General features: G+C 68.4%; 52 protein-coding genes and 1 riboswitch (1 of these 53 running past the window's edge). Of the genes, 23 read left to right on the forward strand and 29 right to left on the reverse strand.

The window, feature by feature from the left end; genetic code table 11:
- Positions 1-168: 168 nt before the first annotated feature.
- A riboswitch (cobalamin riboswitch) is annotated at positions 169-354 on the forward strand.
- 159 nt (positions 355-513) lie between these two features.
- The 5 genes from ACFOSH_RS13605 to ACFOSH_RS13625 are packed head-to-tail and all read left to right on the forward strand — an operon-like array spanning position 514 to position 5842.
- Positions 514-2013, forward strand: coding sequence for a CoA-acylating methylmalonate-semialdehyde dehydrogenase (locus ACFOSH_RS13605; RefSeq protein WP_378239190.1), 1500 nt, complete (start codon positions 514-516; stop codon positions 2011-2013).
- Positions 2014-2020: 7 nt separating this feature from the next.
- Positions 2021-3160, forward strand: a complete 1140-nt coding sequence (locus ACFOSH_RS13610; RefSeq protein ID WP_378239191.1) for an acyl-CoA dehydrogenase family protein — start codon at positions 2021-2023, stop codon at positions 3158-3160.
- On the forward strand, positions 3157-4185 hold the full coding sequence (locus ACFOSH_RS13615) for an enoyl-CoA hydratase/isomerase family protein (protein ID WP_378239192.1): 1029 nt from the start codon (positions 3157-3159) through the stop codon (positions 4183-4185). The genes ACFOSH_RS13610 and ACFOSH_RS13615 overlap by 4 nt, the downstream gene beginning before the upstream one ends.
- Positions 4182-5066 (forward strand): 3-hydroxyisobutyrate dehydrogenase, encoded by an 885-nt coding sequence (gene mmsB, locus ACFOSH_RS13620; protein WP_378239193.1) that lies wholly within the window; start codon positions 4182-4184, stop codon positions 5064-5066. The genes ACFOSH_RS13615 and mmsB overlap by 4 nt, the downstream gene beginning before the upstream one ends.
- Positions 5063-5842, forward strand: a complete 780-nt coding sequence (locus ACFOSH_RS13625; RefSeq protein WP_378239195.1) for an enoyl-CoA hydratase — start codon at positions 5063-5065, stop codon at positions 5840-5842. Before mmsB ends, ACFOSH_RS13625 begins: the two co-directional genes overlap by 4 nt.
- Here the strand turns inward: ACFOSH_RS13625 and ACFOSH_RS13630 are convergent.
- On the reverse strand, positions 5833-6534 hold the full coding sequence (locus tag ACFOSH_RS13630; RefSeq protein WP_378239196.1) for an SWIM zinc finger family protein: 702 nt from the start codon (positions 6532-6534) through the stop codon (positions 5833-5835). The genes ACFOSH_RS13625 and ACFOSH_RS13630 overlap by 10 nt on opposite strands.
- On the reverse strand, positions 6527-9523 hold the full coding sequence (locus ACFOSH_RS13635; protein ID WP_378239197.1) for a DEAD/DEAH box helicase: 2997 nt from the start codon (positions 9521-9523) through the stop codon (positions 6527-6529). The genes ACFOSH_RS13630 and ACFOSH_RS13635 overlap by 8 nt, the downstream gene beginning before the upstream one ends.
- 145 nt (positions 9524-9668) lie before the next feature.
- On the opposite strand from ACFOSH_RS13635, the gene ACFOSH_RS13640 reads away from it, so the two are divergent.
- The 4 genes from ACFOSH_RS13640 to ACFOSH_RS13655 are packed head-to-tail and all read left to right on the forward strand — an operon-like array spanning position 9669 to position 12502.
- Positions 9669-10784 carry a DICT sensory domain-containing protein gene (locus ACFOSH_RS13640; protein ID WP_378239198.1) on the forward strand — a complete coding sequence of 372 codons (1116 nt, stop codon included), beginning with the start codon at positions 9669-9671 and terminating at the stop codon, positions 10782-10784.
- 13 nt (positions 10785-10797) lie between these two features.
- A complete protein-coding gene (locus ACFOSH_RS13645; RefSeq protein ID WP_378239199.1) occupies positions 10798-11421 on the forward strand; it encodes a hypothetical protein in 624 nt (207 codons plus the stop codon).
- A 41-nt stretch (positions 11422-11462) separates the two neighbouring features.
- The gene (locus ACFOSH_RS13650; RefSeq protein ID WP_378239200.1) at positions 11463-12068 is read left to right on the forward strand and encodes a TetR/AcrR family transcriptional regulator; all 606 of its coding nucleotides are present in this window, start codon (positions 11463-11465) and stop codon (positions 12066-12068) included.
- The gene (locus ACFOSH_RS13655; protein WP_378239201.1) at positions 12065-12502 is read left to right on the forward strand and encodes a hypothetical protein; all 438 of its coding nucleotides are present in this window, start codon (positions 12065-12067) and stop codon (positions 12500-12502) included. The genes ACFOSH_RS13650 and ACFOSH_RS13655 overlap by 4 nt, the downstream gene beginning before the upstream one ends.
- 3 nt (positions 12503-12505) lie before the next feature.
- On the opposite strand, the gene ACFOSH_RS13660 is transcribed toward ACFOSH_RS13655, so the two are convergent.
- Entirely contained in the window at positions 12506-12934 is a 429-nt protein-coding gene (locus tag ACFOSH_RS13660; RefSeq protein ID WP_378239202.1) for a MarR family winged helix-turn-helix transcriptional regulator, read from the reverse strand.
- A 106-nt stretch (positions 12935-13040) separates the two neighbouring features.
- Between ACFOSH_RS13660 and ACFOSH_RS13665 the strand changes: the two genes are divergently transcribed.
- Entirely contained in the window at positions 13041-13613 is a 573-nt protein-coding gene (locus tag ACFOSH_RS13665; RefSeq protein WP_378239204.1) for a TIGR03086 family metal-binding protein, read from the forward strand.
- Here the strand turns inward: ACFOSH_RS13665 and ACFOSH_RS13670 are convergent.
- Positions 13597-14469: an alpha/beta fold hydrolase gene (locus tag ACFOSH_RS13670; protein ID WP_378239205.1), complete on the reverse strand. Its 873-nt coding sequence runs from the start codon at positions 14467-14469 to the stop codon at positions 13597-13599. The two genes, ACFOSH_RS13665 and ACFOSH_RS13670, sit on opposite strands and share 17 nt — an antisense overlap.
- 91 nt (positions 14470-14560) lie before the next feature.
- Here ACFOSH_RS13670 and ACFOSH_RS13675 point away from each other — a divergent pair, with 91 nt between their 5' ends.
- Positions 14561-15163 (forward strand): TetR/AcrR family transcriptional regulator, encoded by a 603-nt coding sequence (locus ACFOSH_RS13675; RefSeq protein WP_378239206.1) that lies wholly within the window; start codon positions 14561-14563, stop codon positions 15161-15163.
- Here the strand turns inward: ACFOSH_RS13675 and ACFOSH_RS13680 are convergent.
- Entirely contained in the window at positions 15150-15869 is a 720-nt protein-coding gene (locus ACFOSH_RS13680; protein WP_378239207.1) for a TetR/AcrR family transcriptional regulator, read from the reverse strand. The genes ACFOSH_RS13675 and ACFOSH_RS13680 overlap by 14 nt on opposite strands.
- An 83-nt stretch (positions 15870-15952) precedes the next feature.
- Between ACFOSH_RS13680 and ACFOSH_RS13685 the strand changes: the two genes are divergently transcribed.
- Complete coding sequence (locus ACFOSH_RS13685; protein WP_378239208.1) at positions 15953-17431, forward strand: carotenoid oxygenase family protein; 1479 nt, start codon at positions 15953-15955, stop codon at positions 17429-17431.
- Positions 17432-17475: 44 nt separating this feature from the next.
- On the opposite strand, the gene ACFOSH_RS13690 is transcribed toward ACFOSH_RS13685, so the two are convergent.
- From ACFOSH_RS13690 to ACFOSH_RS13715, 6 genes are all read right to left on the reverse strand, one after another.
- Positions 17476-20238: a hypothetical protein gene (locus ACFOSH_RS13690; protein WP_378239210.1), complete on the reverse strand. Its 2763-nt coding sequence runs from the start codon at positions 20236-20238 to the stop codon at positions 17476-17478.
- On the reverse strand, positions 20235-21347 hold the full coding sequence (locus ACFOSH_RS13695; RefSeq protein WP_378239211.1) for an ATP-binding protein: 1113 nt from the start codon (positions 21345-21347) through the stop codon (positions 20235-20237). The genes ACFOSH_RS13690 and ACFOSH_RS13695 overlap by 4 nt, the downstream gene beginning before the upstream one ends.
- Before the next feature lie 20 nt (positions 21348-21367).
- Positions 21368-22738: a VWA domain-containing protein gene (locus ACFOSH_RS13700; RefSeq protein WP_378239212.1), complete on the reverse strand. Its 1371-nt coding sequence runs from the start codon at positions 22736-22738 to the stop codon at positions 21368-21370.
- Positions 22735-24114 carry a hypothetical protein gene (locus tag ACFOSH_RS13705; protein WP_378239214.1) on the reverse strand — a complete coding sequence of 460 codons (1380 nt, stop codon included), beginning with the start codon at positions 24112-24114 and terminating at the stop codon, positions 22735-22737. The genes ACFOSH_RS13700 and ACFOSH_RS13705 overlap by 4 nt, the downstream gene beginning before the upstream one ends.
- On the reverse strand, positions 24114-24611 hold the full coding sequence (locus tag ACFOSH_RS13710) for a hypothetical protein (RefSeq protein ID WP_229907541.1): 498 nt from the start codon (positions 24609-24611) through the stop codon (positions 24114-24116). Before ACFOSH_RS13710 ends, ACFOSH_RS13705 begins: the two co-directional genes overlap by 1 nt.
- Positions 24612-24684: 73 nt before the next feature.
- On the reverse strand, positions 24685-25323 hold the full coding sequence (locus ACFOSH_RS13715) for a haloacid dehalogenase type II (RefSeq protein WP_378239215.1): 639 nt from the start codon (positions 25321-25323) through the stop codon (positions 24685-24687).
- Positions 25324-25387: 64 nt separating this feature from the next.
- Here ACFOSH_RS13715 and ACFOSH_RS13720 point away from each other — a divergent pair, with 64 nt between their 5' ends.
- Positions 25388-25936, forward strand: coding sequence for a CGNR zinc finger domain-containing protein (locus tag ACFOSH_RS13720; protein ID WP_378239216.1), 549 nt, complete (start codon positions 25388-25390; stop codon positions 25934-25936).
- Positions 25937-26091: 155 nt separating this feature from the next.
- Here the strand turns inward: ACFOSH_RS13720 and ACFOSH_RS13725 are convergent, their stop codons facing one another.
- From ACFOSH_RS13725 to ACFOSH_RS13745, 5 genes are all read right to left on the reverse strand, one after another.
- On the reverse strand, positions 26092-27006 hold the full coding sequence (locus ACFOSH_RS13725) for a dihydrodipicolinate synthase family protein (RefSeq protein ID WP_378239217.1): 915 nt from the start codon (positions 27004-27006) through the stop codon (positions 26092-26094).
- Positions 27007-27026: 20 nt separating this feature from the next.
- Positions 27027-27764, reverse strand: coding sequence for a 2OG-Fe dioxygenase family protein (locus ACFOSH_RS13730; protein WP_378239218.1), 738 nt, complete (start codon positions 27762-27764; stop codon positions 27027-27029).
- 26 nt (positions 27765-27790) lie between these two features.
- A complete protein-coding gene (locus ACFOSH_RS13735; protein WP_378239219.1) occupies positions 27791-28636 on the reverse strand; it encodes a hypothetical protein in 846 nt (281 codons plus the stop codon).
- A 32-nt stretch (positions 28637-28668) separates the two neighbouring features.
- Positions 28669-30570, reverse strand: a complete 1902-nt coding sequence (locus tag ACFOSH_RS13740) for a carbamoyltransferase family protein (RefSeq protein WP_378239220.1) — start codon at positions 30568-30570, stop codon at positions 28669-28671.
- A 600-nt stretch (positions 30571-31170) separates the two neighbouring features.
- Positions 31171-31890 (reverse strand): S1 family peptidase, encoded by a 720-nt coding sequence (locus tag ACFOSH_RS13745; RefSeq protein ID WP_378239221.1) that lies wholly within the window; start codon positions 31888-31890, stop codon positions 31171-31173.
- A 411-nt stretch (positions 31891-32301) separates the two neighbouring features.
- On the opposite strand from ACFOSH_RS13745, the gene ACFOSH_RS13750 reads away from it, so the two are divergent.
- Positions 32302-32997 carry a nitroreductase family protein gene (locus ACFOSH_RS13750; protein WP_378239222.1) on the forward strand — a complete coding sequence of 232 codons (696 nt, stop codon included), beginning with the start codon at positions 32302-32304 and terminating at the stop codon, positions 32995-32997.
- Between the two features lie 174 nt (positions 32998-33171).
- Positions 33172-34572, forward strand: coding sequence for a Gfo/Idh/MocA family protein (locus tag ACFOSH_RS13755; RefSeq protein WP_378239223.1), 1401 nt, complete (start codon positions 33172-33174; stop codon positions 34570-34572).
- 47 nt (positions 34573-34619) lie between these two features.
- On the opposite strand, the gene ACFOSH_RS13760 is transcribed toward ACFOSH_RS13755, so the two are convergent.
- The gene (locus ACFOSH_RS13760) at positions 34620-35423 is read right to left on the reverse strand and encodes an adenylate/guanylate cyclase domain-containing protein (RefSeq protein WP_378239224.1); all 804 of its coding nucleotides are present in this window, start codon (positions 35421-35423) and stop codon (positions 34620-34622) included.
- A 227-nt stretch (positions 35424-35650) separates the two neighbouring features.
- On the opposite strand from ACFOSH_RS13760, the gene ACFOSH_RS13765 reads away from it, so the two are divergent.
- Both ACFOSH_RS13765 and ACFOSH_RS13770 read left to right on the forward strand, forming a co-directional pair.
- On the forward strand, positions 35651-36247 hold the full coding sequence (locus tag ACFOSH_RS13765; protein WP_378239225.1) for a DUF6801 domain-containing protein: 597 nt from the start codon (positions 35651-35653) through the stop codon (positions 36245-36247).
- A gap of 83 nt (positions 36248-36330) precedes the next feature.
- Positions 36331-37146, forward strand: a complete 816-nt coding sequence (locus ACFOSH_RS13770) for a hydrolase (protein WP_378239226.1) — start codon at positions 36331-36333, stop codon at positions 37144-37146.
- On the opposite strand, the gene ACFOSH_RS13775 is transcribed toward ACFOSH_RS13770, so the two are convergent.
- The 8 genes from ACFOSH_RS13775 to ACFOSH_RS13810 are packed head-to-tail and all read right to left on the reverse strand — an operon-like array spanning position 37139 to position 46082.
- Entirely contained in the window at positions 37139-38452 is a 1314-nt protein-coding gene (locus ACFOSH_RS13775) for an MFS transporter (protein WP_378239227.1), read from the reverse strand. The genes ACFOSH_RS13770 and ACFOSH_RS13775 overlap by 8 nt on opposite strands.
- Positions 38453-38472: 20 nt before the next feature.
- Positions 38473-39333, reverse strand: coding sequence for a DUF3592 domain-containing protein (locus ACFOSH_RS13780; RefSeq protein WP_378239229.1), 861 nt, complete (start codon positions 39331-39333; stop codon positions 38473-38475).
- Between the two features lie 9 nt (positions 39334-39342).
- A complete protein-coding gene (locus tag ACFOSH_RS13785; RefSeq protein ID WP_378239230.1) occupies positions 39343-39870 on the reverse strand; it encodes a hypothetical protein in 528 nt (175 codons plus the stop codon).
- A gap of 59 nt (positions 39871-39929) precedes the next feature.
- Positions 39930-42962 (reverse strand): hypothetical protein, encoded by a 3033-nt coding sequence (locus ACFOSH_RS13790; protein ID WP_378239232.1) that lies wholly within the window; start codon positions 42960-42962, stop codon positions 39930-39932.
- A 1-nt stretch (position 42963) separates the two neighbouring features.
- The gene (locus tag ACFOSH_RS13795; RefSeq protein WP_378239233.1) at positions 42964-44019 is read right to left on the reverse strand and encodes a hypothetical protein; all 1056 of its coding nucleotides are present in this window, start codon (positions 44017-44019) and stop codon (positions 42964-42966) included.
- On the reverse strand, positions 44016-45329 hold the full coding sequence (locus ACFOSH_RS13800; protein WP_378239234.1) for a hypothetical protein: 1314 nt from the start codon (positions 45327-45329) through the stop codon (positions 44016-44018). The genes ACFOSH_RS13795 and ACFOSH_RS13800 overlap by 4 nt, the downstream gene beginning before the upstream one ends.
- 28 nt (positions 45330-45357) lie before the next feature.
- Positions 45358-45861, reverse strand: a complete 504-nt coding sequence (locus ACFOSH_RS13805; RefSeq protein WP_378239235.1) for a hypothetical protein — start codon at positions 45859-45861, stop codon at positions 45358-45360.
- 50 nt (positions 45862-45911) lie between these two features.
- Entirely contained in the window at positions 45912-46082 is a 171-nt protein-coding gene (locus tag ACFOSH_RS13810; RefSeq protein WP_378239236.1) for a hypothetical protein, read from the reverse strand.
- A 144-nt stretch (positions 46083-46226) separates the two neighbouring features.
- Between ACFOSH_RS13810 and ACFOSH_RS13815 the strand changes: the two genes are divergently transcribed.
- Positions 46227-49211 (forward strand): family 16 glycoside hydrolase, encoded by a 2985-nt coding sequence (locus ACFOSH_RS13815; RefSeq protein ID WP_378239237.1) that lies wholly within the window; start codon positions 46227-46229, stop codon positions 49209-49211.
- A gap of 70 nt (positions 49212-49281) precedes the next feature.
- Here ACFOSH_RS13815 and ACFOSH_RS13820 read toward each other — a convergent pair whose 3' ends face one another.
- Positions 49282-50049, reverse strand: a complete 768-nt coding sequence (locus tag ACFOSH_RS13820; protein ID WP_378239238.1) for an EI24 domain-containing protein — start codon at positions 50047-50049, stop codon at positions 49282-49284.
- 91 nt (positions 50050-50140) lie between these two features.
- Here ACFOSH_RS13820 and ACFOSH_RS13825 point away from each other — a divergent pair, with 91 nt between their 5' ends.
- A complete protein-coding gene (locus tag ACFOSH_RS13825; RefSeq protein WP_378239239.1) occupies positions 50141-51322 on the forward strand; it encodes an MFS transporter in 1182 nt (393 codons plus the stop codon).
- Complete coding sequence (locus ACFOSH_RS13830; protein ID WP_378239240.1) at positions 51319-51735, forward strand: Dabb family protein; 417 nt, start codon at positions 51319-51321, stop codon at positions 51733-51735. The genes ACFOSH_RS13825 and ACFOSH_RS13830 overlap by 4 nt, the downstream gene beginning before the upstream one ends.
- A 30-nt stretch (positions 51736-51765) precedes the next feature.
- Here the strand turns inward: ACFOSH_RS13830 and ACFOSH_RS13835 are convergent, their stop codons facing one another.
- The 3 genes from ACFOSH_RS13835 to ACFOSH_RS13845 form a co-directional block, all read right to left on the reverse strand.
- Complete coding sequence (locus ACFOSH_RS13835) at positions 51766-52626, reverse strand: endonuclease/exonuclease/phosphatase family protein (protein ID WP_378239241.1); 861 nt, start codon at positions 52624-52626, stop codon at positions 51766-51768.
- Between the two features lie 80 nt (positions 52627-52706).
- Positions 52707-53717 (reverse strand): hypothetical protein, encoded by a 1011-nt coding sequence (locus ACFOSH_RS13840; RefSeq protein ID WP_378239242.1) that lies wholly within the window; start codon positions 53715-53717, stop codon positions 52707-52709.
- Between the two features lie 29 nt (positions 53718-53746).
- Entirely contained in the window at positions 53747-54595 is an 849-nt protein-coding gene (locus ACFOSH_RS13845) for a hypothetical protein (RefSeq protein ID WP_378239243.1), read from the reverse strand.
- A gap of 118 nt (positions 54596-54713) precedes the next feature.
- On the opposite strand from ACFOSH_RS13845, the gene ACFOSH_RS13850 reads away from it, so the two are divergent.
- From ACFOSH_RS13850 to ACFOSH_RS13860, 3 genes are all read left to right on the forward strand, one after another.
- Positions 54714-55286, forward strand: a complete 573-nt coding sequence (locus ACFOSH_RS13850; RefSeq protein WP_378239244.1) for a TetR/AcrR family transcriptional regulator — start codon at positions 54714-54716, stop codon at positions 55284-55286.
- A gap of 8 nt (positions 55287-55294) precedes the next feature.
- Positions 55295-56473: a GDSL-type esterase/lipase family protein gene (locus ACFOSH_RS13855; RefSeq protein ID WP_378239245.1), complete on the forward strand. Its 1179-nt coding sequence runs from the start codon at positions 55295-55297 to the stop codon at positions 56471-56473.
- Positions 56474-56710: 237 nt separating this feature from the next.
- A protein-coding gene (locus ACFOSH_RS13860) for a S1 family peptidase (protein ID WP_378239246.1) crosses the window boundary here: on the forward strand, positions 56711-57671 show its 5' portion. It continues 134 nt past the right edge of the window; only the first 961 of its 1095 coding nucleotides appear in the window; it begins with the start codon at positions 56711-56713; its stop codon lies off the right edge, out of view.

Below are 57671 nucleotides of genomic sequence, written 5' to 3' on the forward strand. Positions count from 1 at the left end.
GATCACTGGTCACTCTGGCGACGACGCCACCAAACCCGCGCCCGCCACAGCCACTACCAGCGACAACGCAACAAACATCCCTCACTGCCGCTGTAGTATTAGAACCGTCCTTAACCACTCACGAGACCCGCCACCCCGGCTGAGGCGTACGCCACAACCTCGACATAGTCGGACTTCCTACTTTATGGTGTCCACAGGTCTGCGGTGCAGGGAAGCCGGTGAGAATCCGGTGCGGTCCCGCCACTGTGACCGGGGAGCGGCGCTCCCGTAGAGAAGGCCACTGGCGCGAGCCGGGAAGGCCGGAGCCGCCGCGGATCCGGGAGCCAGGATACCGGCCGCAGATGTCCACGTTCGTCCACGAGGATGGAGCTGAACGCATGCGGATTCTTCCTGCCTGCGCGAAAGTCGCCGACCCGCCACCACCCCGGCGGTAAGTCGTCCGTACTCCCCTGCCCGGCCACCGATCGTGGTCCTCGGGCGGCTTCGTCCTGCGCACTTTCGGAAAGGGCATCCATGAGCACCGAAATCGGTCACTTCGTCGGCGGCAAGCCGGTACCGGGGACTTCCGGCCGCTTCGCCGACGTCTTCGATCCCAGCACCGGCGCCGTCCAGGCCCGTGTCCCGCTCGCGTCGGCCGCCGAGGTCGCCTCCGTGGTCGCCGACGCCGCTCAGGCCCAGCTCGAATGGGCGCGCTGGAACCCGCAGCGGCGCGCCCGGGTCCTCATGAAGTTCGTCGACCTCGTCCGCGCCGAGGAAGACTCCCTCGCAAGGCTGCTCTCCTCCGAACACGGCAAGACCGTGCCCGACGCGCGCGGCGACATCCAGCGCGGTCTCGAAGTGGTCGAGTTCGCCATCGGCATCCCGCACCTGCTCAAGGGCGAGTACAGCGACAGCGCGGGCACCGGCATCGACGTCTACTCGATGCGGCAGCCGCTCGGCGTGGTCGCCGGGATCACGCCGTTCAACTTCCCCGCGATGATCCCGCTGTGGAAGGCCGCCCCGGCGATCGCCTGCGGGAACGCGTTCGTGCTCAAGCCCTCCGAACGCGACCCGTCGGTCCCGCTGCGGCTGGCCGAACTCTTCCTCGAAGCCGGTCTGCCGCCGGGCGTGTTCAACGTGGTCAACGGCGACAAGGAAGCCGTCGACGCGCTGCTCACCGATCCCCGTGTCGAGGCTGTCGGCTTCGTCGGCTCCTCGTCGATCGCCGAGTACATCTACACCACCGCGGCCGCGCACGGGAAGCGCGCGCAGTGCTTCGGCGGCGCCAAGAACCACATGATCGTGATGCCGGACGCCGATCTCGACCAGGTCGTCGACGCGCTGATCGGCGCCGGCTACGGCTCCGCGGGCGAGCGCTGCATGGCGATCTCGGTCGCCGTCCCGGTCGGTGAGGCCACCGCCGACGCGCTGGCCGCCCGGCTGACCGAGCGGGTCAAGGCGCTGAAGATCGGCGCCTCGCTCGACGAGACCGCCGACTTCGGACCCCTGGTGACCGCCGAGGCCGTCCAGCGGGTGCGCGACTACATCGACATCGGCATCGCCGAAGGGGCGAAACTGCTCGTCGATGGTCGCGAGACCACTGTGGACGGTCACGAGAACGGCTTCTTCCTGGGCGGGTGCCTGTTCGATCACGTCACCAGCGACATGCGGATCTACCGCGAGGAGATCTTCGGCCCGGTGCTGGCGATCGTGCGCGCGGCCGACTACGAAGAGGCCTTGCGCCTGCCCAGTGAGCACGAGTACGGCAACGGCGTCGCGATCTTCACCCGCGACGGCGACACCGCCCGCGACTTCACCTCGCGGGTGAACACCGGCATGGTCGGGGTCAACGTGCCCATCCCGGTCCCGATCGCCTATCACACCTTCGGCGGCTGGAAACGCTCCGGATTCGGCGACCTCAACCAGCACGGCCCGGACTCGATCCGCTTCTACACCAAGACCAAGACGGTCACCTCGCGCTGGCCTTCCGGCACCAAGGAAGGCGCCAGCTTCGTCATCCCGACGATGAACTGAGGCCGCGATGAGACTGACCGACGAACAGCGGGCCCTGCGCGGGACCGCGGCGGAGTTCGCCGCGGAACACCTCGCGCCGCACGCGATCGAATGGGACCAGGCCAAGCATTTCCCGGTCGACGTCCTGCGCAAGGCCGCCCAGCTGGGCATGGGCGGGATCTACCTGCCCGAAGAGCTCGGCGGCTCCGCGCTCGGGCGGCTCGACGGCGTCCTCGTCTTCGAGGCACTCGCCACCGGCTGCCCGTCGCTGGCCGCGTACATCTCCATCCACAACATGGTCGCGACCATGATCGACAAGTTCGGCGACGACGTCCAGCGTCACCGATACCTGCCTCGAATGTCCACCATGGACACTTTCGGCAGCTACTGCCTCACCGAACCGGACGCGGGTTCCGACGCGGCGGCGCTCTCCACCCGCGCCCGCCGCGAGGGCGGCGAGTACGTGCTCGACGGGGTCAAGCAGTTCATCTCCGGCGCGGGCACCTCGGACGTCCACGTCGTACTCGCCCGCACCGGCGGACCCGGCGCGCGCGGGATCTCGGCGTTCATCGTCGAACGGGACACTCCCGGTGTCTCCTTCGGCCCCAACGAGCTCAAGATGGGCTGGAACGCCCAGCCCACCCGGCAGGTCATCTTCGAAGACGCCCGCGTTCCCGCGTCGGCGTTGCTCGGCGGCGAAGGCAACGGGTTCCGCGTCGCGATGTCCGCGCTGGACGGTGGCAGGCTCAACATCTCGGCCTGCTCCCTCGGCGGCGCCGAAGCCGCGCTCGGCATGGCCGTCCGGCATCTGTCGGAGCGTTCGGCGTTCGGCGAGAAACTGTCCGAGAAGCAGGCGTTACAGTTCCGGTTGGCCGACATGCGCACCGATCTCGAAGCCGCCCGCACCCTGCTCCGGCGGGCCGCGGACGCGCTCGACCACGGTGAGGACACCGCGACCCAGCTTTCGGCGATGGCCAAACGCTTCTGCACCGACACCGGGTTCGAGGTCGCCAACCAGGCTCTGCAACTGCACGGCGGTTACGGCTACCTCGCCGAGTACGGGCTGGAGAAGATCGTCCGCGATCTGCGGGTGCACCAGATCCTCGAAGGGACCAATGAAATCATGCGCGTGATCATCTCGCGCCGGATGCTGCAGGAGGCCTCGTGAACGACGTCGGATTCCTCGTCCACAGTGGAATCGGCCGGATCACGCTGAACCGGCCGCGTGCGCTGAACTCGCTCAACCACGACATGGTCCTCGCCATGCTCGACCACCTCGAAGCCTGGCGTGCCGACCAGGGCGTCCGCGCCGTGCTGATCGACGGCGCCGGCGATCGCGGGCTCTGCGCGGGCGGCGACATCCGCGCCATCTACGACGACGCCCGCAGCGGCGGCACTGCCTCTCTGCGGTTCTGGGCCGACGAATACCGGCTGAACGCGCTGATCTCTCGCTACCCCAAACCGTATCTCGCGCTCATGGACGGGCTCGTCATGGGCGGCGGGGTCGGCGTCTCCGCGCACGGCAGCCACCGGATCGTCACCGAACGCTCCCGCGTCGGCATGCCCGAGACCGGCATCGGTTTCGTCCCCGACGTCGGCGGCACGTACCTGCTGTCGCGTGCGCCCGGTGAACTCGGGACGCACATCGCGCTCACCGCCGGGTCGATCTCGGGTGCCGACGCGATCCACTGTGGACTCGCCGATCACTTCGTTTCCAGTGAGAAGATCCCGGACCTGCTCGACGCGCTCGCGTCACGGACCCCGGACACCGCGCTGGAACTGATCGCCGAAGCCGCGCCGCCGAGCGCGCTGGCCAAGGAGGCCGACTGGATCGACCAGTGCTACGCGGCCGACACCGTCGAGGAGATCCTGACCAGGCTCCACGCCGGCGGCGACGTGGCCGCCACCGCCGCCAAGGAGATCGAAGCGAAGTCGCCCACCTCGCTGAAGGTGACTCTGCGGGCGATCCGGTCCGCGGCCGCGATGCCCGATCTGGAAACCGTGCTGGCGCAGGAGTTCCGGATCTCGACACGCGCGCTCTCCTCCGCCGAGTTCGTCGAGGGCATCCGGGCGCAGATCATCGACAAGGACCGCTCCCCGAAGTGGTCACCCGCCACTCTGTCCGAAGTGGACGACAAGATCGTCGACGCCTACTTCGCCGACCTCGGCGACGCAGAGTGGGTGGCCCGATGACGATCGCTTTCCTCGGCCTGGGCAACATGGGCGGTCCGATGGCCGCCAACCTCGTCAAGTCCGGCGAGACCGTCCACGGCTACGACCCGGCGCCCGGCACGCGATCCGATAGCGTGGCCAGGTTCGACAGCGCGGGCGCGGCGGTCGCCGCGGCGGATGTCGTCATCACGATGCTGCCGAGCGGCAAGCACGTCCTCGACTGCTACCGGGAGATCCTGCCGTCCGCGCGGCCCGGGACCCTGTTCGTCGACTGCTCCACCATCGACGTCGCCGACGCGCGGCAAGCCGCCGGACTGGTCCTGGAAGCGGGTCATCGCGCCGTCGATGCCCCGGTGTCCGGCGGTGTGGTCGGCGCCGAGGCCGGGACGCTGACGTTCATGGTCGGCGGCGACTCGCAGGCGTTCGTCACCGCGGAGCCGTTCCTGGCCATCATGGGGGCCAGGGCGATCCACTGTGGATCCTCCGGCGCCGGTCAGGCGGCGAAGATCTGCAACAACATGATCCTCGGCGTCTCGATGATCGCCGTCTCGGAGGCCTTCGCCCTCGGCGAGGAACTCGGCCTCACCCCGCAGGCGCTGTTCGACGTCGCCTCGACCGCGTCCGGGCAGTGCTGGGCGCTGACCACCAACTGCCCGGTGCCCGGCCCCGTCCCGGCCAGCCCCGCCAACCGGGACTACCGCGGCGGGTTCGCCAGCGGCCTGATGCTGAAGGACCTGCGCCTGGCCGAATCCGCGGCCAGGGACAACGACGTCGCCACCCTGCTCGGCACGAGGGCCGCGGACCTCTACGCGGCGTTCGTCGAACGGGACGGCCCCGGCCGGGACTTCTCCGCCATCATCACCGCCGTCCGCGACGGCCTCCTCACCAAGGAAACCGCATGAGCGAGTACGAGACCATCACCGTCGAGCGGGCGGGCGATCGCGTCGCGCTGATCACCCTGAACCGGCCCAAGGCGCTCAACGCGCTGAACCTGCAGGCCATGCGGGACATCACCGGTGCGGCGGAAGAACTCGGCCAGGATCCCGACGTCGGCGCGATCGTGCTCACCGGCTCGGCCAAGGCCTTCGCGGCGGGCGCGGACATCAAGGAGATGCAGCCGCAGTCGTTCAGCGACGTCTACGCGGCCGACTGGTTCGCGGGCTGGGACGCGCTTTCGCGGGTCCGTGTCCCGCTGATCGCCGCTGTCTCCGGGTACGCCCTCGGCGGCGGCTGCGAGCTGGCCATGATGTGCGACGTCCTGATCGCGGCCGAGAACGCCAAGTTCGGCCAGCCGGAGATCACCCTCGGCGTCATCCCCGGCATGGGTGGTTCCCAGCGGCTCACCCGCGCGATCGGCAAGGCCAAGGCGATGGACCTGTGTCTCACCGGCCGCATGATCGACGCCGCCGAAGCCGAGCGGTCGGGGCTCGTTTCCCGGGTCGTCCCGACGGAGAGCCTGCTCGACGACGCGCTCGCCGTCGCGGCGAAGATCGCGAGCATGTCGCGTCCCGCCGCGATGATGGTCAAGGAAGCCGTGAACCAGGCCTTCGAGTCCGGTCTTGCCGACGGGCTCCGGTTCGAACGGCGCCTGTTCCACGGCACCTTCGCCACCCAGGACCAGAAGGAGGGCATGGCCGCGTTCACCGAGAAGCGCGAGCCGAAGTTCCTTCACTCCTGACCGGTGAGTGACCGGTAGAGCGGTCGCAGCAGGGCGGTGACCGATTTTCCGTCCACTGTGGACTTCAGTGGCGGGACCTCGTCGAGCAGTCCCAGCGGGTCCCCGGCCGGCAGTCGTCGTGTGTTCGTGACGTCCCCGGCCGGCCCCCAGCCGAAGAAGTCGTCCATCACCTCGTCGAGGCCGGGCGCCTCGTCTTCCGCCGCCGGAGCCGTCACGCGGGCGCCCGCCTGCCGTCCGATCTCTTCGAGCAGCGTCGCACGATCGCGCCCGCGGAGGGCGAAGATGGCGAACGGGTCCGCTTCCTCTTCGAGCGCGATCAGCCCCGCGACGAGGTGGTCGCACGGGACGCGGGTGCCCGGGCAGGTGCAGTCCAGCGACAGTTCCCACGCCGCCTCGGGGAACAGCGGCACCTGCTCGGCGGCGAAGAAGCGTTCGATGTCGTCCGGGATCCGCCCGTCGAGCAGGGCCGTCGTCGTGGCTTCGTCGGCGACGACGGCGGCGATGACCGCCGTCCACACCTGCTTGCCGAACGTCGGCAGACCGACGCGGACCTCGTAGAACCGGTGCCGCGTCACCCGCACCTGGGCGACGGCGGCACCGGGACCGATCGTCAGGGTGTCGACCCGGCAGGGCGGGACCAGTCCTTTGTGGACGCCGAGGTCGTCGAGTGCCCGGCGGAATCCCTCAGTCATCGGCCGCCTCCCGGCCCAGTGCGAAGACCTCGCGCAACGAGCCGGTGGACAACTCCGTCAGCCAGTCTTCCCCGTCGGTGACGACTAGGTCGGCGAGCGCTTCCTTCTTGGTGATGACGGCGTCGATCCGTTCCTCGATGGTGCCGGGACAGACGAACTTCCGCACCTGGACACTGTTCCGCTGGCCGATGCGGAAGGCACGGTCGGTGGCCTGTTCCTCGACCGCCGGATTCCACCACCGGTCGAGATGCAGGACGTGGGTGGCGGCGGTGAGCGTCAGCCCCGCTCCCCCGGTCTTCAGCGACGCGAGCAGGATCGACGGGCCTTCGCCCGACTGGAAGTGCTCGACGATCGAGTCGCGGCGCCGCTGCGACAACCCGCCGTGCAGGAAGGCGATCTTCACGTTCAGCCTGCTCGAAAGATGCGGCACGAGCAGGTGCCCGAACTCGGCGAACTGAGTGAAGCACAGCGCGCGGTCGCCCGAGTCCAGGATCTCGGCGAGGAGTTCTTCGAGCCGGTTGACCTTGCCGGACCGGGTTCCGATCGGCGAACCGTCGTGCAGCAGATGCGCGGGATGGTTGCAGATCTGCTTGAGCTTCGTGATCGCCGCGAGGATGTTGCCGCGCCGTTTGACCCCGGCGCTGTCGGCGATCTTGGTCATCATCTCGTCGACGGTCGCACGGTACAGCGTCACCTGCTCCCGGGTGAGACGGTATTCCTGGAGGATCTCGATCTTCTCGGGCAGGTCCGCGAGCACGGTGGGGTCGGTTTTGAGGCGCCGCAACAGGAACGGCCGGGTGAGCCGCCGCAGCTCGGTGGCCGCGGTGAGGTCGCCCCGGCGTTCGATGGGCACCTCGAACCGCTCGCGGAACTCTTGCCTGCCACCGAGGACACCGGGGTTGAGCAGATCCGAAAGCGACCACAGGTCGGCGAGCCGGTTCTCCACCGGGGTCCCGGTAAGCGCGACCCGGTGGCCGGCGGGGATCCGGCGCAGGGCCTGCGCCGGACCGGTGTTCTGGTTCTTGACCGCCTGCGCCTCGTCGAGCACGAGCCGGTGCCACCGGACGGCCGCGAGTTCGTCGACGTCGCGGGCGGCGGTCGAGTAGGTGGTGACGACGAGGTCCGCGCCCTCGACGCGCGCGTGACCACGATCGGCGCCGTGATGGATGTGCACGCGCAGCTCCGGTGCGAACTTGGCCGCTTCGCGCTGCCAGGTGCCGAGCAGTGACATCGGACAGACGAGCAGCGTCGGCTCCCTGTCCTCCTGTGCCCGCTCGATCGCTTCGAGCGCGAGCAGCTGGACGGTCTTGCCGAGCCCCATGTCGTCGGCGAGGCAGGCACCGAGCCCGATCGACGTCATGAACGAAAGCCAGGCGACGCCGCGGCTCTGATACGGCCGCAAGGTCGCCAGGAACGTCGGCGGCGGCTCGACCGGCTCGATGGTGCGCTGGACACGCCCGGCGAGGAAGTCGTCGATCCAGCCGTCGGTCGTGACCTCGGTGACCGGCAGAGGCGCTTCGAAGCCTCCGCGGAGCAGGGCCAGCAGGTCCGCCGGGGTGGGCAGCGGCGGTTTCTCACGGTCCGGGTCGCGGCGGAGGTACTCGAGACCGGCGCGCAGCAGTTCGGGATCCACGCTCACCCACCGGCCGCGCAGCCGCACCAGTGACGACTTCGCGGCGGCGAGCCCGGCGAGTTCCACGTCGGTCAGGGCGTCCTCCCCGACCGCGAGCGCCCAGCGGTAGGAGGCGAGCTGGTGACGGCCCAGCCGGTGCACTGCGGCCTGGTCGACGGGCGCGCCGCGGACCGACAGCTTGAGCGCGAGCTTCCGCCTGCCGCCCCAGCTCGCCGGGAGCTGGACGTCGAATCCGGCCGCGACCAGCTGTTCGGCGCCACCGTCGAGGAACTCCACGGTTTCGGCGACGGTGAGGTCGTAGGTGCCCGGCTTCTCGGCCTCGACCGCCGGGCCGAGCATCGGCAGCACTCCAGCGGCTCGCTCCAGCTCGGCGGTGAAGAGGCCTTCGGGGTCGGTGAACTTCGCCCCCGCGCTGCCGGACCAGACGTCCTCGGCCGGGAGCAGGAGGCTGGGATCGGCCGCGGAACGCAGGAGGAAACGCAGCTGCCATTTGGTTCCGTCGCCGGTCTGGTCGTCCGGGTCGTCGACAGGGCCGTACAGCGTGGGGACCTCGTCGAGCCGGAGGCAGACCGTGCCCTCGGTGAGGTCGGTGTCGCCGACCTCGTCCCACGCCGCGATGCCTTCGGCGACGATCCCCATCCGCCCCGGCGCTTGACTGATCCGGTCGTCGGCGCTCTTCAGCGCGTGGAGCCACGCGCCGAACGGCCCTTCACGTCCATCGCTTTCGGTCGCGTGGCCGGTGGCGGCCAGGCGATCGCGGACGGCGGCGTCGACCAGCGTGTGGAGCGCGTCGGTGACCAGCGCCGACGGATCCGGCCCGGGGTGTTCGGCCCGGCCGACCGGCGGGGTGGCCGCGATCAGCGCCCGGAGCGCGACCGCGTCGCCGCCCCTGGCCACCGGCCGCCAGCGCGCTCGCGCCACGATCTCGTTCCGCACGAGTGTGGGGAGCACCCGGCCGCGGCGCACCAGGTCGTCCGCCAGCCGGACGACCGCGCGGAGGTGGCGGACAGAAGTGCCGTAGCTGACCGTGTCGGCCAGGTCGCCCAGCTCGGAGGGGTCGATCAGGAGCGCCGGTACCGACCAGGGTTCCAGCGTCAGTTCCTGCTGCGGGCGGCCACGCGAGCCAAGCTCGGGCGAGGCGACCGGACCGCCGCGCCTCGACGGCAGCAGCAGGACGGCCGACGCCGGCTTGCCGGGGTGCAGCGCGGTCAGATCCGCGACCGACGCGGCGAACGGATGCGGCCGGGCGGCGCTCGACGGCCGCATCGACGTCGTCGCCGGGCGGTCGCCGTGTTCACCCCACAGCACGATCCCGCGGCCCCGGGACCACAGTCCGTGCACGACGAGTGGCGACATGATCCCCTTTCGCGGTCTGGTCCCTCCAGCATGCCCGGAGCCGATCAGCGTCCGGTCAGCGAGGGTCACACCATCGTGTAGCTAGGCGGCGATCGCCCGCTCTTCTAGGCTGATGAGCTAGTCCCCACACGGAAGCGACCATTCGATGACCGACGGAGAAGCACGCGCCGGCGTGCTGTCCAAACGCGCGCTGGTGATCGCTTCACACGCCGTGGAGAGAGCCGCGCTCGCCGAAGGCACCGACGAGAACATGGTCGTTCTCGCGCTTTTCCAGCGCCTGCCCTACTTCGAACGGGAACGCGAGGTCTACGCCAGGATCGCCCGGCGCGCGGCCGTGACCGTCGTCGGCATGGTCGATTCAGGACGCCCGGACCTGCCGCACGGCGTGACCCCGGTGCTGCTGCGCGCCGAGGAGAACCTCGCCCGCGAATGGTCGGTCGCGGTGCTCACCCCGACCTTCGGCGGCTCGGTCGTCGCCCAGGACCTCGACGACGTCGACCCGTCTGCGACGTCCGTCGAAGCGGCACGGCGTTTCCAGGGCCGCTGGGGCTTCCGCCGCGACGAGGCGTACGCCGAGGTCGTCCGGCTGCGCGACGCGCTCGGCGATCGTCTTCCGCCCACCGCGCGGATCAAGATCGACGAGGTCCTGAAGAGCGTGACGACCCCGGCAGCGGCGCCGGTGGAGAACCGCGCGGAAGCGGCTTTGCGCCATCTCGCCGGGCGGCTGGAGCGGCAGGCGCCGTCGAAGCCGGAGGACCCGGCTCTCTCGGCCGATCCCGACACCGGGCTGGCGACCATGGCCGGGATCTCGGGCTGGCTGGGCGCGTCGACAGACACCGTCCCGCTCGGCCTGATCCTGATCACCGTCGACGACCTCGACGAGGTCGGGCGGCGCCACGGCGACCGGGTCAAGATGCACACCGAACAGAACATCGCGGATCTGATCCGAGAGGATCTCCGCCCGCTCGACCGGGCGGTCCGGCTCGGCAACGCCGAGTTCCTGCTCGTCCAGCCCGCGCTGGAATCGGCCGACCTGACCGAACGCAGCCTGCGCCTCGAACGGCGGCTCGGTGCGCTCCACACCACCTATCCGTTCGTGGATCTGCATCCGCGGACGACGACCATGCTCACCCGGAAGCGGCCGCTGCCCGTGAATTCCCTGCGCTCTCAGCTGAGAAAGGTGCCGACCTCGGCGCTGTGGCCGCCCAGTCACGGCATGCTCCCGACGCCGAACGGCAACGGTTCGCCCTGGTTCCGCTGATACGGTCTCTCCGGTGAAAACCGTCCTGGACGCGATCGATCCGCGCACGGCGCTGACGATCCTCGGCCCTTCGAAAGCCAAGATCCGTGGCGGTGACGCGTCCGGGGAGGCTGGCGCGGTCTGGCCGGAGCGGATGCTTCGCGCACGGGCCAACGTCCTGGCCAAGTCCAAAGTAGACAGTGGCGGACTGCGGCCCGCCTGGCTTCGCTACAACGGGAACTTCTACCGAAACGTCGGCGGCGCCTTGAAAGAGGCCGCCGAAAGCGGACGCCTGCTGATCCTCAGCGGCGGCTACGGAATCCTGCGTGCCGACGAGCCGATCTCTTACTACGACCGGAAACTCAGGCTCGACGACTGGCCGTCCGGCGTGCTCGAAGACGCCGTCATCGAAGAAGCCCGGCGGATCGGCGCGACGAAGGTGATCACGTTCGTGTCCGCGAGCGCCGACTACGCGAAACTGGTCCGGCGGATCCCTTGGAGCTCCACGGAGATCGAGGGTGTGCTGGCTACGATCGACTTCCACGGCGGCGGGGCGCAGGTCGAGGTGCCGCGGCGGCTGGCTCAGGCTTTCGGCGCGTGGTGGCACCGGTCGCCGTCGGACTACCCACCGGGCCTGGTCACCGAGGTGCTGACCTAAGACCCTATTTACAATACAGGTCAGCACTGTATCTTAATGAGGTGACTTCAGAAGACCGCGCGCCCGGCAGGCCGCGCAGCAGGGAAGCGGACGCGGCGATTCTCGAGGCCGCGCTCGAGTTGCTGATCGAATCCGGCGCCACCGCGGCCAGCATCGAACAGGTGGCGCGCCGCGCCGGAGTCACCCGCGCGACCGTGTACCGCCGTTTCCCGGACAAGACCCGCCTCTTGATCGCCGCGCTCGAAGCCGCCTACGGCAATCCGCCGCCGATCCCGGAAATCGCCGACGTCGAGCAGCTGCTGAAAGACTGGGCCACCGTCGTCGCCGATCCGCGGCAACGCCGTCTCCTCCGCCGCGTCTACGGCGCGATCGAGGACCTGCCGGAACTCGCCAAGGCGTATCAGGACCTGTTCGGCAAGGATCGCGATCAGGCCCGCCGGGACGTGTTCGCCCGTGCCCGCGACAGCGGGCACCTCCCCGCCGGCGTCGACCTGGAAGTCCTGCTCGACCTGCTCACCGGCGCGATCTGGCAGCACCTCGCCACCCGCCCCGACACCTGCACGCCGGCGGAGACCGAGGACTTCCTCCGCGGCGTGCTCCGCCAAGTCGGCTATCGGCCGCGTCCAGAGGAAGGAACAGCGCCATGACCACAGCGAGCCCGGAAGCGCAGCGGCGAACCCGGGCGTTCGCCCGCGTGATCGGCCCCTACGTCGCCACGTTCACCACCATCTACGCGATCCGCCTGCCCGAACTCCAGGGCCTCACCGGCGATCTGTTCGGTCAGCCCGGCCTGATGCTGTTGCTGGGCGCGATGATGCTCGCCGCGGGGCTCGTCATCATCGGCGGGCACCGCAGCTGGCGCGGGCCGCTCGCGGTCACCGTGTCCCTGTTCGGCTGGTTCGTCGCCATCCGTGGTTTCCTGCTCATCGCGACACCCGCGACGATCCGGTCCGGGGTCGACGCCACCATGCTCTCCCCTGTCGCGATGACCGCCGCCCGCGTCTTCTTCGGAGCCCTGGCCGTGATGGGTCTGCTGCTGACTTACGCCGGCTGGTTCGCTCGCCGTCCCGCCACTGGGTGACGCTTACGGCCAGCGAGCTTCGGAAAGCGCCAGCGCGGCACGGAGGAACGTCTTGCGGTCGGCGGCGGGAAGCTGTCCGAGCAACCGTTCCTCCTGCTCCTGGATCCGCGACTGCGCCGACCTCCGCGCGGCGCGACCGGCGTCGGTGATCCCCAGCAGCCGGACCCGGCGGTCCTTCGGATCCGGCTCGCGGGTGATCAGGCCGTCCTCCTGGAGCGCGTCGAGGGTGCCGATGATCCGGGTCTTGTCCGCGCCGATCGCCTTGGCGAGCGCGGCCTGCGTGCGGACGGGCCCGTCGTCGAGGGCACTCAGCACCACATAGCCCCACATCGTCAACCCATGCTCGGCCAGTACCGGCGTCTCGGCGTTCATCAGCCTTCGCATCAGCCCGCCGAGCATCGCCGCGAGATCCGGCCTCCCTTGCTCCGCCATGCGCAGACCATACCGACCGGTGTCCCGAAACCGGTTGACGAACTCGTATGCATATGTAGATGATATGCGTATGCCTATTAATGAACTCCGCATTCTGGACGCCCTCGTGACCCGGACCAGCCTGGACCTCGTCACCAGGATCGCCCCTACCGATCTGACCAAGCCGACCCCGTGCAGCGCTTGGACCCTGCACGGCTTGCTGGCGCACATGACCACCCAGCACCACGGTTTCGCCGCCGCGGCCGAGGGCGAGAGCCACCTCGACCACTGGCGCCTGCTCCCGCTGGGCGACGACCCCATCGCCACCTACCGCGACTCGGTCAACCGGGTGCTGAACGCCTTCGTCCCCCACGACCTCGCCGACCGGAAGTTCGCGCTTCCCGAGTTCTCCACCGAAATCACCTTCACCGCGGAGCAGGCGCTCGGCTTCCATTTCCTGGACTACCTCGTGCACTCCTGGGACGTGGCCAATACCCTCGGCCTGCCGGTGAAGTTCGAGCAAGAGGTGCTCGACGCCGGACTGAAGTTCGCCGAGTCGATCCCGAACGGGCGGAACAGGAAGGCGCCGGGTGCCGCCTTCGGCCCGGCCGTGGACGCGACGGGACCGTCCGATTTGGACACCATCGTCGCACTGCTCGGCCGCTCACCGTCGTGGCCGGACGTCACACCCCAGGCTTGACCGGCACCGCTTCGAGCACCCGGGCGGTGACCAGTTCCGGCTTCTCCAGCGAGAGTCCGTGAGTGGTTTTGGGCACGACCTCGACGCGGATGTGCGGACTCAGGGATTCGAGCCGGGCCGCCACCGCTCGGGCGTCGTGGATGACACTGCGTTCGGCGACGACGATCCGGGCGGGGACGTCGATCGAGCGCAACTCGTCGTCGCTGAACAGGTGCATCTCAGGAAGGTGCTGTTTGTACTTGAGGGCACCGAAAAGCAGAGGCCGCACAGTGTGCCGCACCTCCGGATCCCCGGACGCCACCAGCCGGAGCAGCCATTTCGGCAGGAACCAGCGGAAGATCTCCCGGAAACTCCACCAGATGAAACTGCGGCCGATCCTGCCGAACCCCGCCGCTTCGATGGTGACAAGGCCGGCGATCCGATCGGTCGACCGGGACGCGAGGTTCAGGGCGAGCCAGCCACCTCGCGAAACACCGGCAAGATAAACCTTTTCGTGGCCGGTTCCCGCGAGCACCCCATCGATCACCTCGGCAAGCCACTCCGCGCAGTCCTCAGTGGACTCGACGGGAGCGGTCTGGATCGATCGCCCGGGTTCGCCGATGGTGTCGACGGCGTGGATCCGGTGCCGGGCGGCGAGTTCGGCGATGTGCGGATACCAGGACAGCGATGTCCCCATCCCGCCGGAAAGCAGCACGATCGGCGCCCCGTCTTCCGGACCGCACCGCCGGACACGGGTCGGGCCGAATCTCGTCTCGACGTCCAGTTCTTCGGCTGGGACCGGCCATTTCCCCAGGATCTCGTCATAGGTGGCGAAAAAGCGCTCTTCCGCCTTCTTGTCGGTGAACTCCCCCAGCATCGGTCCTCCTCGAATTTTTTATAGTGCACTTGCACCATAACAGCCCGGCAGCCGCTCCGGCCAGTCCCCGACGACATGACAGAGTGACGGCGTGCCGAAACGTGTCGATCATCAGGAGCGCAGGCGCGAGATCGCGGAAGCGCTTTTCCGGATCGCCGCCGCCCAGGGCCTGCAGGCGGTCACGCTGCGCGCGGTCGCCGCGGAGGCGGGCATCTCGATGAACCTGGTCCAGTACTACTTCCCGACCAAGGAAGAGATGTCGCGCTTCGCCTGGCGGCGGATCGTCGAACTGACCATGGAGAACGCCGGGAAGACCATCGGCGAGGCGATGAAGACCGAGGACGAGCGCACCATCGTGCGCGCCTACCTCACCGCGGTCCTGCCGGAGGGCGAGCGCGGCCGCATGCTGGCCGCCGTCCAGATCGCCTACTTCGCCGTGGACGTCACGCGCGGAAGCCAGGATCCCGACCAGGAACCACTCCTGCCCCACCTGGTCCACGCCGTCACCGAACTGCTCCGGAGTGCCCAGAAGAAGGGCGACATCCCGGCCCAACTCGATCCCCAGCTGGAGGCGGACTCGCTCGCGACTATGTCGGCCGGCCTCGTCACCGCGATCCTGGTCGGCGCCTACACGGCGGAACGGGCGGCGGAGATCGTCGACTACCGGCTCGGCGGGGTGTTCACCCGCGATTGATGAGCATCTCGATGCCGTCCAGGATGCGGCCGAGCCCGAACTCGACGTCGGCGTCCTCGATACCTTCTTCGCCGTAGGCCTCGCCGGAGATCACGGCGGCGACGCGCGTGTAGCCGCGCCCTTGGAGGTGCGGTCGCAGAAACCCGCTCAGCGCGTGGACCTGCTCGGGAGGGCTCGCGTTCACGTCCCGCAGCAGGGAGGCGGTGCTGCGCACCCAGCCGTCGACCAGCACGGTGCACCCCATCACGTCTTGGGTGCTCAGCCCTGAGCTCGCCATCCCTTCCAGGAAGTTCTCCAGCCACCCCAGCAGATTCGGCGTGCTCGGCGCGCCGCGCACCGGCAGGTCGATCAGCCACGGATGGCGGCGGCTGCGTTCGAGGAGTGCGCGGGCCCAGGCGGTGACCGCGGCCCGCCAGTCGCCGGACGGCGGTTCCGGCGGTGGGCCCCAAGCCGCCTCGGCGACGAGGACGAGCAGTTCCTCTTTCGAGCTCAGGTAGCGGTAGAGCGCGTTCGCGGTGATGCCGAGGCGTTTCGCGATCGACGGCATGGACAGCGCCGCGTAGCCCTCCGCGTCGGCCTGCGCGATGGCCGCGTCGACGATCTGGTCGAGGCTGTATCCCGGTTTCGGCCCGCGCCGGGGCGCCGGGGCATGCCCCCACGCCAGCGCGGTGCCTGGCGGCAGCAACTCGATCTTGACGTCGTCCATCGGGGCATTGTTGCATCCAAAACAGGTAAAGGCATACACTGTTCATGGCATACACAGTTAAGTGATGAGTTGGGGGATCGACCATGACCGAACCGAACAGGCGGAACGTGCTCCGCGGGGCGGCCGCGCTGGCCATCGGCGGAGTCGCCGCGACCTACGGCAGCACCGGATCCGCCGTCGCCGCCCAGCCTCTTTCGCCCACGGCCGCGAAGGAGCACTTTCCTTTCATCGAAGGTGCTTTCGCGCCGACGAAAGAGGAGGTGACCGCGTTCGGCCTGCCCGTCACCGGCCGCATCCCGAAGGATCTCTGCGGGCGGTACCTGCGCACCGGGCCGAATGTCCTCGGGCTCGAGGATCCGCGCGCTCACCACTGGATGATGGGTGAGGGGATGGTGCACGGCGTCCGGCTGCGTGACGGTAAGGCCGAGTGGTACCGCAACCGCTGGGTGCGTTCGTCCGGTGTCGCGGCGAAGCTGGGCGAGCGGTACCCGTGGCCGGTGCCCGCCGAGGACTTCGCGCCGAACACGCACGTGATCGGCCACCACGGCCGCATCCTCACCCTGCAGGAGTCCGGAGCGCCGCCCTACGAACTCGACGGCGAGCTGAACACGGTGGGGCCGTTCGATTTCAGCGGCTCACTGGAGGGTTCCTACACCGCGCACACCAAGTTCGACGCCCACGCCGACGAACTGCACGCGGTGACCTACCACCCGACCTGGGACCACGTCCGGCATCTGATGGTCGATCGGACCGGCCGCGTGGTGCGGACCACCCGGATCCCGGTCACCGACAGCCCGATGATGCACGACTTCGGGCTCACCAAGAACTACGTGGTCGTCTTCGACGTACCTGTCACCTTCGATCCGCAGCCGGGCAAGGTGGTGCCCTACAAGTGGAACACGGAACACCCGGCCAGGGTGGGCGTGATGAAACGCGAAGGCGGTCCGGTCCGCTGGTTCGGCGTGGATCCGGTCTTCTACTCGCATACGCTCAACGCTTACGAGCAGGGCTCCACGGTGGTGGTCGACCTGACCACGATGCCGGCGCCTTTCGAGGTGGCGGGTAAGCAGGGCTTCGGCGGCCCGTCGGCGTCGGGTCCGCCGGTCCTGGAGCGCTGGACGATCGATCTCGCACAGGGACGGGTGCGACGCCGCGTCCTCGACGACCGGCCGCAGGAGTTCCCCCGGGTCAACGAAAGCCTGGTGTCACGACGACACCGGTACGGCTATTCGGCCTCGCCGGGCGAACTGTTCGACGTCTACCTGGACAAGCCCGCCAACTCCTTCGGCAACGCGTTGATCAAGCACGATCTGCAGAACGGGCGCTCGGAGGTGCACCGCTTCGGCCGGGATGCCGACGCGAGCGAAGCGGTCTTCGTACCATCGGCGCGCAGCAAGTCGGAGGACGACGGGTACGCCCTCGCCTACGTGAACAACCCTGACCGCGGCGCCTCGGATCTGGTGATCCTCTCGGCACCGGACTTCACCGCGAAACCGTTGGCACGTATCCACTTGCCGAGGCCGGTACCGCTGGGCTTCCACGGCAGCTGGGTCGCCGACTGAGCGCCCGGGCGGTCGCCGGGTGCCCCCGGCGACCGCCCCTCGGTTCACACCCCGGTGAGCACCTCCTCCAGTGCGACGGCGGTGTCCGGATGCCGTTCGAGGAGCGCCAAACCGGTAGGTGCGGTGCTCCCCCATGGTTCGTCGCACCCCAGCAGCTCCGCCAGCGCGTCACAAGTCGACGGATGTGCCGCCAGCAACGCGAGGCCGCTCCCGCCGGTCTTCCTGGTCACCGTGAGCGGTTCCGGCTGGGCCTTCCAGGGCGGGACCCATGCGTCGAGCGTCGCGAGCCTGCCGGGGAAAACCCGCCCGGCTTCACGCACGATCAACGGCACCAGCTCCGCGCCCCGGGACCTCAGCGTGGTGATCAAGGTCGGCAGCCATGGCAGCAGCAGCCTGTCCGGGAGCTCGGCGAAGGCGTTGGACATCGCCTCGACGACGAAGTCGGCCAGCCCCGGCGCGGGTTCCAGCGCGTGGACGAATCCGCTGAGATAGCGCGGATAGGCGGGCAGCACCATCGGGTTGGCCAGGAGTTCGGCGCATCGCTCGCGCAGTTCCGCACGCGAGAGGGTTCCGAGCTGGACCTGTGCCGCCCACAGCAGCGCCACCTTCGACGGCTCCTGCGGATGCGCTCCGGCGATCGACAGCTCCAGCTGGGTACGGTCGCAGCCCAGCGACAGGGCCAACGCCTCCATGCTGAACAGGAAGCCCAGCATCGCGGCGACCTGCTCGACACCGGCCTCTTCGTCGGCGAACGCCGCCGGCAACAGGGTGCAGTAGTGCGCGTACCCCGTCCTGACGAAGTCCTCGATCCACCGGGGCAGCACCGGCTCGCTGGTCCGGTAGTGCGCCAGCAGCCTCCGCACCCGCCGCAGCACTTCCGGAGCGCCGTCGACGGTCCGTTCGGTGGCCAGCACCTCCAGAGCGCGCGTGCCCAGCTCCCCCGCCAACCGGGCGCTGCGCAAGTAGAGCGTCGCGTCCTCGACGGCTTCGAGCACCTTCGCTGCGGTGGCCTGCGGGTGGTAGGCCGCGCGCCGGAGCCGCTGTTCCAACACCTGCTCGATGCTGACGCCCTCGTATCCCAGCTCGATCAGGGCTCGCTGGTGGGTGCCCAGCGCCAGATCCCACGACTCCTGGATCGGTCGTTCGCCGAGCCGTCGCTCCCCCATGATCGGCCGCGCCGCGCCGCGCGGCATCAGGTACCGCAGCATCCACAACAGATCCGAGCACGGCTCCAGCTCCGGCCGCGAAGCGATGTCGAGCAGCGCCCGCTGCACACCTCGTTGCTGCAACTTGAGATTCAGGGGCTCCAGCCTGTCGTGCACGTCGCGCGCCAGCGGCGGCAACGCGTCGTAGCCGACCTGGCCGATCCTGTCGCCGCCCATCATGATCTCGACGATGCGGCGGACGTCGCGCCTGCCGGGCACGATGTCCTTCTCGATGCAGGTGACCGCCGCGTCCTGGAAGTCGTACGGCGTCGGCTTGGCCCTGTCACGCAGGCCGGCCAGCAGGATCGAGGTCTCGAACACCGCGATGGCGTCGGCCGTCGAAGACAGGTAGCCATTGCGGCGGGCCGCCCGCACGACCTCGACCGACCAGCCCAGCAACTCGGCCTCGTCCAGCCTGTCGAGGACCGGCGGTCGTCGCAGGAAGCCGGAAAGCTGATCCGGTGGAGCCACTGGCACCGGATCCACCGTGGGCGCGGGCAGCTCCGCGGCCTTCTTCCGCTTCGGCCCGCCCACCTGCCCTTCCAGCTGGAACTGCTTCACCTTGGTGCGTTTGAGGTTCTTCGCCCACTCGGTCGCCGCGATCGACACCGATCCCCCGGCGAGCCCGAACTGCGCCTCGATCGAGGCGTGGCTCGACGGGATCAGCCCGTACTGCCACGTGCTCGCACTGCGCGGGCTGATCACGAACCCGTCCGTACCCTCGACGCCGAACTCCGCGACCCGGCTGGCCGCGTGGAACGCGCCGCAGATGTAGAGGCAGTCCGCCGGATCGGCACCCGAGGCGGCGAGGTGCTCCCGCATCCGGGTCCACATGTAGCGCTCGCGGTCTTCGTCCACCCGCACGCGGCGGGTGTCCCCGGGCGCGAGCCGCCGGAACAGGCTGCCGATCAGGAACATGACCTGGCGGTAGGTGTCGTGGTCGCTGTCGCCGAGCGGCAGTTCGACGTACTGGTGCCACCACTCCGACCAGTGCCGCACCCGTCCGTGCCGCAGCAGGTGTTCCTCGAGTTCGGCGAACCGGGGCCGCAGGTCACCGATCTCGACACCCACCGCGTCACCGTGCAGCGCGGCCTCCTCGGCGGGCGGCGCTTCCGGCTCAGGCGACGGCTCGCGTTCGTTCCACTGGAAGACGTGGTCCGCCGACCTGTCGACGAGCACGAGTTCGACGCCCGGGGTGTCGAGGGCGTAGGCGATCGCCTGGTACTCCGCCGAAGCCTCGGTGATCGGCGCGACCACGGACAGCGGCGCCCACTCGGCGGGGAACCCCTTCACGTCGGTCGCGAAAGCCTGCACCGCCACGGGAAGGCGGCAGTTGCGCAGCTCGGTCAGCAGCGGCGCCATGTCCTCGCACAGTTCGAGGAAGACCACCTTCGGTTGCTTCTCCCGCAGCCGCCGCGCCATCGCCACGGCCGAAGCCGGGGAATGGTGGCAGACCGGGAAGATCTCCAGAGGCTCCCGCACCGCGCGGTCGACGTCGTCGACGAGCCCGAGCAGGATGCCCTCCAGCGCGCCGGGCCCGTCGGCGAAGACGGCCGCGGCCTCCTGCAACTGGCCGCGCAACGCCTCGAAGGCGCCGCTCATGAGAGGGTGGCGATCGCGTCGCGGCCGCCGTCGAGGAACTCCGGCCACTCCCCGCCCTCGTCCTTGCTGCGCGGCTCGACGACGCCGTGCAGGTACTTGTTGAGGATCGCCAGGTCCTCCGGCTCACGACGGGCGAGCGAGCCGACGAGCGAGGACGCGAGCGCGCGGGCGGTCAGCGCGCGTTCCCCGAAGAAGTTGCTGTGCAGTACCGCGTCTTCGAGTACGCCGATCTGCTCGGCGGTGGACAGCGCGGACTCCAGCTTCTCGTCGTCGCTGCCCGCCGACGCCGCCGCGGCGCGCAGGTCGCCGAAACTGCGCAGCAGTACGTCGAGCAGCGTCGGCGGCACGTCCAGCTCGATCTGGTGGCGGCGCAGGAGCTCCTCGGTGCGGAAGCGGACGATCTCCGCCTCGCTCTTCTTGTTCGTCACCACCGGGATGCGGACGAAGTTGAAGCGGCGCTTGAGCGCGGAGGACAGATCGTTGACGCCACGATCGCGGCTGTTGGCGGTGGCGATCACGGAGAAGCCGGGCTTGGCGAAGACGATGCCGTCACTGTCCAGTTCCGGCACCGAGATGTACTTCTCCGACAGGATCGAGATCAACGCGTCCTGGACGTCGCTGGTGGACCGGGTCAGCTCCTCGAAGCGGCCGATCGAGCCGGCCTCCATCGCGGTCATGATCGGTGACGGGATCATCGACTCGCGGGACTGGCCTTTGGCGATGACCATGGAGACGTTCCACGAGTACTTGATGTGGTCCTCGGTGGTGCCGGCGGTCCCCTGCACGACGAGCGTGGAGTTGCGGGAGATCGCCGCGGCCAGCAGTTCGGCGAGCCAGCTCTTGCCGGTGCCGGGGTCGCCGATCAGCAGCAGGCCGCGGTCGGAGGCGAGCGTGACGATGGCTCGTTCGACGATGCTCCGGTCACCGAACCACTTCTGCGAGATCTCACGGTCGAGGCCGTCTGCTCGCTCGGAACCGAGGACGAACAGGCGCAGCATCTTCGGGGACAGGCGCCAGGCGAACGGCTTGGGGCTGTCGTCGATCGATTCCAGCCAGTCCAGCTCTTCGGCGTACTTGACTTCGGCGGGGGCGCGCAGCAGGTCGGACATGTCTTGCCTTTCGGGAAAGTTCAGGAGGTGAGGAAAGTCTTGAGTTCGTGGACGAGCTTGGTGATGTGGCCGGAGATCACCGGTGTGCCGAGGTCTTTGAAACGCTCTCGGAACCACGGGTTGACGCTGCCCCGGCCGGCGCTGGTGACCGAGCCGACCGGGATGAACTTCGCCCCGGAGCGGTGGATCGCGGCCATGCTCTCGAAGAGCTGCTCGACACGGGTCTCGTAGAAGTCGGAGATCCACACCACCACGGTGTTGGCAGGTTCCGCGATCTTCGGCTGGGTCAGCCCCATCGCGACCATGCCGTCGTTGCCGCCGCCGAGATTGGTGCGCAGCAGGGTTTCGAACGGATCGTGCACCCACGGGGTGAGATCGAGAGCCTGCGTGTCATAGGCGATCAGATGAACGTCCACTTTGGGCAGTCCGGCGAAGATCGAGGCCAGCACGGCGCAGTTGACCATCGAGTCGACCATGGAACCGGACTGGTCGACCACCGCGATGAGCCGCTGCGGCGTGGTCTTCTTCGCGGTCTGCTTGTAGTAGAGGCGATCGACGTAGAGCCTTTCCTCTTCCGGGCTCCAGTTGGTGAGGTTCTTCCAGATGGTGCGATCGAGATCGAGGTTGCGGAAGACGCGCTTGGGCGGGACGGAGCGGTCCACCTTGCCCGTCGAGGCCTTCTCGACCTGGGTGCGCAGGACTTCCGCGATCTCGTCGACGTAGCGGCGGATCAGTGACTTGGCGTTGGCCAGCGCCACTCCGGACAGGTTGTCCTTGTCCCGCAACAACTGTTCGATGAGGGACATGCTCGGGCTCAGCTTCGCCGCGAGCGCGGGATCGGCGAGCACCTCGCGCAGATGCATCCGCTTGACGAGATCCGCCTCGATGTCGGCGAGGTTCGGCCCGATCGCCGGGAGCAGCGTGCTCAGGTCGGGAGTCCCGCCCCCGCCCGTGCCACCGAGCCCTGTCGGGGCCCCACCGGGACGACCTCCGCGCAGCTCACCCGGACGGCACCCCAGCGCACGCTCCAGCCAGGCCGCGTCGGCCTGCCAGCAGGACAGCTGACCGGCGGTCACCGTGTGCGGAGCCGGAGCGAAGACGTTGAGGAGCACCTTCGACACCAGGGCCGCGCGCCGCACTTCCGCGGCCTTGTCCCGGCTGTCCTCGGCTTCGGGGACCATCAGCCCGTCGAACTCGGCAGCCAGCTCCGGATGCCGCTGGACGACCGAATCCACGGCGACGTTCGGGTCCAGCAACGCGGACGGCAGACCGATGTCCTCGACCACGGCCACACTCGCCGATTCGAGCGTGGCCTGCTCGTCGTTGTCGAAGAGCCGGGCGAGCAGTCGCCAGTACAGGACCTGGCGGCGGTTGTCGTCGGAGTCGGTCATTTCCGCAACAACCTTCCGGCGCGCTCACGCAGCACGGCCGCGGCGTCCGTGGCCGCCTTCTCGGCTTTCACCCCGGCCTTGTCCGTGGTGCCTCCAGCCCACGCTCCGGCGTGCACGGCCGTGGTCTTCTTGCGCACGGTGGTCTCCACAGCGAGCGGCTGGAGCCGGAACTCGCCGTCCCACCGGATCAGACCGATGCACGCACTGGAACCCGCGACAGCCTTCGGAGTCAGCGGCCCGGCGGCCGGGATGCGGTCGGTCTCGACGGAAAGGTGGTTCCCGGCGAACGCGAACGAGAGCGCCTCTTCATCGCCTTCGATCCCATAGCCCTCAAGGAAGACGGGTACGGCGATGCGCGCCGGATGCCGGTCCAGCGGCGCGATCACCGACGCGATGGCCTTCGGCAGGACGACCCGCGCGGTGGAGAACGCGTCCGCGGGCTCGCCGAGGCGGGCATGCTCGTCCTGCCAGAGGAGGTCGCCCTCAGCGGTGACCGGCATGTCGACGAGGACCATCGAGCGGCCCTCGCTGACCGCCGTGAGCAGGGACAGATGCGGGCGCAGCAACTGCCAGATCCCGGCGCCGATGATCGTGTCCGGCTTCGGCACCGTCACACTCGCACGCACGAGACGCGGCGCGGTGCCGTCGTCGGGTTCGACCACCGCGTGGACCTGAGCCTGCCCGGCCGTCGAGTGTTCCAGCAGGTCTACGCCGAGCGGCAGCAGGCGGCCGGTGACGGTGCCGATCGCAGGCGTCGCCGCCACACCGGGCAAGGTCAGCAGCATCCCGCGCGACCACAGGTCACCCCAGCGCCGGACCGGAACGCGCTCCAACGCCGCCCCCGGACAGGACGCCGCGAGTTCCGCCGCGAACCCGTCGAGCAGGACCGCCAACCGGCGCGAACTCGGCTCCGCGAGCAACGCGGAGATCACCGGTGCCGAAGCCGAAATCAGGTCGTGATCGATGCCCTGCCAGCCGGCACGGGCCAGATCGGACAGCCAGGACCGAGCGGCGGCCAGCAGATTCGGCATCTCCGTCTCGGAAGCCTCTCGGCCGGCCTCCTCGCCCGATGGCCGGCCAGTCGCCTCGGCGATGCGCGAGAGAACCGCGTCATGCACCGAGCCGAACACCGCGATCCTCGCCGCGGCAAGGGAAACGAAGTGCTCCTCCCCCGCCGCTCCGGCCGCGGTCTTCTCGGCCGCCTCGGCGACCCGCGCCGCCAGAGGCGACCCCGCGACGGCATCGGCCAGCTCGGTCAAGCCGGTGATCTTCTGGGGCCGAAGCAGCCCCGCGATGAGCACGTCATCGAACGCGTCGACAGCCGCCAACGCCTCGTCGAGACCGGCGATGGGATCGGTGAGCAGATCGATACGCATCACACCACCGCCCTGGTCGGCGGGAACCACTGCAGTTCCGGCACCGGCGCCGTCGACGCTTCGAACTCCAGGTATGCCAAGTGCCGCAAGAACTGGCTGAACACGGACGCGGCGGCGGTGTTGTCGCCCTGCGACGGCCGCGTCGCGCTCATCGTCTGCGAAATGGCCTGCGCGGTCGGCTCCGCGACCTCTACACGCAAGTACCGCGCGACACGCTCGGCACCGTACTGAAGGGTGGATTCGTTGAGCAGAGCGAGGATGTGGTTGCAGAACATGCCCCGCGCCCCGCCGCAAGGCCGGTTGTTGTTGGTACTACAGGCGAATTCGTACGTGCTCGCCGCGACCGACGAGACGTACACGCGCCCGATGTCCGATCCGCTGGACACCACGCCCTGCACCCGTCCGTCGGCGAGTTCGACGAACGGAACCTTCGCGAGCTTGCGCGGGCGGGCGGGCGGCAACACCCGGGCCGTGCTCGCTCTTTCCCAGTCTGACAACGCATCTTCTCCTTGCGGGGGTGCCTCGGTGGGGACTGGGAAGAACCTAGCGAGAGGCACCGACAGTTTTCGATCAGGCCCGCGATCCGGCGAGCTGAGCTGCCAGATCCGCGAGGTCTTCGGCGTAGAAGTCGAACCGATCCGTCGCCGACGGCGGGTCCCCGACGGGCCTGTCGACGTAGGCGGTCCGGAGACCGACGCTCTGCGCTCCCCTCAGGTCCCACGCGTGGGCCGCGACCATCAGCAGCCGCTCCGTCGGTGCTCCGGACACCTTGACGGCCAGCTCGTAGACCGCCGGGTCGGGCTTGTAGGACTGCACCTCCTCGGCGGAGAGGGCCTGATGCCAGCGGAGGCCCGCGTAGGCGTTCATCCGGAGCAGCGTCGTCCGGCTGGCGTTGGAGAGGCCGATCAGCGGGTAGTGCTCGGCGAGCCTGTTGAGCCCTTCGACAGTGTCGGGCCAGGGCGGCATCCTGCGGCCTGCTGTCGCGAGTGCGTCTGTTTGAGCTGCTTCGCGGTCGAGGACGTCACTCAGGGCGTACGGCCTCTCCCCCTCGACGATCCGCCGCTGCTCGGTTTCGAGGTGGCCTAGCCACTGTTTGACCAGCTCGTCCGCGTCGGCGTCCGGCGTGGCCTGCCGGATCGCCGCGCGGATCCCGGCCGGTTCGTCGACGAGCGTGCCGAGTATGTCGAACACCAAGGCGTCGATCTCCACGGGCAACCTCCCGGTAAGGGTTAAAGTAGCGGTTAACCGTGAACGTACGAGAGGTTGGTAAGGGATGCAAGTAGCGTTGGACGATTACGTCTGGGCGGCGGGCATCGCTACCGACCTGGTCAACACCGCCCCTGAGGTCTGGCACGGCGAAGAGCACCTGCCCGACCTGGCGTCTCCCGCCACCTTCGCCAAGCTTCACTCACTCGCCGAGCCCACCCAAGCCACCGACCTCCGGGCTGTCCACCGACTGCGCACCACTGTGCGTGACCTGATCGATCACCCGGACCGGGAGCACCTCATCACCGGCGCTTCCGCCCTCACGTCACCCGCCGCTCACGTCACCCTGCTGGCCGACAGCTCACGATGGGCGGTTTCACTTCGATCAGGCGCGACAGTCACCGACGCGCTCTCCCTGATCTGTGGCGTCGGGATACTCGGCGTCGTCCAGGCTCTCGGCGCGGAACGGTTCCGCGCGTGCGGGGCGCCCACTTGCCGTGGCGCCTTCATCGACACGACAAGACCCGGGCGGCGTCGCTATTGCATGCCGGGACTGTGCGGGAACCGCGTCAACGTCGCCAACCACCGTGCACGCCTCAAGCGTCGCGACCTTTGAAGCCGATCACTGGGAATCATCGTGAGTACGCGCCTGAGGCGACGCGTACTCACGCAAATGATCCAGCGACTACGGACCGCCACCATGGCCACATCGCCGCGAGCCTTGCGGCAAAGATGAGCGATCCGAACGGCTGTGACAGCCTCGATTACAGCTCAGCCGTTCGGGCTCAGTCCCAGATCAGCCAGCAGTTCGGTGAGGTCAGCTGCTGTGAGGTCGTCCAGTTGGTCGCCGGGTGACCGAAGGCCCGCGTGCGCGATGAAGCCACGACGGCGCAGCAACTCCTTGCGGATCGCAAGCCCGACGCCGACTTGGCCTTCGAAAACCAGGAGCCGCAGGTACTTGGCATAGGTCGATTTCGCAACATCGACGTTTCCGTCTCGCCATGCCCCGTAAATGTCTCGAAGTGCCTCCGAATAGGAGAACCCGGTCATGGTGCCAGCGGCACCATGACGCAACTCATCGAGTAAGTACATCCCGCCCATCCCACCGACGATCGCGGTTCCCTGCGGGACCAGTCCGAGTGTCTTCGCAATGCGCACTGGGGTGGGGAGACTCTCCAACTTGATCGTCGTGATCTGGGGAACGGCAGCTAACAGATCGGCCATTTCCTCGGGTGTCAACGAGACACCTGTCGCCGCCGGATAGTCCTGCAGCACGATCGGGAGACCACCGTCGTCGGCGATCCGACGGTAATACTCGGTCAACTCCGACCCTGCCGTTGACCCCTTCGGCGGAGCGACCATCACCCCGGCGGCGCCGCCGTTCGCGGCGTCCCGTATCGCGGTAACGGCCACCGAGAGATCGTTGTAGCTTGCACCAACGATCACTGGCACCCGGCCGTTCGTTACCTTGATAACCTCCTCGGCAACGAGCGACCTCTCCTCGACGGTCAGTTTGTGCGCTTCGCCAGCAACGCCCAGAACGGTCAGGCCGTCCACGCCGCTCGCCAACACACCTTCGACAAGACTTCTGATGCTGGCCACATCTACGTCACCAATTTCCGTGAACGGTGTCGCGAGAATATTGTAGACACCCCTCACGTCCAGCTGCGCTACCGTATCTGCCACAGTTTACACCCGCTTCCTGCCTATTTGAGATCACTGAAACTATCGAAGTCGACGAGCAGCATGTCTCGTAGTCCGCCGGAGCCTATTGCGCGGATAGGCGTAACCTCATGCTCAACACGCCGGTCGTCCACGATCAGGGTATCCAATTCCGCCATAAGCTTTTCTCGCAAGAAAGGACTGTCAGCCCCAGGGAGGTATATGAGGGATTCTCCGCCCGAGCATTGTCGTCGCGCAACGAGGTGCATCGCGACGTAGTGATGCCCGTCGCAGTGCCGACCTTCCGGAACAGGCGGTCGCGCTTCACCGCGCGGAGCAGCGATTCGCACCATGTGCAGCCCGACGTAGAACGTGCGCGTGCCGCTTTCCACCGCGGCGATGACCCCGAGATCAGCTCGGACCAGCGCAAGCAACGGCTCGGAGAGCAGAATACTGGCAGCTATCGGTGCGAAGGTCCGCGTACGTCCCCCGTACAAGGGAACAACCTCGGCCGACTGTTGGAACTCGTTGTGCGGCAGCGCTTCGAAGGAATATGTGCGGTCAGCCTTGTAGCGCGCGAGAAGCCGACCGTATCGCCTCGTGCGATACGTTGCCTGTTGCGGAAGATAGACATCCATGACCAGGTCGTCCCAATGCGCCATGAGTCGCTCGATGGAGTGAACTGGAAGCGTCGAGCGCATGAGGTGACCTGGAATATAGGCGGCGCCAACCCTCGTCAGCGTGTCGGCAACGGAGAGCAGCCCGTCCCATGTCCTGGACAACCGATCCTCCTGATCGTGACCTGTCGTTACCCTTTCGGAGTTGCGAAATCAGCTTCATTCGCCAACTTGACACCCTTGTAGAAGTCAAAGGAATCTGAGTACTTAAGTTGTTCCTTTTGTATGTCCAGGAAGTCTCGAAGTCTCTCGGAAGGATACCGATAAATGACCTGCACTCCTGTCGTGTCCACTGCCTCACTGCCGTCAAAGATCGTAAGGTCTCGAACAAGCTTGCGATGCGGAGGCAAATTGTCGAGCTCTAAGTCTTCCACCCACACGATACGGACCTCTATTCCTGCATCGGCCTGCGCGGACAGGATGCGGTAGCACCGCTCGTCCCAGTGGCCGTCCGAGGTGAGGAACTCTTGACGTGACAGAAAGAAGGTGCGGGTAAGTTCCACACCTTCTTTTGAGCGCCGTGCGCTGACTTCCACAATGCGCCGGAATCTGGCCAGCTGGTCCCATCGGTACAGCCTCGCCCTCGTCAGGCCGACATTCGAAGCATAAATCGACCTCTTGGCACGCTCGTACAGCACCGGTGTCCTGATTGCCGCGATATGCGAGGGGACCTCCCCCGCGCTCAGACGTCTGGCCAGCGTGAGTATCTCGGAGCGCAGGTCCTCGTCATCGATGCTGTCGAGCATTCGGAACAGCGCGAGCTTCTCACCCATCTCCGACGTGATGGCTGTTCTCAACGCTCGTTGATCACTCTTGAGTCGGTGCTCGATGAGCCCCAGCGCTACCGACACCACAGTGCCCGTCGCCAGCACCAGGAAGGTGTTGGCGGAATCAAGCTTGAGGACTTGGTCTCCGATGATCCCCAGCACGGCAGTGACCAGGGCGCTGATCAGCGCCATCGTGTAGTTCTTGGACATCGACACTCTCGGTTCGTCGCCTTCCTCGGTCGTTACGGACGGAACCCGATCGCACGACGGTGCCACAGATCGACGGCACTTCGCACGACAGCTGCCCGGCGTTCCTCGTCCTCGACCTGACATGCCTTGAGCAGTTCGCCGAGTGTGGCGGTACCGTCTGCCTTGAGCAACACCGCATGCAGGTCCTGGGAGATGTCCAAACGCTTGGCGACGAAATGCCGGCTGGCAGTGGAGTCCACCGCGAACCGTTGGCGGCCATCCTCGCCACCGCCGACGACGAGCTTTCTACTGGCCGGGACGTACATGCGGAGGACAGCCAGCAGATCCTCGAGGTCGAGACCACTGTGTTTTCGAACGAGGAAATCGCCGACGATCACGGCGTCGATGCCAGTCGTCAGGTAGCAAGCCATCACGTCTGCGATCGAGTCGACTATCGGCTCGGCGTTGCTGTTGAAGGACGTGTTGAGCACCGCCGGCACGCCTGTCAGTCGCTCGAACTCGGCGACCAGCTGCCAGTAGCGAGGGTCGACGTCCCGAGAAACCGTCTGAATACGGGCGGAAGCGTCCACGTGCGTGACAGCGCCCAACTCTTCTCGCGCGCTGTCGCACACACGTAACGCGAACGTCATGAAGGAGAAGTCGGCTCGCGTCGGCGGTACCTCGACCACATCAGCGAGACGTTCCGCCAAGATCGACGGCGCGAACGGTCGGTACGACTCGCGCATCTTCACCATCTCGTTGATGCGAGTCCTATTCCCGACCGGCCGCGGATCGGCCAGAATGCTGCGGTGCCCCAGCGCCCTCGGGCCGAATTCAGCCCGCCCCTGGACCCAGCCGATGACCTCGCCATCAGCAAGGAGCTCCGCCGCCTTGGCCGGCGCATCATCCAGCCGCTCCACGCTCACCCCTCTACCCCAGGATTCCAGCTCTGTCTTTATCGTCGCCGGTTCCGGGAGGTCGCCACCGAGGAAGAGGTCCGACATCCGCACCTTGCGCGCGACGCCATCGCGCCGCGCCGCACACAGCGCCGCCCCGAGTGCACCGCCGGCGTCATGTGCAGCAGGCTGAATCAGCACGTCGTCAAAGATCCCCTCGTAGAGGAGCCGACCGTTCAGCGCGCAGTTGTGCGCCACGCCTCCGGCGTAGCACAGAGCACGAAGGCCGGTCGCCTCGGCGAAGTACCGGAGAACATGGAGAACGATCGACTCGAGGGACCACTGCAGCGCCGCCGCGAAGTCGCGATGAATCTGTTCGAACGGCTGTGCCGCGCGCCTGGCCCCGGCGAGCAGGCCCGCGTCGTGTATCAGCCCCCATCGTTCCCTGCGGTCGGTGAGGTGATAGCCCCCGTTCGGCAGCAACCGAAAGAAGTTGCTGAACAGGGGCCTGAAGCGGTCGATGTCCCCGTAGGGAGCCAGCCCCATCGCTTTGTACTCATCGAAGCGCCGATAGCCAAGAAATCGAATACTGTCGGAGTACATGTTCCCTAGCGATTGGGCTACTGGAAGCTCACGAAGTACCGTCACACTCTCGCCGCAGCCGTGGCCGATCATGCCCGAGAGGGCATCGCCTGCTCCATCGAACGACACCAGAAGGCTTTCAGGGAAATCCGACACACCCCAAGCGCTCCACAAGTGGGCGACATGGTGGTTACAAAAGAACGAGCGATCCGATATCGTCGTTTCGAATTCCCGCGTGAACAGAATATCAAGATATTTGCGAACGCTCATTCCACGCAATGACGGATCATCGAGGAACAGGTTAACAGACGGCAGGCCCGCGTCCGCAGGAAATATGTCACGCGTCCTCTCGGAGAAGTTCATGGCGACCATATCGACTTCGCATATGTCGACCTGGCCCAGTTCAAGGCAGCGACGGATCGCCAAGGCGGGAAAGAAGTTCGAATGCTTGACTCGATTGAGTCGCTCTTCTTCCACCGCTGCGACAATATTGTCATCCCTGAGCAGAACCGCCGCACCATCGTGGGTTGACCACCCAGGCCTCATGTCCTGCCATTCGCGACTTATTCCGCCGTGCCAGCCCAAGATAAGCATGTGCCCCTCCGTCCTCCGGAGCATCATGATGGCAGATATGACGACTCGTGGCAGCAATCACCAAATGATGCAGACTGAGCGGACCAACGCGCCACTACTCTCAGTCACAGCGAGCCCCTCTCGGGGGACTTGCGGAGACGGAAGGCAGTAACACTTCGAGCCCGCGGAGCCGAGTTAGATCGACACCGATACGAAATAGCCGAAAAACGCTCACCGCGCCGCCGATTACCTGGGGAATACTATCTGCAGGCGGCAGATTTCGTCATCAATGATGATCGCCCCTTATCGAGGTCGCCTGCGATACCATCGAGACCGAGATGACGTTAGGACTGTTCGCCCGCGGCAGTCGGATAGACGAAAGCGACTTACAAAACACGCCAAGTTTCGGACCGCAAATGGCCGACTGCCATTACACCATGAACCAAACACAGCACGGTGCCCTCCCCGGCAAGCGCCGAGGAGGGCACCGCTACGAACAAGCGATCAGACGCCGGCCACCTGCTGGATCCAGGGCCGGTACCGCGTGATGTTCGTGTACGCCGTGGTCGTCTGCCGGTCACTCGTCGACGCGACGCCGACCTGCTTGCCAGAAGCGAACATCGGGCCACCCGAGTCCCCACCGGCGGTGATGCCGTCGCCGCGGCTCGCGCACACCGCGACACCACCGTTGTAGTCACGGCAGGACACCGACGTGACCCGGACGTTCGCGACCTTCAGGTACCGCGACTGGCAGTTGATCTCCGAGCCGCACTGGCTGGTGGCGCCCCAGCCGTAGACCTGCACGGTCTGCCCGTTCGAGACGCTGGCGGTGGTGCCCAGCGGCGAGTAGGTGGCGTTGACCGAGGTGGTCAGCTTCACGATCGCGAGGTCCGCGCTCGCGTGGCGGGTCACGGTCGAGCCGGTGGCCATGGTGCCGCCGGTCTGCTGGTCGAGGCTGCCGATCCGGAAGGTGAACGTGCCACCGCCGGCGACACAGTGCTTCGCGGTCAGGATGTACTGCGGCGCGATGATCGTCGAGGTACACGTTTGCCGGCCGTTGGCGAAGAGTCTGGCGGCCCACGGGCCACTCGACGCGTTCTGGCCGCCGATGATCATCGGCTGGACATCGGAGGACGGTTCCGTGGCCGACGCCACGGGGGCGGTCACGCCGAGCAGCGCCGCGAAGGCGGTGCCGGCGATCAGAGCGAAGGAGCGCAGTCGCATGGTTCCGACTCATTTCTGCGGCGAGGGACACGGCCGCGTACCGAGGGCAGGATGGCCTGATTCTGTGACGCGGCAAGCGAAATCGGACACCGACGAAAGTCGTGCAGAAGGTACCTATCTTTCCGTTTCGGCCACCGTCAGGTGTTTGCTCCAGGTATCCGGACCATGCCGTCGATGTCGGCTCAAGCCGAATGGCCCGATCGGCGTCCGTCCATTTGAGACGAATGGTGGCATAACGCCAAGGACATATTGAGGGGTGAGGTGGCGGGTCGGTGCGGGTGGTCGTGAGTGGCAAGTGTCGTTCTAACGCGACTTACCACTCACGACCACCCGCACCGGCCCTCGATAACCTGAACTCGCCTGCGCCTGAGGGGTTTCGAACCAGGCCAGGGTCACCCCAGAATGACCATCATGACCACAGCACAGTGGACCCCGACCTACGGCGACCCCTTCGAGCCGGTGCCCTACCGCCCGGCCCGCATGTCCGAGGATGAATCGCTGGCCACCGCCGCCGATCTGCGCAGCCGCATGGACACCCGCCGCACGGTGCGGATGTTCTCGACCGACCAGGTACCCGAGCAGGTGCTCGTCGACGCCATCGCGGTGGCCTCCACCGCGCCCAGCGGCGCGCATCAGCAGCCGTGGACCTTCGTGCTCATCAAGGACGACGCGACCAAACAGCGGATCCGCGAGGCCGCCGAAGAAGAGGAACGCGTTTCCTACGAGGGCAGGCTCGGCGAGGAATGGTTGTCCGCCTTGCGCCCGCTGGGCACCGACGCCGTCAAGACCCACCTCACCGACGCTCCCTACCTCATCGTCGTCTTCCAGCAGCGCTACTTCCTCGACGAGGACGGCACCAAGCACAAGCACTACTACGTCGACGAGTCGGTGGGCATCGCGGTCGGGATGCTGATCACGGCGTTGCATCTGTCCGGACTGGCCGCGTTGACGCATACGCCGTCGCCGATGCGGTTCCTCGGCGAACTGCTCGAGCGGCCCCAGAACGAGAAGGCGTTCGCCGTCATCCCGGTCGGCTATCCGGCGGACGACTGTGTGGTGCCGAACCTGGTGCGCAAGTCGATCGACCAGGTGCTGATCCGCCGCTGATGCCGAGCGCGACCCGGGTGTGTACGCGCACCCGGGTTGCGCGAAGCGCCTGCATACAAGCAGTCAAACTGCGCATAAGTGCAGTTTAGTGCTCACTTTGACGCATCTCTTGACATATCCGGCGGAGATTGGACACAGTCGGGCAACCGAAGGCGACACGAAGGAGTGTTCTTCATGGCCGACCTGCCCTCTGTCTCCCGGCGGACCCTGTTCGGTGGCGCGCTCGCCGCCGGGGCGCTCGCCGCGATCCCGACGAGCGCCACCGCCGCGGAAGAGGCCACCGGAGCGGAAAGCGCGCCCCGCCGTCCTGGTCAGCGCAGCATGATCGGGGTGCCGTTCGAGCGGCACCAGACCGTCCGCGTCGCGATGATCGGCCTCGGCAACCGCGGTATGTCCATGATCGGCGGGTGGAGCGCCGTGCCGGGCTCCGTGGTCACCGCGGTCTGCGACATCCGCGCCGAGCGCGCGAAGGCCGCCGCGGACAAGCTCGCCGCCGACGGGCGTCCGCGTCCGGCAGAGTACGGCGGATCCGCCGACGCCTACAAGAAGATGCTGTCCCGAGACGACATCGACCTCGTCTACATCGCCACCCCGTGGGAGTTCCACTACCCGCAGGGCAAGGCCGCGCTGCTGTCCGGCAAGCACGTCGGCATCGAACTGCCCATCGCCACCGAGCTCGACCAGCTGTGGGACCTCGTCAACGCCAGCGAGCAGACCCGCAAGCACCTGTTCCTCGCCGAGAACTGCAGCTACGGCCGCAACGAACTCGCGATCCTCAAGATGGCGCACGAAGGCGTCTTCGGCGAGGTCACCAACGGGCACGGTGGCTACCTGCACGACCTGCGCGAACTACTGTTCTCCGACACGTACTACACCGACGCGTGGCGCCGCAAGTGGCACACCCGCAGCACCGCGAGTTTCTACCCGATGCACGGTCTCGCCCCGATCGCGGCCTGCATGGACGTCAACCGCGGCGACCGGTTCGCCACGCTGCGCGCCACGGCGACCGAGCCGAAGGGGCTCGCCGACTACCGGAAGCGGCACATGGCGCCGGGTCACCCGTCGTGGAAAGAGACCTACATCAACGGCGACCTGGTCAGCTGCCTGATCGAGACCGAGCAGGGCCGGGTCATCCGCGCGGAGCACGACGTCAGCTCGCCGCGCCCGTACAGCCGCATCAACAGCCTCGCGGGCAGCCGCGGCATCGTGGAGGACTACCCCGAGCGGATCTACGTCGAGCCGGATCACACCGGCCACGCGTGGAAGGACTTCAAGCCGTACCGCGAGCGCCACGACCACTGGCTGTGGAAGAAGCTCAAGGACGACCCGAACCTCGGCGGTCACGGCGGCATGGACTACGTGCTGCAGTGGCGGATCGTGCAGCAGATGCGCGCCGGGCTGGTCCCGGACATCGACGTCTACGACTCCGCGGCCTGGTGTTCCCCTGTGCCGTTGAGCGTGGTCTCGCTGGCGCGCGGCGGGAAACCGGTCGCGATGCCGGACTTCACGCGCGGCGGCTGGTCGAAGCCCCGGGCGGGCCTCGACTCGCAGCCTTCGGAGATGCCCGGCGCCTGACCCGCGGGGGATGTGACGGCGGCGGCTGACCAGCCCGAGGAGGACAGTCAGCCGTCGGCCGTGTAGCGGGGAACGACCTGGAACACCCGGAGATCCTTCGGCGTGCCCTTGGCCCGGAAGCTCCGGCGCGGCCGCACGGTGAAGGCGTCCTGGTCGAGTTCTTCGACGACGCTGGCGCTGGCCAGCACCTCGTCACCGTCCGCGGCGGCCATGATCCTGGCCGCGATGTTCACGTCGACGCCGAGATAGTCGTTGCCGACCCGCTGCGGGTTCCCTCGATGAAGCCCCGCGCGCAGATGCGGGAGGTAGCCCTCGGCCTTGATCACGCTCACCGCGGAACAGGTCTCGTAAGCGGCGTTCACCGCCTCGTCCGGATCGGCGAACACGGCCATCACGCCGTCGCCGAGTCCCTTGACGACGCTGCCGCGATGCCCGGTGACGATCGACTCGGTCACCTCGGAGACCGAGCGCAGCAACTCCAGCACGCGGTCGTCACCGGCCTCCAGCGCCCAGGTCGAGAAGCCGACGAGGTCGGTGAAGAGCACCGTGATGCCGTTCGCGGCCGACGGCTGTTTGCCGTTCCGGCGGACGGCCTGCCAGGCCTGGACCGCGGCCAGTCCCAGCTCACGGCTGGCGCTGGGCCTGTCGGCGCCGGCCGCGGTGAGCAGCCGGGCGAGCCTGTCGGACGAACGGCCCGTCGACGGCGCGAGCGGATCTCCGGGCACCCCCTCCCCCGGGACGAGCCTGCGGAGGAACCGCGCGCCGCGCACCAGTTCGCCACGCTGGTCCGTCGCGCGCAGGAACCTGCGGGTCCGGAGGTGCCACGGCTCGGGTCGTTCGGTCACGATCAAGACCCTAGCCGGTCACCCCGCGCCCGAAGCACCTGTCACCGGTGTGACAAGAAAGCGGACCGCGTTTCCCCTTTCCGCCTTCCCATGACAATTGACGAAGAAGCAATTCCGCATACGGATGACAAGATCAACGCGTAAAGAAAACGCGAGAACTCTTTCCCTTTCCTCGTTGGTGACTTTCCACCTAGATTCGGCATCGAGCCCATTCAACGACGAAAGGACCTGACATGACGGAAACCCTGGTGCGAAAGGGTGTTCGCCGGTTCTGCGCCGCCGGGATCGCGGCCGCGGTCGCCGGAACCGTGATGCTCACCGCGGCGGGAACCGCGGCCGCCGTCGAAAAGAATCTCACGTACAAGGGCGGCTTCCCCATCATCGGCGACCAGCAGGTGGCGGTGGTCGTGAAGGCGGAAATCCCGGCGACCGCACAGGCAGGCACGCCGATTTCGGTGCCGTTCACCCTCGACGTCGATTCCGGCCAGGCCGCCGGCGACGGACTCCGGCTGGTCGGCGCCAAGAAGCTCTCCGGCACGATCAGCTCGAAGGTGAACGTCGCCCTCGGCGAGCAGAAGGTGGCGATCCCCATCGAGCTGCCGATCCCGGACACCGAGGTGCCCGCCGAAGGGTCGCTGAAGTTCACCGCTTCGGGGAAGGTCGACTTCACCATCCCTGCCGGGACCCCCGCCGGCGAGGCGACCAGCAGCGTGGACGCCGCGGCGACCTCACACATCATCACCGACAGCTCGCTCGGCGAGTTCGACGTGCAGCTCACGCTCGACCCGCCCGACCAGGACGCCGTTCTCGGCAAGACGACCGTCAGCTGACCATCCGTCTTCCCCCGGCTCGCCCGAGCCGGGGGAAGACGCGTCTTGACCTCCAGCGTGGTGGAGGTTGCAGGCTGCCGATCATGTGGATCTGCGACAGATGCGGTATCGAACACCCGGCAAGCCCGGAGTCACCCCGCTGCGTTCTCGACCGCGGCGAAGTCGGCATCGAGGAAGCCGGAGACCTCGGCGCGCACACCGGGCACTGGTGGACACACGAGGAACTGATCGCCGCGCCGCACAAGACCTTGCACCGTGAGCACGGACGCGGCCTGCACAGCATCAAACGGGAGCCGCATTTCGCGATCGGGCACTGGTCGTTCCTCGCGGTGACGCCCGCCGGCACCCTGCTGTGGGACCCGCCGTCCTGGTTGGACGCCGAAGTGCTCGACGTCGTGCGCGGTCTCGGCGACGTCGTCGCGATCGCCACCAGTCATCCGCACATGTTCGGCGCCCAGCTCAGCTGGAGCCGTGCGCTGGGCGGGATCCCGGTGCTGGTCAACGAGCGCAACCGCGAGTGGCTTCCCGCGCCCGATCCGGCGTTCGAGTTCTGGGACGAGCACGCCGAACCCTTGCCGGGCCTCGACCTCGTCCGGCTCGGCGGGCATATGCGCGGCAGCGCCGTGGCGAGGACGCCGGACGGCAGCGTCCTCGCGGGCGACACGATCACCGGCGGGCTCGCGCCGGACTGGGTGTCGTTCCAGCGCAGCTTCCCCAAGCACATCCCGATGTCCGCGGCCGTGGTCCGTCGCATCGTCGACCGGCTCGACGACTTCACCTACGACCGGCTCTACACCCTCGGCGGCGACACCATCGACCAGGACGCACGCGCGGTGGTACGCCGAAGCGCCGAGACCCACATCCGGTGGGTCAGCGGCGACTTCGACCACCTCACTTGACGGCGTTCTTCTCCTTGCGGCGGAAGAACAACGCGATGACCCCCGCCATCGCCATGAAGAACGCCACGGACCACATCCCGGGGCGGAAGCTGCCGGTCAGCCCCTGCAGCCAGCCGACGAGATAGGGGCCCACGAAACCCGACAGGTTGCCGAACGAGTTGATCAGGCCGATCCCGGCGGCGGCGCCGACCCCGGTGAGGAACGCGTTCGGCAGCTGCCAGAACACCGGGACCGCGGTGAATACGCCGACAGCGCAAAGGGTCACCGCGGCCATCACCAGGAACGGCGAGCCCAGGTACAACGCGGCCGCGATCGAGACCGCGCCGACGAACGCGGCGATGGCGACATGCCCGGCTCGTTCGCCGGTGCGGTCCGAATGCCGGGCCCACAGCACCATGGCGACGGCGGCGATCGCGTAGGGAACCGCCGTGATGAGCCCGATCTCGACGATGCTGTAGGTGGTCTGGAACTGCTGCTGGAAGCCCTTGATCACCTGCGGGAGGAAGAACGCCAGGACGTAGAGGCCGAAGATGATTCCGAAGTAGACGGCGCTCAGCGCGAGCACGCGCGGATCGGTCAGCGCCGATCGGGTGCTCACCTCTTGGCCGACCTCGCGGGTGTCCTCCGTGTCGAGCGTCGACTGCAACGCCGTGCTCTGTTCCGGTGTCAGCCACTTCGCGTCCTTCGGGCGGTTCGGCAGCAGGAAGAGCACCACCACGCCGAGCAGGATCGAAGGCAGGCCTTCGGCGAAGAACATGAAGCGCCAGCCCGAATCGAAGCCGAGGACCCCGCCCCCGTTTTGGATGAGCAGGGCGGAGATCGGACTGCCGAGCACTGACGACAGCGGCACCGCGAGGAAGAACAGCGCGACGATCTTGGCCCGCACCTTCCTCGGGAACCAGTAGGTCAGGTACAGGATGATGCCGGGGAAGAACCCGGCCTCGGCGATACCGAGCAGCACCCGGACGATGTAGAAGCTGACCTCGCCCTGGATGAACGCGGTGGCCGAGGCGACGATGCCCCAGGTGACCATGATCCGCGCGATCCAGATCCGGGCGCCGACCTTGTGCAGGATGACGTTGCTGGGCACCTCGAAGAAGAAGTACCCGACGAAAAACAGGCCGGCGCCGAGGCCGTAGGCGGCCGAGCTGATGCCGAGATCGGCGTTCATGGTGAGCGCGGCGAACCCGACGTTGACCCGGTCGAGATAGTTGAGCAGATAGAGCAGCCCGAGGAACGGGACCAGCCGGATCATCGCTTTACGGACCGCTTGCGCGGTGGACACCTCTGCCGTCTGTTCGTCCATCCGCGGGAGTGTAGAGGGGGTCAGAACAGCGGTGGCAGGAAGGCACCGAGGTTCCCGCCCGCGGCCCGATCTGCCGGATCGGGATCCACCTGGACCGAGTCGGGGTTGTGCGGGTCGTAGGTGACCTTCACCGTCGAACCGCGGGCCGGCGCCTGCAACGGCGAGGTGATCATAGTCGCGATGACCGTCCGCTCCCCCGTTTCCGTGGCGAACCGGACCTGCACGGTGAACCGCGGATTCCCCATCACCCAGACGTTCGTGAACTCGACACCGATCACGTGGCCGACCACCTGGCGGCCGGTCTGGGCCAGCGCCTGCGCGCGGTCGTCCTTCTCCGCCCTGGTGACGAACGCCCGCCCCAGCACCATGATCATGACCAGCGCCGTCACCCCGGCCACCGCCGGCACGAGATACGGTTCGTAGTAGACGATCCAGTCGACGTCGGTCCACGGTTCGGCCGCGCCGCCGGCGAACGGCAGCCGCTGCCCCACCGACTCGGGCGGCGTCCAAGACGGGATCGCGGCGCCACTGCCCAGCGCGATGCCGAGGGACGCGGCCAGGCTGCTCGCCCGGAAGCCGACGCCCATCCCGCTCAGCGACATCCCGCCGCCCCAGAGCATCGCGAACCCGAGCGACGAAGCGACCGTGATCGAGATGCTGAAGAACAGGACGAGGGAAACCGCCGGGCCCGCGTCGGCCCCCCACGCGCCGACGCGGTTCAGCGACATCAGCCGGAAGCCGTCCAGCAGCCCGAGGGTGCCCGACCAGCCCGCGACCGCCCAGGCGAGCGTCGTGGGCACGCCGAGCAACCACAGGCGCAGGCCGGGACGGCGGGCCTGCCGGGGGTCGCCCGGCAGGCCGAACTCGAAGGATCCGAACATCGCCGCCGCCTACGCGATCGGGCCGAACACGGCGACCTTCGCCGGGTCGGCGGGGTCGACGCGGGCCTCGTGCCGGGTGCCGGGCGCGTACTGCTGGATCGTCGCCAGCGGCGTGATCAGCGGGGTCACCGTCCGGTAGGTGGTGCCGTCGGCGCGGGTGACCTCGAGCGTCGCGGTGTACTGCGCCTGCCCGGCGATCTTCCGGCCGGTCGGCTCCAGCGCGCGGATCACCAGGGTGGCGGGCTCGCAGGTGTCGTAGAGCCGCCGCAGTTCGGTGCCGTAGGCCTGCAGTTCCTGCTGCTGACGCAGCTGCTCGTCCATCGGCAGCGCCAGGAACGCCGCCATGTCCGGGTCGGCGTTGAGGTTCCGGAACGCCTGCGCGGCCAGCTGCGGGGTCGGCAGCTGCGGGGTGATGTCGTGCCCCTGCGCGGCGGCGGCCCGCCGGAACTGCTCGGCGTATTGCTGGAAGTCCTGCTGACCCCGGGCCATGCCCTGCTGCGTCGCGTCGTTGATCTTGTCGCGGATCTTCTTGAACATCGGGGTGCCGCCTTTCGCTGTGTCGTTCTCGATGGACACAGCTTCGGCGCCGCGGGCCGCTACCGAACCCAGGTTTTCCCGTCGTCCGTCGCGTCGAGGCAGGTCAGGGGCGCCCAGAAGACCGGTGAGGACGCCGGTTCGGGCTTCTCGCGCCAGCGCGCGAGCCGGGTCCGCTGCCACGCGCACAGCTCGCCGACCGGGTCTTCACCGGCGAGCGCGGTGTCGACGGCGATGACCAGTTCGGACATCGGGTCCGAACCGGGCACGGCGGCCGATGTCGGCAGCGCCCAGACCGTGGCGGCGACCAGGCCCGCCCCGGCCGCGACGGCGGCGAGCAGCACACCGAACGGTTCGGCCAGGCCGAAATCACCCGCGCTGGCGCAGCCGATCAGCGCCACCCGCGCGGGCAGGGTGTCCACTCCGGACAGTGCGAGGTCGGCGGCGGTGAACGGCCGGTGTGTCCCGATCGGTGCGGCCGTACCGGGGAGATCGGCCGAACAGGACAGGTGCAGCGCGGTCTGCGCGCCGTACTCGTCGCGCACGCGGCTGACGTGTCCCACGAACACCAGTCGCGAACAGGGCCGCGCCACGAGTTCGGTGAGCAGGCGGCGGTCGGTGTCGGTACGGCGGACCAGGTCGAGCCCGCGCGCGGCGGCGGGAAGGACCGGGCCGTCGGCGAGCCGCGCGTCCAGGTGACGGATCAGCGGTGACGTGGCCTCTTGTTTGCCCAGCACGGAACCCAGTTCGCCGAAAGCACTCTGCCCGGGGATACGCGGGTCGAGCAGGTACACCGGCGGGCCGTCGGCCGAGGACGGACGGCGCGGGATCGCGGCCGGGGCGAGCAGCGAGACGTCGGCGACGTCGAGGACACGCTCGTCGCTGTCGAAACAGGTGCCGATCTCGCCGATCTCGAGCACGTGATCGGCCCGCCTGTCGGGCAGCGCCAGCAGTCCCCAGGGGACACCGGCGAGGCTCGGGGACGGCTGGATCCGCAGGAGCGGGCGGTTTCCGTCGGCGGCGGCACGCCGGAGCCGCGCGACCAGGTCCGCGGGCAGAAGGTTGAGGGCGAGGACACGCGCCAGGCGTTGTTCACCGGCGAAGCTGCCGAAGGCGTCTTCGCCCAGCGAGCGCCGGACGGCGTCGGCCACGCTCTCGCCTTCGCGCGGTGTCGGGGAGGCGGCGTCAAGGCACTCGCGAGCCGTCCCGACCAGGGCGAAGTCGATCGGGTGGGTGTGGACGGTGTCGAGGTCCTCGATGGTCCGCCAGGTGAGGAACGTGTGCCCGGCGTCGGCGAAACGCAGGAGGAAGGTCTCACGTCCGGGCCGGGCGGCGGGCCAGGTCTCGACGGTTTCGGTGGCGAGCCACGGCAGGCGGTACCGCTCGGTGGCGAGGCTGTGCCACCGATCCAGCTCCATGGGCGAGGACGGCGACCAGCGCAGGGCGGGCGGCGGGGCCAGCCGGAGCGGAAGCGACGACGTGACCGAACCCAGTGCCGCCAAGGGAAGCCGATCATCCTCAGTGGACGGAAGCACTTCGAGGGTCGGCAGTGTTCCGGTCAGGTCGAGCGACGGCCCCTCGACTCCCGTGTACGCCCCGACCGCGCAGGTGCGCTCGATCAGTTCGGCCGCCAGCCTTGGCTCTTGCAGCTGGGCCAGCAACGCCAGCGCCAGCCCCAGCGTCGGGGCCGCGATGTCACGCGCCCAGGCCGTGCGTTCCTGTGGCGAGAGGAACTCGAACCGGTACTCCGCCGCCGCGAGCGTCAACGGGAGCAGCAGATCCAGCACCGCCCGCAGGTCTTCCCCACGGGCGAAGCCGATCGTGGCCGCCACGAAATCCGTGTGCAGGTGGTCCGACCAGTCCCCCGACGCCCGCGCCGATTCCCTGGCGCGAGTCGCGTGGTCCTCCGCCGTCGCCCAGTCGCCTTCCGCCGCGGCGCAGCGGGCCAATGCGGTGTCGACGACGCGCAGGCCCGGAACGTCACCGTTGGCCGTCCGGATCGTTTTCGCGTGCTCGAACTGGTCCCTGGCCTGCGCGACGTCACCCGTGTACAGCAGCAGCGTGCCCAGCGCGTGGCTCGCCTCCGCGACGTCGCCGGTCAGGCCCGCCGCCGCGAGTTCGTCGCGGGCGGCGACGATCTCGGCGACAGCGCCGGGGAAGTCACCCGCCAGGGCGCGGGCCTCCGCCAGCCCGATGCCGGTCTTCGCGGCCAGTGGGCCGCCCGCGTGCTGAGCGTTCAGCCTCAGCAGGTCGGCCCGCGCGTCGGCGTCCTCACCGCCCGCGTGGCGGATCCGGGCACGTTCGGCCCTGGCCATGGCCTGCTGCTGGAGGACCCGCTCGCGGACCTCGTCGATCCCGGCGAGGACGTCCAGAGCCGCCAGGATCTCCTCAAGCGCGACCCGTGCCCCTGCCAGATCTCCGGCGGCGATCTGCACCCGCACGTCGAGGATCCGCAGTTCCAGCTCGTCGGTACCGTGGACGTCGAGCAGCTCGGGCGGATACTGGTCCGGCCCCGCGTCCCTGCGGAACGCCGCCCGGCGACGCTGCCCGGCGATCAGCTCACGCGCCTTGGCGACGTCGCCTTCCTCCGTCGCCAAGGAGATCAGCACGCGATCGGCGACCTCCCGGGAGCCCTCGATCATCCGCGCCTCGGCGTACTGTCCGAAGTGGACGATGGCGGCGGTGCTCACCTTGAAGACCTGGAGTACGGCCTCGGCGCACTGTCTCGCGTTGCGCAGGTCGCCCGCGGAATAGCAGACCGTGGCCAGATCACTGACAGCGGCGAGGTCGAGATCGGTCCGGTCGAGCCGCTGCGCGATCTCCCGCATCCGGGCGTACTTGCGGTGCGCGCCGGCGACGTTCCGCACCGCGGCGAGCTGTTTGGCCTGGTCCTGGACCTTGGCGGCTTCGATGAGCAGTTTGCGGTACTTGCTCTCGGAGAGCGAGCACGCGGGCACCTCGCCATACGGAGCCGGATCGAGGTCGAAATGCCTTGCGACACAACGACAGTTGTAGCCGTGCGAGGTCGCGGCGCTCAGTTCGGGCGGGAGCGGGCGATCCGGCGAGTGCTGGGGTGGCGGCATGCCGACGAGCACGTCAGAACTCCTCGTCGTCGGAAGCGGCCGCCGCCCGCTCGGCGAGTGTCCTGGCTTCCGCCGGGCGTGCCCGGACGAGCGCGACCACTTCCGCCCGGTCCTCGGGAGTGGTCCCGGCGACGCCTTCGCCCACAACACCGACGACAAGCGCGATACGTCCATTGTGGACGCCCGCCGCGAGCCGGGTCGCGGCTTCGTCCAGGTCGGCGGTCCCGGTGAACCGTCCGGCGCCGAGCGCGAGCGGCACCTCCGCGAACGGCTCGCCGTCGTGGACCGCGACCGCGGTGATGGCCGCGTCGGCGAACGCGCCCGCGACCTCGACTTCGAGCCTGGTGACGGCGGCGGCCGTGACGATCCGCCAGGTCACCGTGTCTTCGGCGGCGTCCAGGACGCCCGGTGGCACCCGCGCCCAGTCGACGCTCGACCGCCCGTTCGCCAGTACGCCTTCGCTGGACACGGCGGGATCGGTGCCCGCGGCCAGCGCGTACGCGCGTTGACTCGGTGCCACGTTTTCCAGGCGCGCCGGCACTTCCGCCGCGGCTTCGGCGCGCACGACGTCGTCCTGGTCGTCGAACCAGGCCGCGAGACGAGCGCACAGTCCGCGTACTTCGTCGGCGACCGGCGGCGCGGCTGCCAGGAGAGCGTCGTCCGCGATCGCCGCGTCGAACAGCTCGGCCGGGGAGGCTTCGAAGCTGTCGAGGAGACCTTCTGCCAGCTCCTCCACGTCGGCCGTCGCGACCGCCGTTTCGAGGTCCAGCAATGCCGGATCGAGCGACGGCACCCCGAGCGACGGACTGGCAGGCCACCAGCGCCTCAGCCAAAGCAGCAAGGCGAGTCTGCCCAGTTCCGGCCGGGCGGGGACGTCTGCCTGCCCCTGACTCAGCGCGGCGAGGCTGGTTTCCGCGCCCACGAGCCGGGTCAGCCACGGTTCGGCGGCACCGGCGTCGCTGAGCTCGATCCGCATCGAGGTCGCCCGGCCGGCGAGCAGATCGGCGAGAGCGAACCGAACGAGACCGCCGTCGGCCGCGAGAACGGGGGTGTGCACCGGATGCGTCACGACACGGCCTCCAGATCCGGTAACCGGGCCACGAGCGCGCGGCGCACCTTCGTCCGCAGATCCAGCGAGGTCGAACGGACCACTCCGGTGACGAGGTCGCGGACGTCGGCGGCATCGGCGGGCGAGTCGCCGCGGACGTCGAAGCCGTGCAGGCGGACCCAGAGCCTGCTGAGGAACTGCTTGGCGAACTCGCGCAGATCGCGCAGGAGTTCGGCGTCGGGCCGCGGGGTGAGCGGAGTGGCCCCGGCCAGGGCGCGGCGGGCGTGCAGGACGTAGCCCTCCCGTGCGACCTGGGCGTTGAGCTGCCGCGCGAATTCGGGGACGCCCGCGGGCGCGGCGCCGTCGAGCGGTCGCAACGCGGGCGCGAGGACGACACCGAGCGCGAAACAGGCGGCCAGCGCGGGCACACCGAGCCCGAACCCGGCGGCGACACGCGCCAGTTCGTCGTCGACCAGGTCGGCGACGGGTGCCCGCTCGTCCGGGGGAACGCGGCGCAAGGTCGCGCGAACCCGCCGTTCGACGCTGCGTTCGAGGAGTTCGGCGCCGGTCTCGTCGCGCCGGTTCAACGGCGGGACGGCGGTGCGATCCCCGCGCTGCAGGCCGAGATCCGGTACGGGCAAGCCGGAAATCCCTTGTACGGCCTCACTCAAGGCGTGTGCCCCACCGGGCCGTCGCAGCGCGAGCCCGAGGGCGTGCCCGGTGGCCGAATCGGCGAGAGCACTCCAGGCCGCGTCGGAAAGACTCTCGACGAACGCCTGGAGCGCGGTGATGTCCTGCGGCACGACGGGTTCGGCCTGCCAGCGGCGATGCAGTTCCGCGGTCAACTCCGCCGACAGGCGAGGATCCGCGAGATACCCGGTGAGCTGATCGACGCCCGCCGGGCCGCCCTCACCGTGCAGGTCGCGCAACGCCGCCGCGGCCGTCACCGTCGCGTCCGGACCCGGCGTGCCGAAACCCGTCGCCAGCTCGTACGCGAGCGGGAAGCACACGTCCTGGACGTTGCCCGCCGTGATGCGCAAGGCGCGGCGCTGTCGTTTGAGGTGGATGAACCACGCGGCCGTCGCGCGCAGCCTGTCGGCGTCGGCCAGCAGCACTTCCGTCAGCTCCGCCGCCGCGACCGCGTCCAGCACGGGACGGCCGAGCCGAGGTCGTGCCGCCGTGCGGATCACCAGCGGGTCGATGATCTTCTTGATCGTCCGGGTCAGCGGTCCGCCGTCGGCCGACGAGAGGACCTCCACGCCGGGGACTTTCGCCCACGCCTGCGCGAGGACGGCCGAACGCAGCCGGAGCTCGCCCGATCCCGTCGTCACTCGTTCTCCCCTCGCGCTGATCAAGACTCTATCCGAGCCAGGCGGGTTTCCCTTCGATCGTGATGGCTCTGAGCACCTGACACCCCATCACCTCCGCGGCGCGGAGGATCACCGCACGCGCCTCGTCGTCGTCTTCCGGCGGGAACGCGACCCGGATCTGGTGTCCGTAGCAGTCCTCATAGGTCAGCAACCAATCTCGGTGTTGCTCGTAGGGCAGCTCGCCCGCGGAAAGCTTGACGTACACATGGGAGCTGTCGCGGTGAGGATCGAACCCCGGCTCCGGCGGCGGTGGACCGAACAACGGAACGTCGAGCCGTCCCTCGAAGTAGGCGAAGAGGAAGGCCACCGCGTCCAGGGCGTCGCTACCTGAACTGTCCCGAGGGTTCCAGACCACGGTCGTCCAGTCTTCGGGTTCGCCTTCGGTGAGCCAGTACAGCGCATCGCCGTTGCCGGTGCGAGCCCATTCCAGCAAGCCACCGGGCTCTGGCCACAGCGCGAAGGGCACCATTTCCGGCAAGTCGTCACGAACCACCCCTGCCAACCTGAGGAGATCGCGCGCGCTCACGACCAGTTCGTCGGGACTCAGCAGGTAGATGTCGTCGAAGCTTCCCGCTCCATAGCGCGCGGCGAGCGCTTGAATCCGAGCGGCAGTACGAGCCCGAGCTCTTTCTCGACCGACTGCCAATCGCCGTCGAAAACGACCGGCTTCTCCGGCGGCGGCACCAGCCGGATCAGATCATCGAGGCTCCCCACGTCGCGACTCTAGCTGTACAGCCTGCGCGACCGTTCGGGGTAACTTTCGTCCGAGTTGTACATACTTTCGTTGACTTCGTACGAAAGTCCTCTTAGGTTCAGCGACGTCACAGAGGTGCTCCGCCGCCGACCCGAGGAGCAACGATGCTTCCGTCTGTCCGCAAGCGCTTCAACCGGTCCATCGTCGCTTCGCTGGCGCTGGTCACGGCCCTGTCCGGCCTGGTGACAGCCCCGGCCGAAGCGGCCATCCCACCCCAGCAACCGGGCGTCACGCTACGCACGTACGACCTGCAGCGCGAGATCACCAAGCTCTGCACGATCAAATCCGGCCAGACTCCCAACGTCGACAAGCTCATGCCGACGATCAACTGGACCGGCACGGCCGACTTCGGGCTCGACGAGCAGTTCGTCTCCGAGGTCATCGGGAACATCAACATCGCCACCGCGGGCCAGTACGAATTCCGGCTCACCAGCGACGACGGCTCCCGGCTCGGCATCGACGGCCAGACCGTGATCAACCACGACGGCCTGCACGGGGCGACACCGGCGACCGGCTCGGTCCAGCTGAGCACCGGGTATCACGCGCTGCGGATCGACCATTTCGACAACACCAACGATCAGCAGGTCACCCTCGAATGGCGCCCGCCGGGCGCGGCCGACTTCGCGCTCGTGCCGACTTCGGTGCTCAGCACCGACGCCGACGTCGTCCGGGTGACCGCGCCGGGGCGCAAGGAATGCGAGGGTGCCGCGGACTCGCCCGGTGACGGCCTGCCGCTCAACGCCGTCCACCCCGGCTTCACGCTGACGAACCTGCGTCCCGACGGTTTCCAGCCGCAGGTCACCGGGATGGACTGGCTGCCGGACGGGCGGCTCGCCATCGCCACCTGGGGCGGGTCCGACAAGGTCCTCGGCGAGGTCCACCTGCTGAGCAACGTCAGCGGGAACACGGACCCGAGCAAGGTCCAGACCAAGCGGGTCGCCAGCGGGTTGAAGGAACCGATGGGCGTCAAGTACGTCGACGGCAAGCTGTACGTGTCGGAGAAGACACGGCTCGTCGAACTGAACGACACCAACGGCGACGGCGTGACCGACGACTACCGCACCGTCGCCACTTGGCCGTTCGGCGGCAACTTCCACGAGTTCGCGTTCGGCCTGCTGTACAAGGACGGCTTCTTCTACGCCAACCTTTCCGTGTCCATCAACTACGGCGGCGCCACGACCGACCCGCAGCCCGCGCCTAACCGCGGTACGACGATCAAGGTCAACAAGGCCACCGGTCAGGTGTCCTACATCGCCGGCGGGCTGCGCACGCCGCACGGTATCGGCTGGGGACCGGAAGGCGACGTCTTCGTCACCGACAACCAGGGCGGCTGGCTGCCGGCGAACAAGCTGGTGCGGGTCAAGCAGGACCGCTTCTTCAACCACTACACCAATCCCCCGGGACCGTTCGACTCGAAGCCGGTCACCGCGCCCGTGCTGTGGTTGCCGCACAACGAGATCGCGAACTCGCCGAGCAACATGGTCATGTTGTCGCAGGGTCTCTTCGCCGGGCAGATGGTGTACGGCGACGTGACGTACGGCGGGCTCCAGCGTGCCTTCCTGGAGAAGGTCAACGGCGAGTACCAGGGCGCCGTCTTCCGGCTCACCCAAGGCCTCGAATCGGGTGTCAGCCGGATCAGCCTCGGCCCCGACGGCGCGATCTACACCGGCGGCATCGACGGCGGAGGCAACTGGGGTCAGCCGGGCAAGCTCGCCTACGGCCTCCAGAAGGTGACGCCCAACGGCACGAACGCCTTCGACATCCGCGCGATGCGGGCCGTGGCGGGCGGCTTCGAACTCGAATACACCCAGCCGTTGTCGGCCGAGACCGCGCAGAACCTCGCGGCGAAGTACCAGGCACAGCAGTGGCGCTACCAGCCCACTCCCGCGTACGGCGGGCCGAAGGTCGACGAGCAGACCCTGTCCGTCACCTCCGCGAGCCTCTCGCCCGACCGCAAGAAGGTCACGCTGCAGGTGGCGGGCCTGAAGGCCGGCTCTGTGGTGCACGTCCGGTCCCCGCGTCCGTTCGCGTCGGACTCCGGAGCGGCGCTGTGGAGCACGGAGGCCTGGTACACGCTGAACTCCCTGGTCGGCGGGCCGCCCGCGAGCATGACCTACGAGGCCGAGCGGGCCGCGCTGAGCGGCGGCGCGGCGACGAACACGAACCACAAGGGCTACGCGGGCACCGGGTTCGTCGACGGCTACTGGAACCAGGGTGCCGCGACGACGTTCACCGTGAACGCACCGAAGGCCGGCGCCTACAACGCGGCGCTGCGGTACTCGAACGGCCCGGATCCGGCTCCCGGCACCAAATCCGTGTCCGTCTACGTCAACGGCACCAAGGCCAAACAGGTCAGGCTCGCCAGCACCGGCAACTGGGACACGTGGAACACGCAACCCGACACGCTCAACCTCAAGGCCGGGTCCAACACGATCTCGTATCGCTACGACACGGGCGACGCGGGCAACGTCAACCTCGACAGCCTCACCCTCACCGAGTCCCAGCGCGTCCAGCTGTTCAAGGGCACCGATCTGAACGCCTGGGAGAAACGCGCGGGCGGCGCCGCGACCTGGCCGGTGTCCGGCGGCGCGATGGAGTCGAACGGCGGCGACATCCGCACGAAGCGGCAGTTCGGCGATTTCCGGCTGCACGCCGAGTGGAACGAGCCGAACTATCCGCCGGAGGTCACCGGACAGCAGAGGGGCAACAGCGGGATCTACCTCCAGGAACGCTACGAACTGCAGGTGCTGGAATCGTTCGGGGACACCACGCTCGCCAACAACGAGGCGGGCGCGATCTACTCGAAGCGGGCGCCTGACCGGAACATGGCGACGGCCCCCGGCACCTGGCAGACCTACGACGTCACCTTCCGCGCCGCGCGGTTCGACGGTGCCGGGAACAAGACCGACAACGCCCGCGTGACCGTGGTCTGGAACGGTGTCGTGGTCCACAACGACGTGGAGATCGACGGCGGGACGGGTGACAGCAACCCGGAGAACGCCGGGCCGGGCGCGATCCGCCTCCAGGATCACGGTGACCCCGGTGAGAACCCGCGGTTCCGCAACATCTGGATCGAACCCGTCGGCTAGGTAGCGCGATCCGTGAAGGCCTCCTTGAGGGACCCTGGGTCCCTCAAGGAGGCCCTCACGGACTTCCGCCTCAGGCCACGCGGAGCGGCTGACCCACGGTGTCCGCGGCGAGGACCTCACGCGCGACGAGCACACCGCCGACGAACGCCACCGGCATCACGATCAGCGCGGCGAAGGGGATCAAGCACAACAGCGAGGTGGGAAGCCCGAGCCCCAGCGCGAGCGCGCGGCGACGGCGCAGCAGCGGGCGCCGCTCCTTCAGGCCCATTCCGCGCCGGTAGAACGGCACCGCGATCAGTTCCAGCGCCAGGAACCATGCCGTGACCAGGGCCAGCAGGACCGGGACGACGGTCTGCCCCACCACCGGGACGAAGCCCGCGATCATCAGCGGGATCGTGAACATCAGCGAGCGCAGCACCAGCGAAAGGCCGTCCTTCAGACCCATCACCAGCAGGCGCCACCACGACAGCTCCACCGCACCGGGCACACCGCCTAGGTCGTCCTCGACCTTCTCCGCGATGTGCTCGTAGAACGGGCCGCCGACGGCGATCGTGAGCGCGGTGAACCCGATCAGGCAGATCGCCAGTACCGCGCCGAACACCCCGATCCCGACGGCCACCCGGATCAGCACCTGCCACCGCGGCGACCACTCGTCGGCGAAGGGAGTGAGCACCAAGGAGAGATCGTCGATCCAGAACGCCAGGGCGACGACTCCGCCGAGCAGCAGCAGCGTGGTCAGCACCGCGGGCAGCGCCCCGATCAGCAGCAGCTTCGGCGACCGCAGCAGGATGCCCAGACCTTGCCAGAACATCCCGAACCCCTTGAAGAAATCCCGCATCGGACATTTCTACCAGTGAGCGTCCGCCCACTTCGGACATAGGCGATTTTCACCGACGCGAACACCAGGGCTTCGTTGCGAGATTGGTGGCGTGACGAACCGAGCAGACACCGCGACGCCGACGCGCCTGGCCCGCGGCACCGTGCTGGCCGCGGCGCCGCTGACCATCATGGCCGCGGCGATCATCGCGCCCAGCCTGCCCGCGATGCGGGAGGTCTTCGCCGGTACTCCCGGTTCCGGTCTGCTCGTGAAGCTGGCGCTGACCGTGACCTCGCTCGCGATCGCGATCAGCGCTCCCCTGTCCGGGATCGTCGCCGACCGCGTCGGGCGCCGTCCACTGCTCCTGGCCGGGCTCGCGCTCTACGCGGTCGCCGGCACGGCCGGGTTCTTCGTGGACGACCTCTCCCTGCTGCTGGTCACCCGCGCCGGGCTCGGGATCGCCGTCGGCGGGATCATGACCGCGGTCAGCACCCTGATCACCGACTGGTTCTCCGGCCCGAGCCGCGCCTCGTTCCTCGGCCTGCAGCAAGCTTTCGCGAGTCTGGGCGGCGTCGTCTTCCTGCCGCTGGCCGGGCTGCTGGCCACGGTGAGCTGGAAGGCGCCGTTCTGGATCTACTCGGCCTCGGTGATCGTGGCCGTCTTCGCGGTCTTCTCCCTGAGCGAACCGCAAAGGAGCGAACCGGCGGCGAGTGAAAGCCGGCGGGCCCGGCTGCCTGGCCGCATCCTCGGCGTGTACGTCCTGGCGCTGGTCGCGACGCTGATCTTCTACATGGCACCGACGCAGTTGCCGTTCCTGCTCGAAGGGTTCGGCAGCGGCCCCGCCGTCATCGGTGCCGTGGTCGCCGGGAGCACGCTGACCAGCGTCGCGGGCGCGCTGGCCTTCCCCCGTCTGCGCAAGCGCCTGAGCCCCACGGCGATCACCATCGTCAGCGTCGCACTCCTGGGCGTGGGCTGGCTGGTGATCGGTACGGCGGGAACCGTCGCCCAGATCGTGGCGGGACTGCTCATCGGCGGGTTCGGTGTCGGGTTCGTCGTCCCGAACCTCAACCTGCGCCTGGCCGAGTTCGCCCGGCCAGCGCAGCGCGGCCGGGTGCTCAGCGGCCTGGTCACCGGGATCTTCCTCGGGCAGTTCCTGTCCCCGCTCGTCGTCCAGCCACTCGTCCAGGCCATCGGCATCGCCGGCACCTTCACCTGGACCGGCATCGCGATGGGAGCCGGAGCGGCGCTCGCCGCTCTCCACTCGAACCGAAACAACGGAAAGGAAACACGATGATCTACCACTGCAACCGTCTCACCCTGCGGCCCGACGCCTCCCCGGAGCAGGTCGAGGAAGCCTTGGAAAGCCTCCGCAATCAGGGCCGGGTCATCCCGTCGGTGAAGTCCTTCGTCGTCGGCCGCGATTTCGGCGGCGACTACGAATGGGGTGCCGTCTTCGCCCTCGAGGATCTCGAAGGCTACTGGGAGTACCTCATTCATCCGGCGCACCGGAACACCGACCGGGTCGGGCTGCCGCTGGTGGACAAGTTCGTGTCCTTCGACGTCACCGACGACCCGGACCCGGAGATGGCCGCGAAGATCGCCGAACTGCACCAGCGCCGCTACGACAACGACGCCGAGCTGACCAAACTGGTCTCCGACCTCGGTGAGTACTCCGGCAGCGCCGCGCCCGGAAAGCACGGTGGCTGATGGAGGAACCTGCCGCGGCGGCTTCCCCGGTCAGGACACCGTGAACGAGCTCAGCACCGCCAGGTGGTCCGACGGCCACCCGGTCCCGCCGCCGAAGGTGCGGCTGCTCTTGGGCGTGATCGACCCGCCGCGGTAGAAGACGAAGTCGATCCGGTCCTGCGGCTCCGGCCTGCCCTGGTTGTCCTTGACCACCGGGGACCAGGTGTCGCCCGGGTCGGCGACGGGGTCGGGCCGCAGCTTCCGGTACGAGTCGGTGAAACCGCGGGCGGTGAACGCCTTCGTGGTCGGCCAGGCCACCTCGTAGCCGCAGTGCCGGGACTTGGCGGCCGCCGTCCAGTCCTGATGGGACGGGCTGTTGAGGTCGCCCGCGACGATGCCGGGGCTGCTGCCCGTCCACTCGGCGATCTGCTCGGCCTGGCGACGGCGGTTCGTCTCGTCGGCGAGGATCGTGCCGGCGCTGTCCTTGTCGAAGCACGCGTTGTACGGACCGTATTTCGTGTAGTCCAGGTGGATCGCGTAGACCCAGACGCCGGCGATCTTCGCCGTGATGGCCCGCGCGCCCGTGTCGTTCCAGGATTTCCAGTCGGTGTCCTGGATCGGCAGCGCGCTGATCACGTCGATGTCCCAGCCGGGTTCGGTGTGCTGCCAGCCCAGCGCGTCGGCGATGGCTTCGGTGGCGCCGCCGCCGGTCTCCGAAAGCGCGACCACGTTCGCGCCCGAAGCGCGGATCTGGTTCACCACCGAACCGATCCCGCCGTGCGAGCCCTGCATCCAGATGTTGAAGCTCAGCACGGTCAGGTTCGTGGCCGCGGCGGCCGGAGCGGCGACACCGGTCATCGTGAGCAGGAGGACGGCGAGGACGCCCGCGAGGCGGCGTTGGACGAAGGTCACAGGAATCTGGTCTACCGGTGGGACAGGGGGAAGTCCAGCCGTCAGGCGAGTGTTCAACGACGGGCCAGGCGCCGGCCACTTCAGCCGCCGTCCGCCAGCGAGCCGCTGCCGTCGGGGCCGGTCACGATGACGCGGCTGCTCACCGCGTTTCCGAACGGGACGATCGTGACCTGCCACGTCTGCGGCGACCCGACGTCGATCGTGCTCGTCGCCCTCTTGACCATGGCCGGGACCCTGTCGACAGTCAGCGTGCGGAGGTCGAACCGAGGCACCTGGGCGCCCGTCGGCGCGAACACCACGGTCAGCCGTCGCTCCTCGACGACGACGGTGATCACCCGGGAGACGTCCGCGGCCTGCGCGAGCGAGTCGATCGCCCGGCGCAACTCCCCCTCGCCCAGCAGTGACCTGTCGACGTTCACGGTCGCGGATCCCGACGAGGAAGTGGTCACGCTGGACTGGGTCTCTTCCGTCCGTTCGGGCGCATCCGGCGCGAACAGCTCACCACGGAACAGGACCAGCACGAGCGCCGCACCGAGCAGCAGGCCGAGGAACGCGAGCGCGCCGAACGCGCACCCCTCCGGCGACTCCTGGACCAGACTGGACTCCGGGGCGGATTCGATCACGGCCTCGGAAACGCGGCGCTCCCATTCCGGCGACACCCGCTCCGCGATCCGCGCCTTCCACGGCCGGTCCGGCGGGTACTGGACGACGAGGATCCCGCCCGGCCGGTAGTCCGGGATGTCGACCAGGTTGACGCCGTGGGTGATCCGCACGCGGTGCGTCGCCGCGCCGTCGGGCGCGACGGTGAGGACGAAATCGACCGGGATGTCGCCGGTCTCGGTGCCGCTCGCCCGGAGGCTTTCGATCTTCGCGAGCGCGACCACCGGGGCGATCGCCGCCTCGCGAGCTCGCCGCGGCGCCCCGGCGAGGTAGAGCAGGATCCCGTAGACGACAGGGAGTCCCAAGCCGGCGATGATCAGCGGGACGTATTCGATGATGATGCCCACGACGAAGGCGCACAGGGTCGTCCCGCTGATGATCCCCGTCAGAAACCCGCGGACGAGAGCGAGCGCTCTTGAGACAGCCGGCATGAACGTTTCTCCAGACTTTCGGGGCGGGCTCAGGCCGCGGGCAGCCAGTCACTGAGGGCGGGATGGCGGCGCAGCGCCACGAAGATCTTCTTGTCGTCGGCGGGCTCAGCCGGATCGAACAGCACTTCGGCGGTCGCGATCGTGGTCTCCCGGGTGCGGCGGGTCGCCCAGCGCCGGATGCCCGCGAGGTCGGCGAACGACACCGTCACGTCCGCGCCCACGACGCGGGTACCCGACTCGTCGCCTGCCAGGCGCAGCTTCACCTCGACGATTTCGGCGGGCACCCGTCGCCCGGACCGCAGCAGCCGGTCCCTGGTCCGGACCATCTCCGCGTACCGGCGCGAGACCTGGACGGCGTACCGCGAAGCCAGCAACGTGAGGACGAACAGGAACGCGGGCACCCATCGGTCGGCGTAGTACATCAGCCACGCCCAGAACCCCCACTTTTCGTCCTCGTGGAAGACGGGGTCGACCGCGGTGCCGACGGCGAGCGGCGGAAGCCAGGATCGCGACGACTCCCAGACGCCGAGCGTACTGGCCGCGAAGACCAGCACGGCAGGCAACGCCGATCCCGACGGCCGCCCCTGATAGCGCCGCGTGGCGGCCCCCGCGAGGCTGGTCGCGGCGAGGCAACCGAGGAAGCCGAAAGTCCCCCACACGGGCCCGTACGGCGGTTCGGCGTCACCGCGGTCGTCGAAAATGCTGTCGATCGCCATGGTCCGGAACTGCTCGAAGAGCTCACCGAAGCCGTGTCCGGCCAGGAAACCACAGGCCAGGGCGACCGCCGAAGCCAGGATCGCGCCCACGAGCAGGCGGCGGTCTCCCCGCAGGCGTTCGATGCGGTCGTGCCGGGCCCGCTCCGGGTCCACTGTGTTCATCACGCTCACCTCCGTTCGGCTGCGTCCAGCTTGCGGCGAGCCAGGCGCTACCGAACCCAGGTTTCGCTTCCTAAAAGGATTAGGTAAATCCAGAATGGACTATGGTAAGGTGGCGGCCATGGCACGAGCGGGACTGACCACGGAACGCGTGGTCCTGGCGGGAGCGGAGATGGCCGACGAGATCGGCTTCGAGCAGGTGACCCCGACAGAGCTCGCGAAGCGGTGCGGCGTCAAGACGGCGAGCCTGTATTCGCATGTGAAGAACGCCCACGAGCTGAAGACCGAGATCGCCCTGCTGGCCTTGGCCGAACTGGCCGATCTCGCCGCCGCCGCGGTGGCGGGGCTGGCGGGCAAGGACGCGCTGATCGCCTTGGCGAACGTCCATCGCGACTACGCCCTCGCCCATCCCGGCAGATTCACCGCCGCGAGGTTCCGGCTCACTCCGGAGAAGGCCGCCACCAGCGCCGGGCGACGGCACGCCGAATTGACGCGCGCCATCCTTCGCGGCTACGACCTGACCGAACCGCACCGCACACACGCGGTCCGGCTGCTGGGCAGTGTTTTCAGCGGCTTCATCGGTCTGGAGGCCGCCGGCGGCTTCAGCCACAGCACCCCCGGCTCGCAGGAGAGCTGGACCGAAATCCTCGACGCGCTCGACGTCCTGATGCGCGCTTGGCCCCGAACGAAATGAACGAGGAAATGCTCACGACCCCGATCACCGCCGCCCTCGTCCGCGGCGCACTGGACCTCGAGTACACCGAACGCGGTGTACTCCCCCACCGGCTGCCCGCGCGTGCCAGGCAGCAGATCCCCGACGGCCAGCTGGCCATGACGGAATCGCAGCCGTCCGGCGTCCGGCTGGCCTTCCGCACCGCGGCCACGATCGTCGAACTGGACGTCATCGCCACCAAACGGGTCTACGCCGGGTTCCCTGCCCGGCCCGATGGCGTCCACGAGTTGCTCGTCGACGGCAAGCTCGCGGGACAGGCGAGCGTGACCGAAGGCGACACGTTCACCATCGACATGGCCACCGGCACCGTCGAGTCCAAGCCGGGTCCGGTGCGCACCTTGCGTTTCACCGATCTGCCGGGCGACGACAAGGACGTCGAGATCTGGCTGCCCCACGACGAAACCACGCTGCTGGTCGCCTTGCGCACCGACGCGGCAGTCCACAGTGCACAGTCCGGCGGCCGCAAGACCTGGCTTCACCACGGCAGTTCCATCAGTCACGGGTCCAACGCGGCGACCCCGACCGGGACGTGGCCCGCCACGGCCGCCGCCCTCGCCGGGGTCGACCTGATCAATCTGGGCTTCGGCGGCAGCGCGCTGCTCGACCCGTTCACCGCCCGCGCGATGCGGGACACGGCCGCCGACCTGATCAGTGTCAAGATCGGCATCAACCTCGTCAACTCGGACGGGATGCGGCTGCGCATGTTCGGCCCCGCCGTGCACGGTTTCCTCGACACCATCCGGGAAGGGCATCCCACCACGCCGTTGCTGGTCGTCTCGCCGATCCTCTGCCCCATCCACGAGCACACCCCGGGGCCCTGCGAGTTCGACCCGGACGGCCTGCGCGAAGGAAAGATCCGGTTCAGGGCCACCGGTGATCCCGCGGAGACCAGGGCGGGGAAGCTGACGCTCACCACGATCCGCGGCGAACTCGCCCGCATCGTCAAGGAACGCAGCACGACCGATCCGAACCTGAGCTACCTCGACGGCCTCGAACTGTACGGCGAAGCGGACCACGCCGACCTGCCGCTGCCCGACGACCTCCATCCGGACGCGGCCACACACCGGCTCATGGGCGAGCGCTTCGCGCGGCTGGCCTTCGACAGCGAAGGTGCGTGGGCAACTCACGAGGCTAGGCCAGGCGTGTGAACGCCACCGGGACGAACTCCGTTTGCTGTGCGCGAATAGGTCGGTAGGCCGAACGGCGGGGTACCTATCTTTCTTCCTGTCCAACGAAAGTCGGTATCCGCCGTCGGCGGCGCGCAGCACCATGATCGGCACCGGATCATCGGTGCCGGGCCACCTTGGCCGTGCCCGGCGACCCCACTGCGTCCAGTGCGGCCACCCCTCGCGCTGGATCCTCCCTCGCGAAAGTGAGTCACCGGTATGCGCACAAACCCCTTAGCCCGTACCGCCACCACCTTGGTGGCCGCGGCCGCGGCCATCGGCTTCCTCGCCCCGTCGACGGCCACCGCCACGACGATCGAGGGCTACTCCCCCACCGTGCAGAACGAGGCGGTGACGTCCCTCGCGTCGGAAGCCGGGATCAGCAAGGCCGCCGCCGTCGAGTTCCTCAGGGCGCAGACGGCCGGCGTCGAAACGCTGCAGAAGGTCACCGCGTCCCTCGGCGCGCGTGCCGCCGACGGCTACCTCGACGACGCCGCCAAGCCGGTGGTGAACGTGCTCGACCAGGCCGCCGCGGACCAGGTGACGGCGACCGGGGCCCAGGCCCGCGTGGTCAAGCACTCCAGCGCGGCGCTGGCCGGGGCGCAGAACGCCCTGCAGGCGTTGCCGACGGTCACGCACACGTCGATCGGCCTCGACCCGAAGACCAACCAGGTCGTGCTGACCGTGTCCGGCGCGGCCAAGGGCTCCGAAGCCCTCGTCAAGGCCGCCGAAGCACTCGGCGACCGGGTCCGGGTGGAGCGGACCACCGGTGAGATGCACACCGCGATCTACAACGGCGAGGCCATCACCGGCGGCGGCACCCGCTGCTCGGTCGGGTTCAACACGAACAAGGGCGGCCAGAACTACATCCTCGACGCCGGTCACTGCACCCGCGCGGTGTCGCAGTGGAACGTCGGACCGTCGCAGGGCGCCAGCTTCCCGACCAACGACTACGGCCTGATCCGCAACACCAGCGGCAGCGGGCCCGGCGCGGTCACCCTGTGGAACGGCTCCACCCAGAAGATCGCCTCCGCCGGCTCCGCCACCGTCGGGCAGCGGATCAGCAAGAGCGGCAGCACCACCCGCCTCACCTCGGGCTCGGTTCAGCGGCTGAACGTCACGGTGAACTACTCCGAAGGCTCGGTGCACCAGCTGATCCAGACCAGCGCGCTGGTCAACC

This window comes from Amycolatopsis speibonae (genome assembly GCF_042647925.1).
In the GTDB taxonomy this organism is placed as follows: Bacteria; Actinomycetota; Actinomycetes; order Mycobacteriales; family Pseudonocardiaceae; genus Amycolatopsis; species Amycolatopsis speibonae.

Coding starts and splice junctions, on each gene's coding strand:
- ACFOSH_RS13845 (WP_378239243.1), bottom strand. CDS start 54,595: ATGAACACAGTGGACCCGGAGCGGGCCCGGCACGACCGCATCGAACGC.
- ACFOSH_RS13750 (WP_378239222.1), top strand. CDS start 32,302: ATGACCACAGCACAGTGGACCCCGACCTACGGCGACCCCTTCGAGCCG.
- ACFOSH_RS13780 (WP_378239229.1), bottom strand. CDS start 39,333: ATGTTCGGATCCTTCGAGTTCGGCCTGCCGGGCGACCCCCGGCAGGCC.
- ACFOSH_RS13625 (WP_378239195.1), top strand. CDS start 5,063: ATGAGCGAGTACGAGACCATCACCGTCGAGCGGGCGGGCGATCGCGTC.
- ACFOSH_RS13640 (WP_378239198.1), top strand. CDS start 9,669: ATGACCGACGGAGAAGCACGCGCCGGCGTGCTGTCCAAACGCGCGCTG.
- ACFOSH_RS13720 (WP_378239216.1), top strand. CDS start 25,388: ATGCAAGTAGCGTTGGACGATTACGTCTGGGCGGCGGGCATCGCTACC.
- mmsB (WP_378239193.1), top strand. CDS start 4,182: ATGACGATCGCTTTCCTCGGCCTGGGCAACATGGGCGGTCCGATGGCC.
- ACFOSH_RS13705 (WP_378239214.1), bottom strand. CDS start 24,114: ATGCGTATCGATCTGCTCACCGATCCCATCGCCGGTCTCGACGAGGCG.
- ACFOSH_RS13820 (WP_378239238.1), bottom strand. CDS start 50,049: ATGCGGGATTTCTTCAAGGGGTTCGGGATGTTCTGGCAAGGTCTGGGC.
- ACFOSH_RS13635 (WP_378239197.1), bottom strand. CDS start 9,523: ATGTCGCCACTCGTCGTGCACGGACTGTGGTCCCGGGGCCGCGGGATC.
- ACFOSH_RS13685 (WP_378239208.1), top strand. CDS start 15,953: ATGACCGAACCGAACAGGCGGAACGTGCTCCGCGGGGCGGCCGCGCTG.
- ACFOSH_RS13755 (WP_378239223.1), top strand. CDS start 33,172: ATGGCCGACCTGCCCTCTGTCTCCCGGCGGACCCTGTTCGGTGGCGCG.
- ACFOSH_RS13660 (WP_378239202.1), bottom strand. CDS start 12,934: ATGGCGGAGCAAGGGAGGCCGGATCTCGCGGCGATGCTCGGCGGGCTG.
- ACFOSH_RS13735 (WP_378239219.1), bottom strand. CDS start 28,636: ATGTCCAAGAACTACACGATGGCGCTGATCAGCGCCCTGGTCACTGCC.
- ACFOSH_RS13610 (WP_378239191.1), top strand. CDS start 2,021: ATGAGACTGACCGACGAACAGCGGGCCCTGCGCGGGACCGCGGCGGAG.
- ACFOSH_RS13775 (WP_378239227.1), bottom strand. CDS start 38,452: ATGGACGAACAGACGGCAGAGGTGTCCACCGCGCAAGCGGTCCGTAAA.
- ACFOSH_RS13695 (WP_378239211.1), bottom strand. CDS start 21,347: ATGTCCGACCTGCTGCGCGCCCCCGCCGAAGTCAAGTACGCCGAAGAG.
- ACFOSH_RS13700 (WP_378239212.1), bottom strand. CDS start 22,738: ATGACCGACTCCGACGACAACCGCCGCCAGGTCCTGTACTGGCGACTG.
- ACFOSH_RS13680 (WP_378239207.1), bottom strand. CDS start 15,869: ATGGACGACGTCAAGATCGAGTTGCTGCCGCCAGGCACCGCGCTGGCG.
- ACFOSH_RS13690 (WP_378239210.1), bottom strand. CDS start 20,238: ATGAGCGGCGCCTTCGAGGCGTTGCGCGGCCAGTTGCAGGAGGCCGCG.
- ACFOSH_RS13655 (WP_378239201.1), top strand. CDS start 12,065: ATGACCACAGCGAGCCCGGAAGCGCAGCGGCGAACCCGGGCGTTCGCC.
- ACFOSH_RS13770 (WP_378239226.1), top strand. CDS start 36,331: ATGTGGATCTGCGACAGATGCGGTATCGAACACCCGGCAAGCCCGGAG.
- ACFOSH_RS13765 (WP_378239225.1), top strand. CDS start 35,651: ATGACGGAAACCCTGGTGCGAAAGGGTGTTCGCCGGTTCTGCGCCGCC.
- ACFOSH_RS13855 (WP_378239245.1), top strand. CDS start 55,295: ATGCTCACGACCCCGATCACCGCCGCCCTCGTCCGCGGCGCACTGGAC.
- ACFOSH_RS13785 (WP_378239230.1), bottom strand. CDS start 39,870: ATGTTCAAGAAGATCCGCGACAAGATCAACGACGCGACGCAGCAGGGC.
- ACFOSH_RS13745 (WP_378239221.1), bottom strand. CDS start 31,890: ATGCGACTGCGCTCCTTCGCTCTGATCGCCGGCACCGCCTTCGCGGCG.
- ACFOSH_RS13670 (WP_378239205.1), bottom strand. CDS start 14,469: ATGCTGGGGGAGTTCACCGACAAGAAGGCGGAAGAGCGCTTTTTCGCC.
- ACFOSH_RS13830 (WP_378239240.1), top strand. CDS start 51,319: ATGATCTACCACTGCAACCGTCTCACCCTGCGGCCCGACGCCTCCCCG.
- ACFOSH_RS13630 (WP_378239196.1), bottom strand. CDS start 6,534: ATGACTGAGGGATTCCGCCGGGCACTCGACGACCTCGGCGTCCACAAA.
- ACFOSH_RS13815 (WP_378239237.1), top strand. CDS start 46,227: ATGCTTCCGTCTGTCCGCAAGCGCTTCAACCGGTCCATCGTCGCTTCG.
- ACFOSH_RS13840 (WP_378239242.1), bottom strand. CDS start 53,717: ATGCCGGCTGTCTCAAGAGCGCTCGCTCTCGTCCGCGGGTTTCTGACG.
- ACFOSH_RS13605 (WP_378239190.1), top strand. CDS start 514: ATGAGCACCGAAATCGGTCACTTCGTCGGCGGCAAGCCGGTACCGGGG.
- ACFOSH_RS13850 (WP_378239244.1), top strand. CDS start 54,714: ATGGCACGAGCGGGACTGACCACGGAACGCGTGGTCCTGGCGGGAGCG.